The organism is Psychrobacillus sp. BL-248-WT-3 (genome assembly GCF_012843435.1).
Classification (GTDB): domain Bacteria; phylum Bacillota; class Bacilli; order Bacillales_A; family Planococcaceae; genus Psychrobacillus.
This window is the reverse complement of sequence record NZ_JABAFC010000008.1, coordinates 1-57,671: the sequence shown is the minus strand read 5'-3', so window position 1 is coordinate 57,671 and position 57,671 is coordinate 1. Positions and strand designations below refer to the sequence as shown.

Sequence of the window (57,671 nt, the reverse complement as noted above, 5' to 3'; positions counted from 1 at the left end):
CTAGGACTGGCATTTTTGTATGGCTCTAGGTTATTAAAAGATTTGAATGTTGTTTCGTTAGGTCGAGACAATGCCATTAACCTCGGTGTTAACTATGACAAGATTGTTCTACAAGTTTTGATTTTATCTTCTGTGTTAATAGCTACTTCCACAGCGCTAGTTGGTCCTGTTACATTCCTAGGACTAATCGTAGCGAACGTAGCTTATCAATTTTTAGATACGTATAAGCATTCTGTATTAATTGTTGGAGCGAGCTTGATTAGTATCATCGGCCTTGTCGGAGGACAATTTATCGTACAGCATGTGTTTCATTTAAATACAACTATTAGTGTCATCATTAACTTTGTCGGTGGGATTTACTTTATTTACTTATTACTAAAGGAAAGTAGGAAAGCAGCATGATAGAAATTAAAGAGCTTTCTAAAAGCTTTGGGAAAAAACCGGTCGTTGAAAATGTAACACTAAAAATACAACCAAAGGCAATCACTTCTTTTATTGGACCAAATGGTGCAGGTAAATCCACATTGTTATCCATGGTAAGCCGCCTTTTAGATGCGGATACAGGGGAAGTATTTTTAGATCAAACGGATGTAAAGAAAATGAAATCGAATAACTTTGCAAAGCGTGTGGCTATTTTAAAGCAGGCCAACCATTTAAATATCCGTTTAACAGTACGTGAGCTTGTTGCTTTTGGTCGCTATCCTTATTCCAAAGGACGACTAAATGCAGAGGACGAGAAGTTGGTAGATCAAGCGCTGGAGTATTTAAATTTAACAGATATGCAAGATAAGTTTTTGGATGAGTTATCAGGTGGTCAAAGGCAGCGTGCTTTTATTTCCATGGTAATTGCTCAAGATACGGAATATATTTTATTGGATGAGCCGTTAAACAATCTAGATATGAAACATTCCGTACAAATCATGAAAATCTTACGTAAACTTGTAGATGATTTAGGAAAAACTGTCGTTATTGTATTACATGACATTAACTTTGCTTCTGTTTATTCTGATCGTATCGTTGCACTGAAAGAGGGGCGCCTTGTAAAGGATGGTCCAACACATGAGATTATCAATTCCGAAGCATTACGTGATGTCTACGATATGGATATCCCAGTACAAGTGCAGGATGGTTGCCGTATTTGCGTATACTTTAATTCTCAATAACTTTGTAGACGAAAGGTTTCTTTTAGTTTGTAATCAGTAGATTCCATGTACGTGCATAAGTCAGACACTTATGCACGTGTTTCATGAGGCTAAATGAGAATGATAATTAATTGCAGAAATCTGTTGACAAATTTTGAGGGTTTCATTTAAACTAGAGTTAGAAATGAAAATGATAATCATTTTCAATTAAAGTAAGTATATTTTAGGAGGAAAAGAAAGATGAAAAAATGGAAGTTTTTAACTGCAGTTGCAGCTTTAACATTAATGCTAGGAGCATGTAACTCAGATGATGATTCAGCAACTGGTGAATCTACAGAGAAAGATTCAACTTCAGCAGCAACTGACACGGCTGAAAAATCTGCATTTCCAATGAAAATATCTTCTTTGACAGCTTCAAGCGAAGATGAAGAAAAAGGTACAACAATTACATTTGAAGATGTAACTTTAGATAAAATGCCGGAGCGCATTATCACTTTAGATTACGGTTTCTTAGATACACTTGATGCACTTGGAGTAGAGGGAATTGTAGGAATCGCAGCGAACGGTGGTAAAGGTAATATCCCACCACACTTAAAAGAAAAATATGTTGTTGACGGTGTAGCTGATGTTGGTACGCTAAAACAAATCGACTTTGAAGCGGTAGCAGCTGCTGAACCAGATGTTATTTTTATCTCAGGTCGTCAAGCACCATTCTATGAGGAATTAAAAGAAATTACACCAAATGTAGTATTCATCGGTTCTGACAATGAAAATTATATTAACGCTGTAAATGAAACAGTTGACTTAGCAGCTCAAATCTTTGATAAAGAAACAGAAGCTGAAAAGCTAAAAGCAGATCTACAAGCAAAAGTGGATGAAGTGAAAGAAAAAGCAGCAGGTTATGAAAATGCATTAGTAGCAATGTACAATGACAAAAAAATCTCTGGTTTCGATAACGGAGCAGATTCTCGTTTTGCATATGTGTACAATGACTTTGGTTTCAAACCAGCAACTACTGATATTGAGGCATCATCTCATGGTTCAGATTTCTCTTATGAATCGGTTCTTTCTGTAGATCCAGAAGTTTTATTAATAATTGACCGTACTGCTTCTGATGTAGATGCAATTAAAGCAGATATTGAAAATGATATTATTAAACAAACTCGTGCTTACAAAGAAGGAAAAATTGTGTACCTAGATGGTGTTAACTGGTACTTCTCAAGCAATGGTGTAACAACAGAAACAGAAAAATTAGATGAAATCTTAAATGAGTTAAAATAATCTCCTAAAAAGATTCTTATAATAACCAAATAAACCCTATAAGATAGACACTTTGAAAAAAAGGTCATCTTATAGGGTTTTTGTTTTTAGCCTTGTTTTTTAATCACTAACTTCTAGTGAATAGAATATGACTTTGGAATATCTAACTTGTTGAACGTAAGAACAAATGGTTGAGATTCTGACCGTCTGGTTTACCGTATGTAAATTAAGAGCTATTCAAATAACTAAATTGCATTTATCGGTTGTTAAATAAACCAACAAGAAAGTGATACTGGATAAAATAATATATAAAAACTTTTTCAAGTATTTTGTGGATTTTAATTTTTCCTATCACGCTGTTTTCCTACTAAAAAATAAGAGGTGATCCAAGCGGTAATTGGAATGACTAATGTGACACCTATTGCTGCACAACATATAGTTATTATTTCGCTACTAAAAACTTTTGAATTAACAATTTCTCCAACAGAGTAAGATAAGTCTTTAAACCATATAAGTAAAGCCAAATAACTACCGAAGAAGGCAAAAAAAAGCGTGTTCGTACTCGTTCCTAAAATATCGCGTCCGATACTTATTCCAAAACGGAATAACTCTAGGCGCTCGATATTTGGATGATGATAGTGCATTTCACGCATTGGCGATGCAATAGCAATGGCAGCATCTGTGATGGCTCCAATTGTACTCATAATGATCACCGACACAGCTATCTTTATGAAATCAAGTCCAATGTAAAATGAAAACATCCCCAACTCTTCTGTTTCCTCTTCGCCAAAACCTTGTATCATTGCTTTATTTGTTATAGCAGTAATAAAGGCGACTAAGATGACGGTTGTAATAATCGTAGCTATAAAAGCCGTTTTCGTTGTGCGGTTCACTTTATTAATATAAAAGAGGTTAATACAACTAATGAGCACACATGCGATAAATGTTAATAAAATGGGATTTATCGTTGGAGCATTCATAAAAAATAGCGTAACGATAATGACTCCAAAATTAAAGAATAATGCAATAAAAGAACGAACGCCTTTTTGTCCGCCTATGACTGTCATCAATAGGAATAACAGTCCGGCAAGTAAAACGATTACATTCATAACTTAGCCTTCCTTCTCTTGACAAAAAATATTGCGGTATAAAGCCCAATTGGAATCGTGATAACAATACCGATACCGCCTGTTAATGCACGAACTAACTCAAGTGAAAGATTCATTGAAAGAGTGTAGCCGAGCGTAGACGAATTTTTAAAATAAAGTAACAGAGTAGGGATTGAACCACTAACATAAGCAAAAAATAAAATATTCGTCATAGTGCCCATAATATCCTTGCCGATTTCCATTCCAGATTTTGTGAGATCTTTTACAGAAATAGTAGGGTCTTTTTCATACAACCCAAAAATCGAAGTAGACATTGTAATCGAGACGTCCATTACGGCGCCTAAAGAACCAATAAAAATGCCAGCTAAAAATACAGTTTTGTATGGACGCGTTATAAATTGTAATTCCTCATAACGAAGGCCATTTTCACCTGTAACGACTAAAGCAATGTACGTAATGAGAAGTGACGAAAACGTACCAATCAGTGTAGCTATGATCGCAGCGAATGTCTTTTCGTTAACCCCATTCACGAGTAATAAAGAAACGACGGTAAATAAAATAATGCTAACCCCACAAATCCATAGCAGACTCTGGTTTGCATGATCGATATAAATGTCTAAGGCGAACCAAAGTAGCATCGCATTAAAAGCTAAACCAATAACAGATAACAATCCTTGTTTTTTTCCAATGAGCAGAAGTACAAAGATAAAGACCCACGCAATGATGACTAAATATTTATCACGTTTCACACCGGTAATCGTGCCAGTGTTTTCTTGGACTTCTTCAACTTGCTCATTAACAGAAATGAAAATTTCACTGCCAACTTCAAATTTCTGGTCAAATGCTTGAGATTCTGAAAACTCATTCGTTAAATGAACGAGTAAACCTTTTTCGTGACCATTTTTTACTTCGGCGATTATTTGCTGTGTATATAATACGTCTTTATTTTGATGAATATCTTTTACTTCTACTGAGTTGTCTATAGTCATTTCAACGACTTCTGCAATCGAATTTTTATATAGAGAATGATTATGGTACACAAATACAATCGAGCTAATAACACAACATATGAGAACAATCGCGAATATACGCTGTTTCCATGTGGTCTTTTGATATAATCTGTGAAGAAACAGCATGTACACACCTCCTGTAAACAAGATTTAATTATATAATTCAAAAGTAAATTTAGCTAATTTCAATTTATATTTTACATGAGCTCCGACGTTTAACGAATTATTAATGGTACTAGATAGATGTTTGATAGATAGAATAGGTTGGAGTATAACGTTAATAACAAAGGAAAAAAGACATTTTAAAAAAACGCTTCTCCATAACTGTTGCATTAGAAAAAAACAGTATCAAAGTAAAACAAGCTAGAAAATGTAAAAAGAACCCGGTGAACCGTGGTTCTTTTGTTCAAAATTATTAGAACACCATCTTAAACACACAGAGGACGATGTAAGCTATTGTTTTTTGGTTAGAGTTCCGATTAGGAAGGAAGGGAACACCTGGCTATTAGAGCTGCTGTGATCCAGAATTGGTAAGAGTGAGGTCTATATGGGATAAAGTTTGAAACTATTTCTTCTTTCAACCGTATAAAGAAGTAGAAAAAAAGAAAGAAGGATGGATAAATGGCTTTTGTATTTATTATTTCAGCCGTAGTCGCAGTACTCACTGCATTATTAGTAGTCCCACTTGGCGGCGATCGTAAGGATAAAGTGTCTTCTATTGCTTTACTTGCAATCCTAACGTTCGTTGTAGTCGCAATCATATATTATGTAACAAATTTAGATAGAAACTGGACTGCCTTATGGCCGTGGCTAGTATTGATCACCTTTGCAGGAACGTTTTTGGCAAGAGGTGTAGAACAAAAGGTAAAAGGTATCCTTTTACTAGGAAGCTTAGCTTTAGCAATTTATATGCTATCAGCACCTGTGTGGAATGCTGATAAAAAGTATGAAGTAGCAAAAATGGATGAAGAAGTTGAAATTGAGGCATTCGATGAAACGAAAACACCAGCTAGTGTTCCTCCTAAGTTTGCGCGTAACAAAATGAAGAAGGCGTTTGGTCAAGTACCAGATACAAGCTACTATGAATTAGGTAATTTGCAAATTCAAAAGGTAAATGGCAAGTACGTATATATCGCACCGGTAGAATTTTCAGGATTCTTCAAATGGTGGAATGGAGACGTTACGCCAGGTTATTTCACAATGAGTGCAACTGATTCAGCGGATAACCCTAAATTTGTGAAATCCCAAATGACCTATACACCATCGTCATTTCTTCATAAAAACTTAGAAAGACATATGCGTATGAAGCATCCGACTAAAATTTTCTATGGAGATGCCCAATTAGAAATCGATGAAGATGGAAAACCATACTATATTCGTTCATACGGTAAATTTATCACTGCACGTAATGGCTTTGATGTAGAGGGGATCGTTGTTGTAGACCCAGCTACAGGTCAAACGGAATCATTTGCTTTAGCAGATGTACCTGAATTTATTGATGGTGCTGTTTCACCAGAAACTGTAAGCTTACAAAACAGTTATTACGGAAAATATGTACATGGTTTTATTAATAGCTTGATCGGTAAAAAAGAAGTGAAGCTTCCTTCAGACGAAGGGACGGAGGCTAATGTAAGTCCTATCTTCACTGAAAACGGAGAAATGTATTATTTTACAGATTTCACTAGCCCTAAAGAAGGCGTGGACTCTATGCTGGGTTACTCCTTAACTGACGGTCGAACTGGTAAAGCTACCTATTACACTGGTAACCTAGAGGATTCCTATATGGATTCACAAGGTGCACTTCAAATTATTGAAAAGAAATTTATTGAAAAGAAATGGTCTGGTGAGATGCCTGTTCTCTATAATTTTTATGGAGAAGCAAGCTGGCTAACACCAGTATTAGACTCAAACGGGTTTCTACAAAACTACTTTATCGTGTCAGCAGCGAACCCGGAAATCTCTGTTTACGGGAATACGCCAAATGAAGCGTTAAAACTTTATAAAACAGCTATTCAGCGTGGCGGAAGCACTGTAGACGGTAGTTCTAGCGCCGAGGAAAAATCAGTGTCTGGTACAGTAGTTCGTGTATTTAAAGAACGTGTAGGAGACTTCACCCAAGTATCGTTCCTACTAGACAATAAAGCAAATTACATTGTCTCTTCGGAAATGGCACCATTCGTTGTATACATGGAAGTGGGCGACAAGGTACAGGTGAAATATTTAGAGACTGGCGAGCTATTCTTACCAGTGAAGGAAGTAACGATAGAGGGAATTGAGTAGTGCTATAAAGAAGGGATTTGGAGTTATCTCCGAATCCCTATTTTTTCGCTAAATTTAAGGCAATATCAGCTTTTTCTAAGTCATGCTCCATTTGTTCGTTTAAATCATACGCGTGATACATTTCGTTTTTAATCATGTATTGTGCGATTTTATCATGTGTATCAATGGCAGTATCCAACTCACGACGCAGCAGCTTCTTAACAGAAGGAGTCGCAGTTTCCGTAATTGCAGTAGCTAGGTTTCTAACAGCTGCTTTAGAAGTAATTAATAAATCGGTAGCAATTGCTAAGTCGTCAATCATTGCCATTTCTTGTTGTTCTGTTTTTGTTTCCTCTTTTTTAGTAGCCATTTTAAATTCCTCCTAATTAATTATTTGCTTGCGTCTGCAAGGACTTTTCTTAAATCCTTAATAGCCTTTGTAGAAAGCTCTAAGTCTTCCTCTAAAATTTCTTTTAATTTTTTGTCTTGTACTAAATCCATAAATAATTTACTTTTTGCGACACAAGAAGTTTTAAAGATTAACACCTCGTGCACCTCTAGTTGTTCGTGCAATGCCAGTTCTTTAGTAGCCATTTGAAATCCTCCTATGCAAGATTATTTGTTTTAAATCATTTACCCCCTTTTATTTCTTTTAATCCTAAAAAGTTTTACTTGAAATAAATTTCAGTCTTTCATTTAAATAGAAAGGGAGAAGGATATTTGAAAGGAGACAGAAGGAAGGATATGCTAATAGAATCAGTAGTTAAAGGAGGAGAAAAGATGGACGTAGTTATCGTAACTGGATCCACTAGCGGAATCGGACAAGAGCTTGTAAAACAACTTATAGATAAAGATAAGAAAGTATTTGGTATTGCAAGGGGAGAAAGTAAGCTTGAACATCCTAATTATCATCACGTTCTATTAGATTTAGCAGCAACCGAAAAGGTAGCAGAAACTCTAGAAGAGCTGTTGAATAACGTGATAGAAGAGGCAACATCACTGACCCTTATCAATAATGCAGGAACCATCGAACCAATAGGAACAGCTGGAGAGATAGATTCTAATCTAGTGGCTAAAAGCATTGCGGTAAACTTAACTGCACCTATGATATTAACTGGAACGTTTATAAGAATGACAGAACAAAGAGAAATTCCGAAAAAGGTTATGCAAATTTCTTCTGGCGCTGGTCGAAATGGGTATGAGGGGTGGAGCAGTTATTGTGCTGGGAAGGCAGGACTTGATCGTTTTACAGAAGCAGTACAGCTAGAGGAATCCAGGAAAACAAATGGTGTAAAGCTAGTATCTATTGCTCCAGGAATTATTGACACGAATATGCAGGGGAAAATTCGTGAAGCTTCAGAAAGTGAATTTGCGTTGGTAAATAAATTTAAAGAGTATAAAATGTCTGGTCAGCTAAGTAGTGCAGAGGAAGTTGCATCCAAGCTGATAGGTTTTTTGGAAAGTGATCAATATTATACTAGTGAAGTTGTAACAGATTTACGACAACTGTAAGGAGTCATTTTATCTTTTAGGCAAAATCCGATACAATAGAGGGTATAGAATCTTGAACGTGAAATGGAGGCGCCTAGTTGTGCGTGAAGTAGCAACATTACAAAAAGAAGCAATGGATATGCTAAAGAAAACAAGCAGAACCTTTTATATTCCAATTACTTTTTTAGAGCCCACTCTGAAAAAGGCGGTTGCTTCTGCTTATCTTTGTATGCGTGCAATTGATGAGATTGAAGATCATGAAACATTGGATGCACTAGTAAAACAACGTTTATTGTTAGAAACGAGCAAGATGCTTGTAAATGGTTTTGACAAAAAAGAATATGAACTGCTTTTAGCTCCTTATCAGGAACAATTACCAGCAGTTTCTCTACGACTTGGCGACTGGCTTGAAATCTGCCCAACAGATTTAGTGGCTACTGTTAAGACCTATACCGCTGAAATGGCAGAGGGAATGGCGAAGTGGGTAGAGAAGGAATGGCAAGTAAAAACAAAAGAAGACCTAGACGAGTATACCTACTATGTAGCTGGACTTGTTGGTGTAATGCTTTCTGAGCTATGGAAGTGGAATGCAGATATTGAAACTGACCGCGATTTAGCAATAGCGTACGGGAGAGGCTTGCAAGCAGTAAATATATTAAGAAATAAAGACGAAGACAAAGAGCGAGGGGTGCAATTCTTCCCCGAGGGATGGACACGAGCGGATATGTTTGAATATGCGGAGGACAACCTATCTAAAGCAGACGAATATATAAAAAGCATTAACCGTAAAAGCATCCTACTATTCTGTAAGCTGCCGCTTGCGCTAGCACATAAAACATTAAAAGCACTAAAGAACGGCAAGGAAAAAATGAGTCGCTCCGAAGTAGAAGAAACAGTAGTTGAAGTACAAGCAGAAGTTTAAAAGTGTATAGACTAAAGCAATCTCGAGATGTAGTGTCTCGAGATTTTTTAATAGGCTGATTAAAGTGAAAGATTTAATAACCTAAAAGAATAGGGAGTATCGATCCCTATAAATATGGTTACTTGTTTTAAAGGGTATTGTACAAAATGACATAATTCGGGCTTTTTTCATATAGTATCTAGGGGGGTGAAAAAATGGCTAGAGTTAAATACCGAGATAAAGATGTTGACCTCATGGCAAGGATGATGAGAGCAGAAGCTGAAGGTGAAGGTAAGCAAGGGATGTTATATGTTGGAAATGTAATTGTAAACCGTGCTAAAGCCGATTGTTTAGACTTTAGAGATGTAAGGTCTATTGAGGATGTCATTTTTCAGGTACAAGGGGGCAATTATTCTTTTGAAGCCGTTCAAAAAGGTAATTTATTTTATGAAAGAGCGAGAGGTACTGAAAAAAAGTTAGCAAAGCAGGCATTGGACTATTGGAGAGAACACCCAGCTAAATATGCATTGTGGTATTTTAATCCATACGCTCCGTGTCCTCCGACTTGGTATGGTCAACCTTTTTCAGGTCAATATAAAGATCATTGTTTTTATGAACCAGCAGCCGGAACATGCGAAAGCGTTTATATAGGCTAGGTTATACAGGGGTTATTTTAAACTGGAATCAAACCAAGATAAGCTCAATTTCTCCGTATTAAATTGAGAAATTGAGCTTTTTTTCTTTTTTTTAAGTATTTTGCTGTGTGTGAAATTAATCTATTTACTCATGTTTATAAATCTGAACGTTTAGCTGGCCATGAACCTTGTAGCTTACGGAGTTGTACAATTTGTCCTGTGTGATAAGCATCGTGTAAAAGAATATTTAGATATTGTTGCCAAACCGGCAGTGAAGGAGAAGCTTGATCCAATTCTGCTTCTTGCAGAGATGCTAATGAAGATTGTAAGGCATCATGTACTTGAAGTGTTCGCTTCACTGTTTCTTGCCAAGCACCCTCATCGTCAGCTCCACCTTGGGCAAATGTTTCATCATTATTTTGTGGAACAACAAAGCTGTCATCATGATGTAAACGAGAAATCAATCGCTCTTTAAAGGTCAGTAAATGGCTTACATTTTCCCAAATCGTATTAGCTGCTTTTCCCTCTGGTCGCCAACAAGCTTGTGCAGCGGTAAGATCCTTTAACGCCTCAGATATCGGTGGGTACCATTCTTCTTCGTAAAAAACCTGATTGACCCCATTTTGCAAAATTTCTTTTTTACTCACTAGGATACCTCCTTGTTTTTAAGGTTAAAAAGTTGATAGCTACTATTCGTATCTTGTAATTATACTCAATTGGATTAGGAGAAAGACCTCTCCCTATAAAATTTGCAGAGACAGGATTTTTCCAATTTCTCGAGCCCAAATGGATAATTGGCCAGAGACAATATCAAGAGGCTTAACAGCAGCTGGAATTAGGATTCTGTATATTGACGCTACAAACTCCCGTTTCAGGTAAATCTAACTCCACTTTTTTGGCCGCAACCAAATCCCCAGTTAAATACGCAACGATAGAGCGCACCTGCTCGTATCCCGTGGCCATTAGAAAAGTAGGTGCCCGTCCGTAGCTTTTCATACCAACAATATAATAGTTCTTTTCAGGCTGTCTTAATTCCTCTTCTCCATGGGGGCGAACAGTTCCGCAGCTATGGATATTTGGATCAATTAATGGGGCGATCGCTGTCACGCTTTCAGTTACTGGATCGATATCCAATCGAATCTCTCTTGTTAAAGAAAAATCTGGTCGACTACCTGTATTTGCAATAATTTCATCGACGGGAGGTAGAGTGGTAACCTGCCCCTGAGATTCACCTTCTATAATGATTCCATTTTCTGTTTTTGCTAAGTGATGAATAAGAAATGGTGTGAATACCCGCAATTTGCCGGCATCTACTAGCTGGTGTACTTTACTGCCTAATTCACCTCGAGCTGCCAGGGCATCCTTGTCTTCTCCTCCAAATGCCGCTTCAACATTTCTTTTTCTCATAATCCACATGATTTCAACTTTGTCATCTAATTGAGCTAGCTCTAAAATCGAATTAATCGCAGAATGACCACCACCAACAACAGCTACTCGTTTTCCTTTATATTTGTCTAGAGCAGAGCCATGTACATTAGGAATTCCGTAATAAATATGGTCTTTTAAATCTTTTTCAGCATTTGTCCATATGTTGTCGGCATTAATTGAATTGGGGGAAGACCATGTTCCAGTTGCGTCAATAACTGCTCGAGTCTCTAGTCTCTTTAATTGTCCTGCTTGCTCAATGTACAAAATGAAGGGTACATCTGATCGATTTGCAGTTTTCATCTTGTCTAATCCCTTTTTGCTAATGGATACTACTTTCGTGTTAAGTGAAAGTGAAGACTTTATTTCGGGTATTTTTGCTAAAGGCTCTAAATAGCTGCTAATTAGTTCTTTACCTAAAGGAAGATGCTCAGGATTTGGTGCAATCCATCCCTGTTTTTTCAATAATTTTTCCGCAACCTTATCTACATTATATTGCCATGGAGAAAACAAACGTACATGTTCCCAAGAAGAAATATGGTGTCCAACAGTACTTCCAGCTTCAAGAATGATAAAGTGTTCTCCTGCATTTACTAAGTGAGCTGCTGCTGCCAAGCCAATGGGGCCAGCACCGATAATGGCTATAGGTAGTTCTTTGTTTGGTTCAATCTTTTCAGGAGTGGAAGAACAGCATCCTGTGTTAATCGGCGTTAATTTAATTTGATTCATTATAGTAACCTCCAGTAATTTATTTGCAATTTGCAAATATATAATATTTTATTAAGCAAGCTTTCGCTTGCTCAAAGTAACGGAGTACAGCATACCGTGGATTTAGCCATTGCCTGATTCAATAATTGAATGGAGCGTATGACAGTTTCTTTTTCAAACTCATTCATATGTGAAAATACTTCCTCTAAATAGTCATTCATCGATTGATCGATTGTTGTAGCGACAAACTTTCCTTGAGTGGTTAAAGAAAGCAGGTACACTCTCTTGTCTTTAGGGGATGGACATTTCTTTACTAATTCCATTTTAATTAATGTTTGAATCTGTCGACTAAAAGTAGTGATATCCACTGCAAGAATATCTGCAATTTGTTGCATAGAACGATCAGGGTGTTTATCAATTTCATATAGAATATGGCTTTGAATAGTTGAAATATCAGCAGAGCCTACTGAACAACAATTTTTGTTTAATAGTCCAAAGCGACGCGTCAGTATTTGAAATAGCTCCCGTTTGTTATCCATGTAGTTCACCTCTATCTAAAGTATATGGTAATTACTTGTAAAATGCAACTAATTAATGAAAATTTCGAGCGTATGTGCTCGAAATCATACTTATTCACCCGTTTTCGCGAAGTGCCTAATTCTTTCACCAATCTCATCGCGAACTCGTTGGAAGACGCTCCATTTTTCCTCTTCATATCCTTTTGCTTTAGCAGGATCATCAAATCCCCAATGGACTCTTTTCACATGGGGTGGTGTTATTGGACATTTGTCGGCAGCATCGCCACATAGAGTAACGACTAATTCGGCGTGATGGAGTGTGTCCATGTCAATAAGATCTGAGGTTTGATTGGAAATATTGATATCTACCTCATTCATGGCCTTTATAGCATTAGGATTAAGGCCGTGTGCTTCAATTCCAGCACTTTTTACAATCCATTCGTCACTTAAATATTGTTTTGCCCAACCCTCTGCCATCTGACTTCTGCATGAGTTACCGGTGCATAAAAAGTATATGATTTTGTTGGTCATTGTAGTTTTGCTCCTTTAGTTAATAGGCTAGTAAGGAAAGATATAAGCCCAATAGTGTGATGAATAAAATAGGGACTGTTAACATGAGACCTGTTTTAAAATAGACTCCCCAAGATATTTTAACGCCTTTTTGAGAAAGGACATGCAGCCATACAAGCGTTGCAAGGGATCCGATAGGTGTAATTTTTGGTCCCAAATCAGAGCCAATAATATTGGCATAAATAAGTGCCTCTCGGATTGTACCAGTAGTATTGGTCTCAGCGATTGCAAGCGCATCAATCATTACCGTAGGCATATTGTTCATAATGGATGATAGAAACGCAGCGATGAAACCCATAGACATGGTTGCAGTAAATAAGCCATATCCTGCAGCATTCTCAATAACCCCTGCCAAGGCATGAGTCAACCCTGCATTTCCTAGCCCGTAAACAACTACATACATACCAATAGAAAAGAAGACAATATTCCATGGTGCACCTTTAATTACCGTGCGAGTATCGACAACTGAACTTTTTCTTGCCATAACGATAAAAAATATGGCAACCACGCCAGCTACAAATGAAACAGGTAACCCTATAAACTCACTTGTGAAATAGCCGGCTAATAGAATAGCAAGCACATACCAGGACAGGCGGAACATAGACTTATCTTTTATAGCCTCCTTAGGCTGTTTAAGCATGGTTAAATCGTACGTTCTCGGAATACTTTTTCTAAAGTAAAACAGTAAAACTGTAATAGTGGCAATTAAAGAAAATATATTTGGCAAAATCATTCGAGACGCATATTCTATAAATCCAATGCCAAAGAAATCAGCAGAAACGATATTTACTAGATTACTGACGACAAAGGGTAAAGATGTCGTATCGGCTATAAAACCACTAGCCATAATATAAGGAAAAATCATTTTCTCTGTAAAATTTAAGTTGCGAACCATTGCCAACACGATAGGGGTAAGGATCAAAGCAGCTCCGTCATTAGCAAAGAACGCTGCAACTACCGCCCCTAGTAGACTGACATAGACAAACATTTTAATACCATTGCTTTTTGCTACTCTAGCCATATGAAGGGCAGCCCATTCAAATAGACCAATTTCATCTAAAATCAATGAAATTAGAATAATTGCTATAAAAGATAGGGTAGCATTCCAGGTGATGTCTATTACTGTTAGGACATCATTAAATCCGACCACGCCAACTAACAACGCGACAACGGCTCCTGCGCAGGCAGACCAGCCGATATTCAAGCCTCTAGGCTGCCAAATGACAAAAATCAAAGTAACGATAAAAATAGTTGCTGCTAAAATAAGTGGTGACAATATAGAAACCTCCAATAATTACTTACATGAAATACGTCTTCCTTGTTCCTCTAGCTGTTGCAGGTAAAAGTCTTGGTTTGGCAAATGTTCGAGCAAGCCTTGTACGAGTGAAAAGAGCTCCTGATTTCTATTTAGCGAATAAATAATCCATTGGCCTCTTCTAGATTCTTGAACTAAGCCTGCATCCTTTAGCTTTTTTAAATGCTGACTAATTGCAGGCTGACTCGTCTTGAAAATCTCCACAAATTCACAAACACAATAATCATGCGATTCCAGCATCTTAAGCATTGTAAGTCTGGTTTTATCACCGAGTAGCTTGAAAAGATTCGCAGCACGTTCGATTTCTTGTTCCAAGAGTAATCCATCCTTTATATAAGTGTTTGCTTATATAATACTTTGCTTATATGCTCGAGTGCAACTAAATTTTACAGTAGGAGAAGAGGTGGACTATAATAAAATATATGGAACGTAAAGTAGAAGGGAAGTATTTAAATGTTAAAAACAGCAGTATTTGAACAATTGAAGCAAGCGATGCGTGATAAAGATGTGTTATCAAAAGGTGTATTGACTCTTTTAAAAGCAGCTTTAGATAAAGCTGAAAAAGAAAAAGGTGCTACTCTAACGCAAGAAGAGGAAGTAGCAGTGGTAAATCGTGAAGTAAAACAAACGAACCAAGCATTAGATGGAGCCAAAGATGCGGGGCGTGAGGATTTAATTGAAAAAGAGGAAGCGAAGCTAGAATTATTAAAGAGCTTCTTGCCTAAACAATTAAGTGAGGAAGAAATTGCTACAGCTCTTACAGAAGCAGGGGTTACTAAGGGGATGAACATGGGTGACGCAATGAAAATTGCTAAACCTTTACTTTCAGGAAAAGCAGATGGAGCAACAATGTCTAAAGTAGTGAAAAGCTTAATCTAAAAAAAAGGAGGATCGTGACTCAAAAAGTCATGCCCCTCCTCTATATATTAAATCGATTAAACTTTGCAGAAACGGAAGAGAACCTTGCAGAGATCGACTAAAACCTTGCAGAGATGGTAGAGAACCTTGCGGAGACAAGTGAGAACCTTGCACAGATCAGCTCAAACCTTGCGGAAACCGGCAAGAACCTTGCAACAAGAGATAAACCTTGCACAGATCAGCTTAAATCTTGCGGAAACAATCAAGAACCTTGCAGTAACCGGAAACCTGCCCTTCCTTCTTACCTCATTTGCATATCAAGCCTAAGTAGTGCTTACGCTTTTCTTATTTTGCCCGGATGAAAAGTACTTTTAAATAGTTACCTTCTTTGAAGAGAGGGGAAGTACGGAAATCACTTGGTAACGAGAATTCATCCTCAATGACATACTTTCGATTGCTTTCGTTAAATGCCTTTTCCACAAAGGTCTTAAATTTCTTCATGCCAAAGGTTGCATTGTTTGTGGAGGCAACAATTACCCCATTCTTTTCTGTTATCGCAATGGCATCCATTAATAATTTTGTATAATCCTTAGCAGAACTGAACGTATACTTCTTCGAGCGGGCAAAGCTAGGGGGATCTAAAATAACCATGTCAAAAGATAATTCTTTACGCTTGGCATATTTGAAATAATCGAAGACATCCATCACGATAATATCCTGTTCTTCAACATTAATCCCGTTTATTTCAAATTGCTCTGTCGTTTTACTTAAACTGCGTTTTGCTAAATCGACACTTGTTGTCTTTTTTGCACCGCCAGCTGCAGCAAATACCGAAAAAGCACCAGTATAGGAGAATGTATTGAGAACCGTTTTACCTTTTGCATACTCATCGCGTATTTTTTTTCGAACCTCTCGCTGATCTAGGAAGACTCCGACCATCGCTCCATCGTTTAAGTAGATAGCAAAGTTTTCCCCATTTTCTTTTACTAAGAGAGGGAACTCCCCGCGTTCGCCTTTAACGAAATCGTCGTCTTCTAAGTACTGACCCTTCGTATCAAAGCGCTTCTTCTCATAAATTCCTTTATAAGAAGGTACTGCTGATTCTAAAGCTTTTAAGATTTGCTCCTTAAATGCATAAATCCCTTCGCTGTACCAGCTAAGTAGATAAAATTCATCAAAATAATCGATCGTCAAACCGCCGATTCCGTCACCTTCTCCATTGAAGACGCGAAAGGCAGTTGTATCATCGTTTTCATAGTAATCTTTTCGGTGCTTTAATGCATTGGTAATTTTATTTTGAAAGAAACCAGTATCAATTGTCTCTGCTTCATTTTTAGTAAGCAGCCAACCAATTCCCTTGTTTTGCTTCCCGACATAGCCTTTGCCTATAAACTTTCCGCCAGGATTTCTGAGCTTTAGTATTGTTCCATCTATCAATGAGTCCGTCTCGTGAAAGCCATCCTTCAGTAAAACAGGAACCCCCTTCTGTAAATCTTGTGCTAGAGAGTCTTTTACTTTAATATCTATTTCTTTTTGCATACATTTCATCCTTCTAGTTATGTTTTCTCTATTATCACATAAGCCGCTATATTTAAAAAGGAACGAGGATTCCAGTTAATTAAGTAGCTTATAAATGACTTATTTAACTCGACGTTACACCCTCTTCGTCACATTCTTCCTATGAATTATGATATACTAATCTATATGTCGCGAAAGGAAGTTTGTTTTGAAAAAATCAAAAGTTATCATACCAATCATGGTAATTGTGGTCGTGTTGGCAGCCATTCTTTTATCTCAAGAAGAATATAATGAAGTCACTATTATAAATAAGATTCTTATCGCACTTGGTGCAGCTATTGTGTCCTCTTCCATAGGTTATATCCTCTTAAAACCAGACATCGACAAGGTAGATTCAAAACCATCAGCTAATCATACAGAGAATAAAAAGAAGGGAAGCGGAAAATAATCTGTTTCCCTTTTTACTTCACTAGATAGGAGCGACTAGCATGCTAGAAAATGCAACACAGTTACTACAGGAATATTATGGCTATGACTCTTTCAGAGAAGGACAAGAGAAAGTTATCAATTATGTAATGAATGGCAAATCGAGCCTGTGTGTTATGCCTACTGGAGGTGGTAAATCTCTTTGCTATCAAATTCCCTCTCTATTATTAGATGGGACGACCATAGTAATTTCGCCGTTGATTTCCTTGATGAAGGATCAGGTGGATACCTTATTGCAGGCAGGTATACCCGCAACATTCATAAATAGCACATTATCTTCTGAAGAAGTAAGAGAAACGATGGAAGAGGTTTTAAATGGCCAATATCGAATGCTTTATATAGCTCCAGAGCGTTTGGAATCACTAGCCTTTTTGAACCAATTAAAAAAAGTGAAGGTACCGTTAATCGCAGTCGATGAGGCACACTGTATCTCTCAGTGGGGTCATGATTTTCGTCCCAGCTACCGTGCGATTCATCGATTAAAGGATGTATTCACGAAACAGCCTGTTGTTCTTGCATTAACAGCAACAGCGACACCAGCCGTACGAGACGATATTTGTCGTCTATTACAAATTCGAGATGAAAATACGGTTATAACTGGATTTGCTCGTTCAAATCTATCGTTCTCTGTTGTGCTCGGACAAGATAAGAATAAATTTTTAAAAGAATTTATTAAAAAGAATGCACAGGAAGTCGGCATTATATATGCAGCAACGAGAAAAACAGTAGATTTGCTATATGATTTATTAAACAAGGCAGGTGTCCAAGCGGCTAAATACCATGCCGGATTACCTGAGGCTTTTAGAAACAAGGAGCAGGAGCGGTTTCTTACAGATGAGGCACAGGTTATGGTTGCTACAAATGCCTTTGGAATGGGAATTGATAAATCGAATGTTCGATATGTTATTCACTATCAGCTTCCTAAAAACATGGAAAGCTATTATCAAGAGGCTGGAAGAGCTGGCCGAGATGGACTACCGAGTGAATGTGTGGTTCTCTATGCATCGCAGGATGTACAAACACAGCGATTCTTAATCAATCAGGCATTAGACCGAGATAGAATTCCTCAAGAATTAGAAAAACTTCAAGGGATGGTAGATTATTGCCATACAGAAAACTGCTTACAGCAGTATATCGTGCAATATTTTGGAGAGCCCAATGGAGAAACTTGTGGTCAATGTGGAAATTGTACAGATTCTAGAGAAATGCAGGACGTTACAAAGGAAGTACAAATGGTTTTGTCTTGTGTGGTTAGAATGGGACAAAGATTTGGTAAGACGATTACCGCTCAGGTGCTAACAGGTTCAGAAAATAAAAAGGTAATAGAGTTTGGATTTCAAAAACTATCTACTTATGGGATATTAAAGGCTAAATCCTTAAAAGAAGTGTTAGGGCTTATGGAGTTTATGATTGCAGAAGGGTTACTTCTAGTGAAACAGGGAAGTATGCCGACGATTTATATTTCGGATGCAGGAAAAGAAGTATTGTTAGGTAAGAGAAAGATCATGCGTAAGGGAGTAGCGGTCACAAAGCAGATTGCTAAGAATGACCCGTTATTTGAAGGGTTAAGAGTGCTTCGGAAAAAAATTGCGGACGAAGCTGGTGTTCCACCGTTTGTTATATTTTCTGATAAAACATTACAAGACATGTGCGTAAAGCGTCCGCAAACCGAAGATGAGCTACTAGATGTACATGGAGTTGGTGCTAATAAGCGTGACAAATATGGTCAAGCTTTTCTAGAAGAAATACTCCGTTATATCACCGTATAGTTTTTATGTGATACTACTGTAAGATTCGAAGGAACATTAATTTTCTTCGCATCCTCCATAGATATTTCGACAATAACAGATTGCTCTAGGATTTTAAAAATAGTACCCTGTACTTCAACATCATTGCGTGTAAAAGAGATCTTCTCATCAATTTTCCGTGCTGCCACGAAAGGTGAAACATCCTTAGGTTGTCGTTGGAAACTCATGTATCTGCCTCTTTTCTAATATATTCACTCACAGAGCGATATAGTAATTATACCACAAAACTGGGTTGAAAATTGTAGTTTAAGATTATTAAAAAGAGATTCCCTACGAATATTGTCGAATTGTAGTTTGTCCAATGACACTAGCACATTTTATGTTTGAGATGACCTCATTTGCACATGATAGAAGTAAGGCAAGAAAAAGAACGCGGAAGATAAATTAGGCTTTAACTAAGAGGAGATTATGCAGAATGCATTTTAACGAATTTAAATTAGATGATAAAATATTGCAAGCAATTGAACAACTAGGTTACACAGAGCCAACAGAAGTCCAACAAAAGGTTATCCCAGTAGCCTTATCAAAGAAAGACATTCTGGTTAAATCGAAAACAGGTAGTGGGAAGACTGCAGCATTTGCCACTCCTTTATGTGAGCTAGTAGATTGGGAAGAAAATAAGCCACAAGCTTTAGTTTTAACCCCGACAAGAGAGCTTGCAGTGCAGGTTCAGGAAGACATCACAAATATCGGTCGCTATAAACGAATTAAAGGATTAGCGTTGTATGGAAAATCTCCATTTGCAAAGCAAAAGCTGGCATTAAAGCAAAAAACACATATTGTAGTTGGAACTCCAGGTCGTGTGTTAGACCATATAGAAAAAGGAACATTGGATGTATCCAAAATAGGATACTTAGTAATTGATGAAGCAGATGAAATGTTAAACATGGGCTTCCTTGAACAAGTAGAATCTATTATAAAACTGCTTCCTAAAAAACGTACGACTATGCTATTCTCTGCAACCTTGTCACAGGAGATAAAAACGTTGAGCGGCAGATATATGAATGATGCGGTATCAATAGAAATAGACGCAGCTGAAGAAGATACGCCTAAAATTGAGCATTTAAAATATATAGTGAAAGATGACCAGAAGCTAGCCTTCATAGAAAAGCTGACGATTACAGAAAATCCGGATAGCTGTATTGTATTTTGCCGGACAAAAGAGCGTGTAGATCAATTAGTAGACGCATTAGACAATAAAGGCTATACGGCAGATAAGATTCACGGTGGTATGATGCAGGAAGATCGCTTTGAGGTAATGGATGATTTCAGAAAAGGAGAATTCCGTTATTTGATCGCTACGGATGTCGCAGCACGTGGTATTGATATTGAAGATATTACGCACGTAGTACATTATGATGTGCCGTTAGAGCAAGAAAGCTATGTACACCGTACAGGTAGAACAGGAAGAGCTGGCAGAAGCGGAAAATCGATTATGCTTGCGACTCCTCATGAAGACAAATTTGTAAAAGAGATTGAAGCATTTATTGGCTTTGAAATTCCAACTGGTCGTGAAATTACGTCAGATATGGTCGCTCAAAACAGAGCAGCGTTTGATCTGAAGATGCAGGAGCAGCCAGAAGCTAAGAAATCAAAAGGCGAGCAGCTGAATGTTAATATTACTAAGCTATATTTCAATGGTGGTAAGAAAAAGAAAATCAGAGCGGTAGACTTCGTAGGGACAATAGCCAAAATTGAGGGCGTTTCTGCTGACGACATCGGTATTATTACTATTCAAGATAACGTTTCATACGTTGAAATTCTAAATGGTAAAGGACCTCTAGTATTGAAAAAAATGAGAAACACAACGATTAAGGGTAAGCTTTTAAAAGTCCATATTGCGCATAAATAAGATTTTTAATAGAAGAAGAAAAAACACCTCTAGAGAGTGATCTAGAGGTGTTTTTTCTTCTTCATTTTACTCTCAGTGTAATAGCGTATAATATCAACTCTTATTTAGCTCATCTAACTTTTTCAATATGGCATCTAACTTTTGGTTAATTATTTGTTTTTCTTTAGTTGAGCTTCTTAAACCTTTAATAACGATAAAAATAATTGCAATAACTAGAACAATAAAAATCAAAAATATTAAAGTCGCTAAAACATCATCCAAATTCAAAGCCATTAATTACACCCCTGCATTTACTCGTTCTATACACATATGCCAATTTTCAGTAACGTCTTGTAATTACTTGTTTATTCTCCTCCAAATCAATGATGCCATAAGAAGCAAAACTCCAACTGACGCTCCTATAAGTTGGTCTACTAGGAGTTCATTGGTTCTTAAATAACGAATGGCAAAAGTTCCACCGAAAATAACAATCATTGTTAGCGATAATTGAATAAAATAGGTATTAATTTTAATAATCAATTCCCCCAGCAACATACTTTTTAATATTTTAACATAAATATCCAAATTAAAAGGTTATCATCTTATTTTTCGAACAACGGACAAGCAAGCGTTATTATCATTTCATTACTAGGTTTACTTCCTATCTTTATGTAAATAACTCATTCCCATATGATTTCATATAGTAAATGGAATGTAGATGAAGGAGTGAAGAACCTGAGCAATAATAACTTTAACTATGAGGATTTGTTAAGATGTATTCCACCGCAGGATATTCCACAGCCGATTAGAGAGTCGGACGGTGCAGGTGGAACAGACCTGGGTCCAAGAGATATTATCCGTGCAATTGAAAATACTAATATGCTTGTGCCTCCAGTAACCGACGCCGGAACCGTACCAAATTTAACGTTTTCGTTTTCCGATACAAATATGACATTGAAGCCAGGCGGGTGGTCTAGGGAGATCACGGCTCGTGAATTGCCGGTAGCAACCACTCTTGCTGGGGTGAATATGAGGCTAACTCCAGGAGGCGTTCGTGAACTACATTGGCATAAGGAAGTGGAATGGTCTTATATGCTAGCGGGTAGAGCAAGGATCACAGCTGTAGATGAAAATGGAAAAAACTTTATAGCTGACGTAGGGCCAGGGGATATCTGGTACTTCCCGCCTGGGATTCCCCATTCTATTCAAGGGCTAGAGGAAGGCTGCGAGTTCCTATTGGTTTTTGACAACGGGAATTTTTCTGATTTAGATACATTTACTATTTCTGATTGGTTTGCCCATACTCCAAAAGAGGTACTGTCTGCTAACTTTGGTCTTCCAGAAGAAGCCTTCAGAGACATACCAAAAACAGAAAAGTATATTTATCAATCTACCGTACCAGGTCCCATCAGTGAAGTAGAGCCTCTTAGTCCTTTTGGAACAAGGAAATTTTCACATTCGTTATTAGGACAAAAACCGATTACCTCACCGGGGGGCTCGGTTAGAGTGGTAGATTCTAGAAATTTCCCCGTTTCTCAGCTTATATCAGCAGCATTAGTGGAAATCCTCCCTGGAGCGATGCGAGAGCTTCATTGGCATCCTAATAATGATGAATTTCAATATTTTCTCACAGGTCAAGGTAGAATGACTGATTATGCTGCAGATGGAACAGCACGAACCTTTGATGTTCGCTCAGGTAACGTAGGGTATATGCCATTTTGCTATGGTCATTATATCCAAAACACAGGTACGACACCTTTGTGGTATTTGGAAATTTTTAAATCACCGATTTACCAAGATGTGTCTCTTACCCAATGGATGGCTTTAACACCTCCGCAAATTGTTAAGACTAATTTAAATGTAGGCAATGAAGTTATTTCATCTCTACGTAAAACAAAATGGGAGGTGGTAAGGTTTCCTGGGTTTGAATATAAAGAAAAGTAAAAAAGAGGTCAGCATCTCCTAGACGCTGACCTTTTCTTCTCTGTTATAATTCCTATCCAATTTTTCATCTATAAAATAATTGGAGATAATTGAATGACAATCTATTTTATTAGAAATACTAAAATTATAGAAGTTTCATACATAATATGCGTAGTATCTGTATTGAATTATGTTATGGAGACGTTAATCCAATAACTCGTCCTCTATAAAGGTGCGATAAGATGCTAGGATACCGTTCGGTAAGTTATTCGGTGGGAAAAATTGAAGTGAGATAGATTCTAATTCATCCGGTGTAAGTAGACCTTCATATTCATAGGTTTTGTAAACGATAGTAACCGAATAAAAGGTATCACCATTTGGATTTTCTATATAATAATCAGGACCCGAGTAGACTTGGCAAAGTGTCAGTTTTCCAATACGCAAGCCGGTCTCCTCCAAAACCTCTCGATATGCAGTGTCTTCCAGGCTTTCGCCAAGCTCCATTAATCCTCCAGGCAGACCATAAATGCCAGGTGCTCTTTCTTGAAGTAACACTTCGTTTTGTTCATTTAGTATTAGCACAACTGAACCAGGCAGTATGAGTGGCTGATGCCCAACATATTGGCGCAATTTTTTATAGTATTCCAAGAGTCTCCCCCTATTCAAGTTAAGAATTATTAACAGTTTACTATAAAAATGGTACGATACGTATAATGATGAAACTTACCTTATGATAATTCGTATATAAGATTATGTTAAACCTACATGGAGGATGTGAAAGTTAGTTGACTAAAAAGCTTTGGTTCCAGGTTGGAACCGCAATATTATTTACTTTATTAATTATTTTTATGTTTATGCAGGTTAAATCGATCTTTTCCCCTTTTCTAACAATTGCCCAGGCTATTTTTATGCCGCTGTTATTGGGTGGGGTATTATTCTATTTATCCAGACCACTTCAAAAATGGCTAGAATCGAAAAAATTTCCACGATGGGCTAGTATTATATCAGTATTTGTTGTAATTGGTCTCCTTATTTGGGGATTCATTGCATTATTAAGTCCTGTCCTAACAAAACAGGTGAATGCGTTGGTAGATAATACACCTGAGATGGTAGAAGAGGTAGAGGAATTCGTTAATTATTCCATCTCCCAAAGAAAAAAATTTGGTGAACTGCCAGAGGCAATTCAAACTACGATAGATAGTGCAAGTGGAAAAATAGAAACGATAGCAGTATCTGCTGGCGGTTTGATAGTTAAGTTCGTCCAGAATGTATTCCAAGGAGTATTTTTATTGGTGCTTGTACCATTCTTCCTGGTCTATATGCTGAAGGATCATGAAAAATTTGTCCCTTTCATTACACAGTTTTTTAAGGGGGAAAAGAAAAAGTTTATACGTAAAACCTTATCTGATATAGATGATACTCTTCGCTCATACGTTCAAGGACAATTATTCGTGAGTTTTTTAGTGGGAGTAATGTTATTCATCGGATATACAGCAATTGGTCTAGAATATGCCTTACTACTAGCGCTATTTGGGATGATTATGAATGTTATTCCATTCTTAGGGCCATATATATCCCTAGTTCCTGCAGTTATAATTGCTTTAATCCAAGAGCCTAAACTAGCTATCTATGTAGCGATTATAATGCTTGTAGCTCAGCAAATTGAAAGTAACTTCATTACTCCAAACGTGATGGGGAAATCCTTGGATATTCATCCATTAACGGTTATTACGATTATTTTAGCAGCTGGAAATATAGCAGGTTTAATGGGAATCATTTTAGGGGTTCCAACCTATGCAGTTATTAAAGCCATTTTAAAGAATATATACGCACATAGGGAAGGGATTAAGGATACAGCCACGAAATCTGTATAGGAGGGGATGGAATGACCTTTAAATCTAAGATTGATAAAACCTTTGCTTATTTTATAGGGGGAGCAATTTTTATAATAGCACTTGCTACTCTTGTACCTGCCTTATATGAAATCTTTTCAGATGATGTAGATGTAAAAGCAGTGGTTATTACCAGTATTCTATTTATCATGTGTGTTGGATTTATTTTGTGGATCACCTTTGATATTGAGTATTCTTTTAGAGAGAAGTACTTATTCATTAAAGGAGGTCCGTTTAAAAGTAAAATTCCTTATGAGGATATAACGAAAGTCAATAAAACATCTCAAATTTTAGCTGGTTATCGAATTCTATCTTCTAAGGATGCGTTAGAAATTCATTATAAAAAAGCAGTGCTTGGAAGTGTAATTATCTCACCTTGCGAACAACAGAAATTTTTAAGGATTTTGTCTGAAAAAGCACCACACATCTCTATGAAATGAGGTTTGATGATGGATAAGGACGATTATACCCCACCGGTTAACGATTTAATGGGTGATATTCTTAGGAACTATGAAAAGTCTGGAGGCATGGATCGTATCAAGGGAATGGGTCAACCGATCTCGGATGAATATTTCTCCGGAGACATTTTTCAGCACTTTCAAAAGATAGCCAAGGATGCGGGGTACAAACCACACTGGCTTAAGCTACAGCATGAAATTCGTGATGAGTTACAGGACATAGCGTCTACCTATACACATGGTCTTAAAGAAGGTCTCCATTTTCGAATTACTAAAGTAAATGAAAAAATTATGGCCTATAACAAGTCATGTCCGCCCCCTATGCAAAAGAGTACAGTACGATTAGAATCAGTAGAAAATGCAGTTAGTCGTTGGTTGTAAGCATTGCTAGATAAACTTGCTTCAAATTATTATAAGAAACCGAGAATCATTCTTCGGTTTCTTTTTTTATTTTGTTCTCTTTTAACCGTATTTGTGTTAACTTATATTTATAAGAGGTTAACACAAATAAAAGGGGAAAAAATTATGAGAAATGAACGTTTGAAAATGATGATTACTGCTGCTATGTTTGCTGGCATTATTGCCGTAGCGGCTCAAGTAATGATCGCTATACCACCTGTACCATTTTCACTCTTAACGATTGCTGTTATGTTAACGGCTACTATTTTACCTAAAGAGTATGCGTGTCTTGCCATTATCATCTATATATTACTTGGCCTCGGTGGGATACCTGTTTTTGCTGGTATGACGGGAGGACCAGGCATATTACTCGGTCCAACAGGAGGATATATTTTAGCTACGCTACCAGCTGTGATATGTATAAGTTTTTTGTTAGACATGTTTGGTCATAACAAATTTGTAGCTATTGGAGCCAATATGCTCAGTGTAGTCATTATTCTATCTATCGGTATGGTTTGGCTAAAAATGGTTTCCGGTATTTCATGGGAGGGAGCCTTCAAGGGTGGAATGTTAATTTTTCTTATTCCCGATTTAGTAAAATCAATAGTTGCAGCATTAGTAGGAGTGGTTATTAGACGTCGTTTGGTTCAAGCTAAATTGATTAGGGCTACCCCTCTTTAATATAAAAAGAATGCTCCAAGGGGAAAGGAGCATTCTTTTTTATTTCTAGGTTGAAGAAACATTATCTAGGAGGAAATCGTTCTTCGCTAGAAGAACGGTTTTTCGTGTGGGTATGATCTCTTTCGTCTTGAACTTGAATGTTCAAATCCTCTACAGAAATTGCATCAACAGTTTGCATATCCTCATGCATATCGAACAGGCTGACTTTAGTCGTCTTAACCCTATCAGGATTGTCTAACAAACGACCATCTGCCTCTTCTCGTTTATCCTTCATGTTTCGTAAGTTTTAAAAGCATTTGGCTAAGTGCTTGCTTCTCATCTTTGTCAGCAGTTTTCCATAGTTGCTGTAAAAGATGTTCTTCACGGTTTCTAGGTTCTTCGTGCGCTGCAAGATAACCTGCGACTTTCTCGGTTGCTTTTGCAAGGGTCTCATCACTTAGACCCATTTTTTCACCCATTTTAACTTTGTCAGCTAGATAATCCTTAAATGTAGTAAAGCTTTTTAGGATATTATTTTTTTCGTCTGTACTGAAGCTTTCTAATGCTACTTCCACTTGTTTGTCTATTTTTCGATCCATTCTTTCTCACTCCTTTTTTTTGGGGATTGTTATTAGCTATTCCCGAAGCTAAAAGGAATATGCATTTTAGTTTTACAATAAAGTAATTAGCAAACGAGTAGAAGGGGAGTACAACGAACAAACCTCTATTCAAAGGTGTGTAACTTCGATTTCCTCACTGGCGAACGCTTTCTATGGGAAAGAAAGAAGCATTCACCCCATTAATCGACTGCCAAAACAATTAGTAAGTAAAACTTAACTTGGGTAAGTAAAAAATTACATTAATAAAAATGGTTGACATACTAATTGAAAATGATTATCATTATCGTATAGAGCTTACTCAATAGAGAAGGTTCTTACCAGCAACTTTTCTCCAAAGTACAGCTGAGTATTTATTACGACTTAACCCCCTCAACGTTAAGTTCGTCCCTTGTAAAACGACATCCGTGCTGATGTCGTTTTTTTTATATCCTTTAAAAAAGAATACAAAAAAAATTAGTAAAGCGCTTAATATCTAATAAGTCATTAGATGTTTAAGAACAAGTTATCGTGGAAGACTAGAGGTAGTAAAAAGCAATCTATGAGATAAAAATATGAAGTAGGTCACTAAATGGAGTTTCCTAAAACATAAAAAAGAAAGTGAGTGAGACAATGACTTTAAGAGATCGAGCTTTAAAAGTTCATAAGGAAAACAAGGGGAAGTTAGAGATACTTTCCAAGGTGCCGGTGAACACGATGGAAGATTTAAGTCTAGCTTATTCGCCGGGAGTTGCGGAACCTTGTTTAGAAATCAAAAATAATCCTTCTAGTGTGTATGATTATACGGCTAAGGGAAATATGGTTGGTGTGGTAACTGATGGTTCTGCTGTACTTGGGTTAGGAAATATAGGGGCAGAAGCCTCCTTGCCTGTGATGGAAGGTAAAGCTATTCTCTTCAAAAGCTTTGCAAATGTGGATGCATTTCCAATTTGTTTAAACACTAATGATATAGAAGAAATTGTGTCAATTGTTAAAGCTATTAGTCCTTCGTTTGGAGCGATAAATTTAGAAGATATTTCAGCCCCGCGCTGTTTTGAGATAGAAAGACGTTTACAAGAAGAGTTAAATATACCTGTGTTCCATGATGATCAGCATGGAACAGCTATAGTAGTTGGCGCTAGCTTGCAAAATGCACTAAAGCTAGTTAAAAAGCAAAAAGAAAATGTAAAGGTAGTTATTAACGGAGCAGGAGCAGCAGGAGTGGCTATTATGAAAATCCTTGTCCAACTTGGTTATACACAAATTATTATGTGTGATTCAACAGGTATTATTTATAAGGGACGAAAAAAAGGGATGAACCCGGTAAAGGAAACAATTGCTACCTTAACAAATTCAATCGGATTGAAGGGTAGCCTACGAGATGCAATGGCAGGTGCGGATGTATTTATCGGTGTTTCAGTGGCAAATCTTTTAACAAAGGATTTAGTAGACTTGATGAGTAGAGATTCTATAATTTTTGCTATGGCAAATCCAGTGCCGGAGATTTCTTACGAGAATGCGAAGGAGTGGGGAGTAAGAATTATAGCTACTGGTCGTTCTGACTACCCAAACCAAGTAAATAATGTTTTAGCTTTTCCTGGGATATTTAGAGGAACTCTCGATGCAAAGGCAAACGAAATTAATGATGATATGAAATTAGCTGCCGTTCAGGCAATCGCTAACCTAATTGAAGAAAAGGATTTGAGTAATGATTATATTATTCCTCAAGCTTTCGATAAGAGAGTGGTACAAGCGGTCTCTCGAGAGGTAAGCAAGGCTGCAATAGAGTCCGGTGTTTCTAAGCTCTCCACTAATTCAGACGTATAGCGTGTAAACCTAATTAAAGTAAGAATGTTGTTTAGCATTCTTACCTTTTTTTCTTATCTCGTGCAAATCTGGAACCTATTGCCTCTATATCCGTAAAACTATAAAAGGGGGCGGTATTATGAAAGACGTGCGAGATTTTTATGTGGATATTACACCTATTGAGGCATTAAGGGTAATAGAACAATCAATTGTCACAGGATCTATATCTGGTAAGGTGTTAGACGTATATAAGCGCTCTGTAGGAGACCAAGAGATAGTTGTTTGTGTAATAGAAAAATTCTATTATCGAACAAGTAATAGAGCATCTTTAACTATCACATTAGACAATTTAGAGGAATTTACCAAGGTTCATGCAGTAGCCTCTGGTGGTGGGGCAGGAGCATTTATGCGTTTTGATTGGGGAGCTGGCGGTAATTTTGTAGAGAGTGTAAGCCGTGCTTTGGATCAGTATATTGTTGAACAGTGAAATTTTGATAATTTTTGTCTAATATTACTATTTAACAAAAATAATGAAAAATCTAAAAATTTAAAATATAATTAATGTAGGAATAAAAATGAATACTCATTCATTTTTTGTTTCTACATTTTTTTAATTTAAAATAGGGGGTTATGTATGGGTGCGTTCAAATTGTTGGGCGTGGAATTATCCAAGCTAACAGAGAAAAAAGGGGTAATATTTTCACTCATTGGAGTTTTGCTAATTCCAATTGTCTATGCAGCAGTTTTGTTATCTGCTACATGGGATCCGTATGACAATCTAGATAATTTACCTGTAGCGTTTGTTAATAATGATGCAGGTGCTGAATCAGGGGGAGCCCCAATAAATGTGGGGAATGATTTAGTGGCAGATTTGAAGCAAAATCCAGCCTTAGGATGGGATTTTGTTTCGAAAGAGGAAGCCGAAAAAGGACTCAAGAGTCAGAAGTATTATATGACGATTGAGATTCCAGAGGACTTTTCTAGCAAGGTAACAACCGTGCTAGATGCTAATCCACAGGTAGCAGAAATAATTTATACACAAAATGAAGGCTTGAACTTCATGGCTTCACAGGTGACGAAAAGTGCTACAGAAAAAATTCGTGAACAGCTAGGAAACAAAATTACGGAAACCTACACCAAAACATTATTCGCACGATTTGGTGATATTTCTAATGGATTTGCTTCCGGTGCTGATGGTTCTAACAAATTGTATGAGGGTACAACAAGTCTTTCGGCAGGTACAAGTCAACTGCTACAATCTTTAAACGAAAAATCAGGAGATGTTCAGAAGCTTGCAGTTGGAGCTAAAACTGCTGAGGATGGAGCTAGCCAATTACTTAGCTCGATTAAAAGCGGAGAGAATGACATTAAAAAGCTGGCTGCAGGATCAAAAGAGGTTGTGCAAGGCTTAGATTCTCTAAAAGCTGGATCTGACCAGGTATTGAATGGTTTAAAGACTGTTAACACAGGCAGTTCCACATTATCTGCAGGCTTAGAAAAACAGTTGAAACCAGGGGCAGAGCAGTTAGCAGGTGGAATTGCTAAAGTGACAGAATCTACGAAAACGCTTTCAGGAGGATCTCAAAATCTTACGGAAGGCTTGAAGGGTTATTTAGCAAAACATCCTGAGCTTGCAAAAGATGTGGAATTTATGACGCTTGTAGGTACAAGTGATGCAATTTCAAAAGGTCTCACTCAATTTGATCAGCAAGTTCAACCATTAAAGCAGGGTGCTGACGCTTTAGTTGCTGGAGCGACTCAGCTTACCACAGGGTCTAAGCAGCTGAATGCTGGGATCAATCAACTGGTAGAAGGACAAACGGCAGCTAATGCTGGGATCAATCGACTTAAAATAGGGGCAAATCAAGTGGCTAATGGGAATGCCACTGTTGCAAGTTCATGGACGAAGATTGGCAATGCAGTTACTGATTTAAAGGCAGGGCTTACACAAATTAGTGATGGTAACCAAACTGTTGCAGTTGGTTGGGAGACAATGACTTTAGGGGTAACATCACTAAACGATGGTGCAAATCAATTGCAATCTGGAAGCCAAGAGCTTCAAACTGGCTTAGCAGGTGGAGCGGAACAAGTAAATGGTATTCAGGTGAGTGAAGCTAATATAGCTAAATTCTCTAATCCGGTTAGTTTTAAGGGGGAGACGGTGAACAGCTATAATTATTACCGTGATTCTACAGCCCCATATATTATTTCTTTAGCTTTATTTGTTGGAATTTTAATCTTATCTTTTATCGTTGATTTCAAAAGACCAGTTACTTTGCCAGGTTCATTATTTAGCTGGTATGCAAGTAAACTTATGCAGCTTTCATTATTTGCAGTTGCTCAAGGTTTATTAGTATCTTTATTTTCATTATTCTTCTTGAAACTTCAGGTTACTAATGCGGGATTATTTATACTGTTTACTGTTTTTGTAAGTCTAGCGTTTATGTCTATTGTATTCTTCTTGATAGCATTAGGAGGTAATATTGGTCGATTTATTGCTCTTGCATTCATCGTTCTTCAATTATCTACAACAGGCTCGAACCTACCAATACCTATGTTACCGGAGAACTTACAAGCGCTTAGTAAATTCTTACCGCTAACGTATTCTAATGCAGGGCTTAAATCCGTTATTTCTTTAGGAGATCCAGGGTTTATGCTGGCAAATGGTTTTGTACTTCTAATTTGCTTAGTGGCATTCCTTGTACTGACATTTATCGTATTTGCTGTCAGCTACAAGCATGTATCTCGCTACATTGCAGAAAGAAATCCAGTAACAGAAGCTACAGTGTAATAAGATATGCTAAAACGGTAAAAGAGACACTCGCTAAATATGGCAAGTGTCTCTTTTATCTATAGCTTAGTTATGCTTTATTTTCAAAGGTTTGAATAATCCCTTTCATTACTTCTGTAGCTTTTTCCATTGCATTTATAGAGATATACTCATATTTCCCATGATAGTTTTCTCCACCTGTAAAGATGTTTGGTGTTGGCATACCCATGAAGGAAAGCTGAGAGCCATCTGTCCCGCCACGGATAGGGATAATTAATGGTTCTATGTCTAAGGAAATCATAACATCCTTAGCAATATCTACAATTTCCATAACAGGTGTAATTTTTTCACCCATATTATAATATTGATCTCTTACATCCACCACGATTGCGTGTTCTCCGTATTCAGCTTTAAATTTTTCTGCAACATCTAGAAACAGTTGTTTTTTAGCTTCGAATTTTTGGCGGTCGTGATCACGAATAATGTAGCCTAGCTCTGATTTTTCTACATCCCCGTTGAAGGACATCAAGTGAATAAAACCTTCGTCCCCACTAGTTTTTTCTGGAACTTCATCCACAGGCATATGGGATTGGAATTTAGTTGCCATCGTAATGGAGTTCACCATTTTTCCTTTAGCAGAGCCAGGATGTACGCTTTTCCCATGGGTAGTAACTTTAACACTAGCAGCGTTAAAGCTCTCATATTGCAGTTCTCCAAGTGGACCTCCGTCCATTGTGTACGCGTATTTAGCTCCGAATGTTTCTACATCAAATTTATGTGGTCCGCGACCTATTTCCTCGTCAGGGGTAAAGGCCACACGAATTTTCCCGTGTTTTACTTCGGGGTTTTGAAGGAAGTATTCCATAGCAGTCATGATAATAGCTATACCTGCTTTGTTGTCAGCTCCTAATAAGGTCAATCCATCTGTAGTCATTAGTGTTTGACCAACGTACTTTGTTAATTCAGGGAAGTCTGCAATTGACATAACAGTATTCTTATTCAGTTGAATGTCTCGTCCGTCATAGCTTTCAATTAGCTGAGGATTTACATTTTTTCCTGTGTAATCTGTTGCTGTATCCACATGTGCCAAAAAGCCGATTGTAGGTACTTCCTTATTTGTGTTAGCTGGTAGAGAGGCAAACAAGTATCCATTATCATCTAATGTGATCTCTTCCATCCCAAGTTCTGCTAATTCCTTCTCCAATAAATGAAGTAAGTCCCACTGACCTTCAGTAGAAGGACAAGAAGAGCTAGCGGCATTTGATTGTGTATCTATTTTAGCGTATCTAGTTAATCGATCGATAAGAATTTCTTTCATGATAAAATCTCCTCCAATATGCAAAGCATATATTTATTTTAACAGATTATTCCGTGTTGAGGAATAATGCGAAAATATACTGTATGAGAAGAGAAATTGTGCACCATAGTAGGAAAGCATTACAAGTGCATGCTCATAAGGGATAGCTACTATAAACTTATTAATTGCTAGTATAGAATCAGAGAATATAAATAAGATGGCACCCATTATGGCGAATCTATTACCTGTCTGAAATGCATGCCAGCCCATGGTTAAAATAACTCCTATATACAGAACAACAGCAACTACTAAAACAAATTCTCCTTCAGTCCATAAAGTGCCTGCAATCCAAATAATCATAATTAGTCCATAAAGAAGTAACAAAGCTGCTGCCCACTTAGGGATAGTGTTCTTTTTTATTCTTCTGAATGCAAAAATATAAATGATATGTCCTATTAAAAATGTGATAAGCCCAATTATAAACCAATAAATTAGTCCGTCTGCTAGCATACATATAAATAATCCTAAAATAATAAGTGTCTTGTAGCTTTTGGGTAAACCAGGTGGTTGAATACTTGCAAAAAGAATAATGAGCAGCATAGGAATAAGTTTGAACGTTATTTTAATACCAACCGGATCATGAGGTATCAAAAATATATAAATAATTCCCATAATCGCAATTGTAATTGCTAATATTTTACTCGACATAATAACACTCCTTTATACTTACATTCGTTATCTTCTATGAATTACCTGCTATTGTATGAGAGTATAGGCTAAAAAATGTTATTAAAAAAGCTGTGTTACAGGTTAGGGTTGATTTATGATGCAAAGAAATCTTAAATCAGAGAGTAGAATTGATTTTCGCACCAGCAGGACGCTTTCCTCGTGGTGAGCGATAAGCCATCACCTAACGCTTATGCGCGTGGTTGTGATGTGCCACTTGAAAGTTCCTTGTTTATGTTTGCAGTCACTATGAAAAAGAATTGTTAGTCCAAAATCAACCAATAACTTTAACAAAGCTTTAAAAAATAAGGATAGATAAAAGAAGATGGCCGTGAAGAGAATCACGACCATCTTTTTTACTTTTCATTAGTGTCAAAAACACAGTAGGGATGAGAGGAAGCAAGATCCTGCTGGTTAAGTTAACTGCTCATGAATAAGGCGAATCATGAGTTACATAAGTACCAGCTATAAAATCATGAAGGGATCTCTTATCCTCGCGTAAACCGACCATAAAACAGCTCACAATTAGACCAATACCCAAAGTTATCCCATAGACAATTCCTGCTATTATAACTCTTTTTACCATCGTCCAAACGTCTACACTAGACCCGTCTACTTTAACGATTCGTACTCCCACAATTCGTTTGCCTATTGTGTATCCTGCCCATAAAATAGGCAAGATAAAAGTATAAAAGTTTTGTCCTATGGTCGTAAACCAAGTATCACTTTCTCCGAACAAAAGTAAGCTAATAATTGCCAATGGTATACCGATAATAATTCCATCTAATAGACCTGCCCCAACTCTTATCCAAAAACCTGCTGGGTTAATCATAACTTATAAACTCCTTATTTCTAAAATTAAAGTGAAGCATCATCTACGCTGTTTAAGTAATCCTCAATTGTACCAATTACAGATTCGACCCATCCTTCCTCAAAAGGAGAAATGAGATTAGCTTCTTTTACTAGCTTAGTGAAGGACATAGAGCCCCCTAGTTTACAAAGGTGTAAGTAATCCTTCCATGCAGAGTCACGATCCTCTCTTGAACGCTTCCAAAATTGGAATGCACAAATCTGTGCCAACGTATAGTCGATGTAATAGAAAGGACTAGCATATATATGTCCTTGGCGCTGCCAGAAGCCACCAGCCTCATAATAACTGTTTCCATCATAATCACGATGAGGGAGGTACGTTTGCTCAATTTTTCTCCATGCTGCTTTTCTTTCTGCTGGTGTCATTTCTGGATTTTCATATACAATGTGCTGGAATTCGTCTACTGCCACGCCGTAAGGAAGGAACAGAAGACCACTACTTAGATGGGCAAATTTATATTTCTCTGTTTGGTCCTTGAAGAAAAGCTCCATCCATGGCCAAGTGAAAAATTCCATACTCATCGAGTGGATCTCGCAGGATTCAAACGTTGGCCAGATATATTCCGGTATCCCGATATTTCTACTTGTATAAACCTGAAAAGCATGACCTGCTTCATGAGTTAACACATCAATATCTCCAGATGTTCCATTGAAATTAGAGAAAATATAAGGAGATTCATAGTCATCGATAAATGTACAATATCCTCCAGCTTCTTTTCCTTTTTTAGCTTCTAAATCCATTAGGCCCCGGTCAATCATAAACTGGAAGAATTCCGCTGTTTCTGGAGAAAGCTCCTCATACATTTTCTTTCCATTGTCGATAATCCATTGAGGAGAACCTTGTGGAGTTGCATTTCCAGTTAAAAAGTTAAGTGGTTCATCATAAAATTTAAGCTTCTCTACACCAATGCGTTTAGCCTGTCTTTCGTGTAGCTTATTGGCAAGAGGAACTATATAATCACGAACCTGGTCACGGAATTTTTTTACCATCTCCGCATTATAGTCGATTCTGTTCATCCGAATATAACCAAGCTCTACAAAGTTTTTGTAGCCAAGAGTGGTTGCCATCTCATGACGTAGCTTAACAAGTTGGTCATAGATGTCATCAAATTTGGCTTCATTTTCTTGGAAAAACCCAATAGAAGCTTCTCTAGCTTTCTTTCTTATTTCGCGTTCTGTAGATTCTGTAAACTTTCCAAGCTGTGCTAGTGTATATTTTTCTCCCTCGAACTCTACTTCTGCAGATGCAACAAGCTTAGAGTAGTCAGAGGTTAGTTTGTTTTCCTTTTGCATTAAGCCGATTAACTCTGAAGAGAATCCTTTAATCTGAAAGTCTGCCAAATCAAATAATTGGTTGCCCCACTTTTGTTCTAGCTCATTGCGGTATGGGGAAGCTACAAGAACCTTGTAGTATTCTGTGACAAGCTCATCTACCTCGGGACTGATTTCATCTAAAAAATCGCGTTCCTTTTGATAAAATTCATCGTTTGTATCGATAGAAGCTCGGATATAAACAAGGTTTGCTTGAGTAGAGAAGTTGTTGCGAATCGAGTTAACCTCTTCAATTATTGAATTTTGCTCCTCTACAGAAGAAGCTTCCTTCATTTTATCTAATAAACTATGAAAAGCTGTCTTCATTTCTTGTAAATCTGGTCTTTTGTATTCGTATTCTTTGAATGTTACCAATGTATTTCCCCCTATTTTCTTGTAATCCTTCCTTTTAATTGTTTATTATTTTCAGATAAATTGCAACAGTATTATTTAGTTTGATTTAAAATAGATATTATTATAAAATGTTTGTATATTTACAAACGAAAAGGGGTTATGTTTGTTATGGAAGTAAATGAAAATTTTTTAGACGCATCTATGGAAGAGATGAAAAAAGGGTATGTGGAGGAAAAGGAATGCTATCAATGTTTATTATGTGGGGAGAAAGTTGAAAAGGGCTTAATATATCCTGAAAATAATGTTTTGTATGAATCGGAGCGATTTATGAAGCTTCATATAGAGAAACAACATAACTCTGTATTTGATCATTTAATTGGCTTAAACAAAAAGCTAACTGGCTTAACGGACCATCAAAATAGCTTATTGCAACTGTTTTATGAAGGGAGAAGTGACTTAGAAATTCAAAAGGAGTTAGAGATAGGGAGTGCCTCGACTATTCGAAATCATCGATTTGTCTTGAAGGAAAAGGAACGCCAAGCAAAGATATTTTTGACAATGATGGAGCTGTTGAAGGAAAAGGACAGACATGCCCCTAATTTCCTGCCAATTCATAAAAACGCTACGATGGTAGACGATCGTTATAATATAACAGCTGATGAACAAGCAGAAGTAGAGAAAAAATTCTTCCCAGAGGGAATAAGTGGTCGGATGATTAAGTTTCCGAAAAAGGAAAAACAAAAGCTTGCAACACTACGAGTAATTATTAAGCAATTTGACAAGGAAAAGCAGTATAGCGAGAAAGAAATAAATGAAATTCTAAAAAGCATATACGATGACCATGTAACCCTCAGACGTTATTTAGTGGAATACGGATTTTTAGATAGGAAAGATGATGGAAGTGCTTATTGGGTGAAGGGGTAAAGTTGATTCAACCCAATTAAATGGAAATTCACTTAGACAACTAAACAGCAATTGTAACAAATGAGAGTAGGAAAGGTAACTTATTCCACCCTTGTCCGTCTAACAATGTAAGGAGGGGATAACGTGAGACAACTTGTATCATTTTGGGGTTTGATCATTTTCGTTTTATTAACTGCTGTTGGATGTTCTAATCCATTGAACACAGAAAAAATAGAAGTTCATGAAACTAAAAATCCTGATGCGGAAGAAGTTTTAACATTAGACCCTGAAGCCGATATTTTTCAGCTCGATGGTGTGATTTATAAGACTAAAATTGACTGGGTTGAGGAACTAAATTTAACAAAAGGCGAGCAAGTAGGGGAAATAAAAATAAGAAATGATTCAGACACAGACTTTGAAGATGAAATGTCGAATAAGCTCCCTGTGGGTTCAAATATTTTTTCTACTATAGAAAAAGAAGGCCCTATTTTACTCGTTGAATTAGAAGGTAAACTTCTGAAATATTATGCACTGGTCGAGGGTTAATAACTTTCCTATAATTCGCAAATGAGCGAGCTGGGGGAGGGAGAAAGGAGGGGGTAGCATAGCTACTCTTCTTTTTTTATCCCTCTCTTGTTATTCTCCGGAGACAAAGGTTTTTAGCAAGGCCGCTCTTTCGCGCAAACGTAGTTTTGCCTTTGAAATTTGTGGTGTCCTAGCTGCTACCACGTCTGCGTCCCATCCTATTCCCTCAGCTATAATTTTTGCTCGCTGTAAATGGAAATCGCTCGTAATAATTGTGACAGAGGTAACGCTGTCAGGGAGAAGCTGTTGAGAGTATAAAAGGTTTTCATACGTAGAGGTAGATTGATCTTCTACTATGATTCGACTCTCCATAATTCCATTCTCTACGAGATAGTTCTTCATGACTATAGCTTCTTCTATATCCTCATCTTGTCCCTGTCCTCCAGTAACAACAAGTTTTACAGATGGGTATTTTTCAGCATAATCTAGTGCTGCTTCCAAACGATAAAGAAGTGCTAGAGAAGGGATGTGCCCTTTTTTGACCTTGGCCCCTAACACAATGGCATACTCATTGGAACCGTCGGCCTTAGGCTTTAACCCATCCTCGAGCCATTTACTTGTAAGCATCCACATACCTAATCCGCTCGATGCGATTATTATGAATGGAATGACCACAATCCACCTCTTTTTTTTGCTCATTTAACTCACTCTTTTCCTTTAAACCGAAGGCTTCTTTTTCTTTATAACAGAGGAAATTTTTGTTTCTTCGTTCCGTATTAATCGTTGGACATTCTCTATGTGTAAGAAGGAAGCCATTAAAAATAGGAAGCCTGCTATTAAGATTGGTCCTGTTCCATCTGCTGTCCAGACAGAGGCTCCTAAAAATATGAGGTAAAAAAACAAAACCCCAATCAACAAATAATCTGTTAAAAGTGTAACGCAGATTAATATAAGCAATCCAGCCAGTCCGACCGGCCAATGTAATGCAAGTAAAACCCCGATGATGGAGGCTGTGCCTTTCCCACCTTTAAATTTTGTGAAAACTGGAAAGTTGTGTCCTAAAATAACCGCGGCACCAGCTAGATAAAGAAGTAGATCCAGCTCTGATGAACTAAACAAGCTCCACTGCTCAGAAAGTACACGTACACCAATAATCATAATGGCACCCTTTAATATATCTATGACTCCCACTAAAACACCATACTTCCAGCCAAGTACGACAGTAGCATTGGATGCTCCGGAATTATTTAGGCCTTCTTTTTTTATATTAACTCCACTCATCCATTGAGCGAGTTTAGATCCATGTAGCGAACCAATAATGTAGCCTGTTAGGAGAATGCTAACAATCCAAACAACCATTCTATGACACCCCTTATAAAATTATTCTATCTATTATATTAAACGATTAAAAAAAGAAGAAGTTTCAGAATTTTTATAAAATGACTTGACATCTAAATATATGGAGACTTATACTGTGTAACAAGATGGAATACTAATCAAATACTCTTATCAAGAGTGACTGAGGGAATAGGCCCTAAGAAGTCCGGCAACCACCAAGTTCTATAACTTGGAAAGGTGCTAAATCCTACAAATTCTTTAATAGAATTTGGAAGATAAGAGGAGGAACATGTCATCAATTTGACCCCTCTTCTTAATTGAAGAGGGGTTTTTATAGTTGTCTGTTCTATAATCCTCTCTGGCCTCCAGCATCCATCTAATCTACTAAATCGGAGGAATTCAAATGACTAATCTTCAAAAAGAAACACTTCTATTACACGGTGGACAAACGCCTGATCCAGTGACAGGATCTAGAGCAGTACCTATTTACAAAACAACCTCATATGTATTTCAAAACACTGAGCATGCACAAAATCTATTTGCCTTGAAAGAGACTGGTAATATCTATTCCAGAATCACAAACCCAACAGTAGATGTTTTTGAACAAAGAATTGCATTACTGGAAGGAGGAACAGCAGCAGTAGCACTTTCCTCAGGAGCAGCAGCCATAGCATTTTCTATTTTGAACATTGCTGGAGCTGGAGATGAAATTATAGCTGCTGAAAATTTATACGGAGGAACTTTTAATCTATTTGCACATACACTCCCACGTTATGGGATTACAGTAAAATTCGTAGATTCCTCTGACCCAGAAAATTTCCGTAAAGCTGTTACAGAGAAAACGAAAGGCTTCTTTGCAGAAATCATTGGAAATCCAAGCTTAAATGTTCTAGACGTAGAAGCTGTTTCAAAAATTTCCAATGAAGTAGGAGTTCCATTATTAGTAGATAACACATTTGCTACACCTTTTGGTTCAAATCCTATAGAGTATGGAGCTAACATTGTTATACATTCTGCAACGAAGTGGATTGGAGGACATGGGACAACAATTGGTGGTGTAGTAGTAGATGGAGGGAATTTCAATTGGAACTCCGATAAATTTCCGGGATTTACAGAGCCTGATGTTACTTATCATGGGCTACGTTATGGAATCGACGTACCAAATGTGGCATTTGCAATTAAGCTAAGAGTTCAGTTGCTTCGGGATTTTGGTCCTACTCTTAGCCCAGAGGCAGCATTTTCCTTTCTTCAAGGACTAGAAACACTTCACTTAAGAGTGCCAAAACATAACGAAAATGCACAGAAGATTGCAGAGTACTTAAATGCAAATGAGGAAGTGTCATGGGTTAACTACTTAGGGCTTGAAAACCATCCAACGCACGAGCTGGCTAAAAAGTATTTAAAAAATGGCTTCGGTTCTATTCTGACATTTGGAGTGAAGGGAGGCAGAGAAGCAGGTAGACAAATTATTGATAATATTGAAATTTGGTCTCATGTTGCTAATGTAGGAGACGCAAAATCCTTAATTATCCACCCAGCTTCTACTACTCACCAACAGCTTACTCCAGAGGATTTAGTAAAAACAGGTGTTACAGAGGATCTAATCCGCTTGTCTGTTGGCTTGGAGGCTGTTGAAGACTTACAAAATGCACTCGAAAAAGTACTTTTGAGAAAAACAAATGTCCTCTCTAGATAGAATCCTATTGTATAATGAATAAAAATAGTCTACAATATGTAAAATAGTCAATAAATTTATTGAAATATTACACAAGTGCGATTATTTATATTCAATTGTACAGATTCATTTTGGAGGAGACAGCATGGCAAAAATAAAAGCAGCGATTTTAGGGTTTGGAACAGTCGGCCAAGGGATTTATCACATCGTAAATGAAAAAAGAGAAGACTTAAAAAAATCATTAGGGTTGGATATTGAGATTTGTGCAATCCTGATAAATAATTTAGCAAAAGAAAGACCTGAAACTCCAGGAGTTTTGGTAACAGACGACTTTGAGGATATTGAGAATATTCCTGGACTCCAGGTAGTTTTTGAGGCAATTGTCAACGAAGAGCCCGCATATAGCTATTTATGCAGAGCGATTGACAAAGGCTGTCACGTGATTACTGCAAATAAAGTCATGTTCTCTAAATATAGTATTCCCTTACAGGAGCGCGCAAAATCACGAGGTGTATTTGTAGGCTATGAGGCTACTACAGCTGGTGGGGTGCCAATTATCAAGACTCTAAAAAACCTGCTTCAAGTAAACTCTGTGAAGAAAATTCAAGGAATATTGAATGGAACATCCAACTATATTTTGACGCAAATGCGTATAGAGGATTCGCCATTTGAGAGTGCCTTAAAAGAAGCACAGCTGCTTGGATATGCAGAGGCTGATCCTTACAACGATATATCTGGTCAGGATGCATTTCGCAAGCTAATGATCTTAAGCGCATTGGCATTTGGAAAACAGCCAGATTGGGACGATGTACGTGTAGTAGGAATCGATGAAATTACATTAGAGGATGTACGTGAAGCTAAGGACAAAGGTCTTCGTTATCGTCATGTAGCAGAAATTGAACAGGATGAAAATGGAGAGTTATATGCATCAGTAGGGCCTCAGCTGGTAGGAGCAGATCATCCGTTGTATGCAATAGAAGGAGTAAATAATGCTGTTTCTCTTGATACAAACTATATTGGGACACTTACACTAGTAGGTCCTGGAGCGGGGATGTATCCTACTGCTAGTGTGATGGTTGAGGACTACGCAGAGATTATCGGTAAGAGAGCAGGCTTTTTTATTACAATATAAAATCAAAAAGGACAATTTCCCTTCGGAAAAAGTCCTTTTTGTTTGATATGCATAAATTGGAATGGCTAGTCCTCGTCCTTTACATCAATGTCCTCTGGAATTGGAGTATTGCGCCACTCATCAATTTGACGTTTTAATTCTTCCACTTGCTCTAAATGGGTTTCGAACTGTGCACTATTGACAACATATTGCTCTCCGTCAAAGACAGCACGTATCTTTTTATCGGCGATATACCTTTTGACTTGTTCAAGTGGCATCGACAAGAAGTCAGCTGTTTCTTCTACTGTCATGTACATGGTACAAATCCCTCCTACGTATTTATTAGTATAATGGAGACAAGGAGGTAACTCAATGTCCTCACATAGAAAATAGTTGTAGTAGAAAGGATGAAAAGAGTGGCTGTTATACCATACATATTCGTATTACTGGGAGCAATGCTTTGGGGAACGACAGGAACGGCCCAAACATTTTTACCAGATAATGCCCATCCCTTTATTATTAGCGCTGGACGATCGGCAACCGGAGGCATTCCCCTATTAATCATTATGATTTTACTAAAAAAAATAAAGCTTCATACTTGGCCTTGGAAACAGACATTATATGCTGCTATTTGCATATCCTTGTTTCAGCTTTTGTTTTTTTCATCCGTTCGATTAACCGGTGTTGCCATTGCCAGTGTAGTTGCTATCGGAAGCGCGCCTGTTTTTTCTGGCGTGGTTGAATGGATTTTCTTAAAAATGAAACCTACAAAAGTGTGGGGGCTCTCTACTGGGCTAGCAATTGTCGGCTGTCTGTTTTTATTTTTGACGAAGGGTGAAGTAACAATCGATCCAGTAGGTATTTTATATTCACTAGTTGCCGGGCTTATATTTGCTTTTTATACGCTTACGAGCAAGTCCCTTTTACAAAAAGAAGAAGCCATCCCTGTAGTGGCAGTGACATTCTCACTAAGTGCGTTGCTGTTAACGCCATTTTTCTTTATCTATGACATAAGCTGGCTAGCTGATCCAGGTAACGTGGGAATCATCGTCTATTTAGGCTTGGCTACAACGAGTGTGGCATATGTTTTGTATGGGTGGGGTCTTCGGAAGATACCAGCATCCTCTGCATTGACACTATCGCTAGCAGAGCCAACTACAGCTGCACTGCTTGGTGTAGTGGTAGTAGGAGAAATTTTAGGGTTTACATCGTGGATAGGAATTGGTTTGTTGCTTGGGAGTATCGTCATTTTAACTTTGGGTAGCAGACGCTAGACTGTCCCTGTGTCACACACAATTTCCACACAATTCATGACTGGAAGCAGCCATCTTCAAATAAAGTCTCATTGATTGCGACATTCCTGCGGTCGTTTACTACAATGGGACTCTGCTTTACGACAATCAGCCGGTATTTTACTACAATCCCTAACCAGATTGGTTTCCTGAACAAAGATTACGACAATCCTGTGCTCGTTTACTACAATGGAGCTCTACTTTACGACAATCAGCCTGTATTTTACTACAATCCCTAACCAAATTGGCTTTCCGAAAAAAGATTACGACAATCCTGTGCTCGTTTACTACAATGGAGCTCTGCTTTACGACAATCAGCCGGTATTTTACTACAATCAGTAACCAAATCGGCTTTCTGAAAAAAGATTGCGACAATCCTGCGCTCGTTTACTACAATGGAGCTCTACTTTACGACAATCAGCCTGTATTTTACTACAATCACTAACCAGATTGGTTTCCTGAACAAAGATTGCGACAATCCTGTGCTCGTTTACTACAATGGAGCTCTATTTTACGACAATCAACCGGTATTTTACTACAATCCAGCAGTAGAGCATCCTTTCGAAATCAATTAGGGACTGCATTTTTGTGTGGAAGATAATTTGTACATTCTAACCTTAGGACTTCAAAGTGTATGGGGAAAAGGTAAAAGAGGACGGCTTGTTGAATAATAAGTAAGAAGAGAAGTCTGTAAGTGGAGTTGAAAAGATGAAGGAAATAATTGTGTCTATTATTTATTTTATAGCGTCCATTGCTTTCTTTCTTTACTTCTTTTATGATTCCAGCAAATATTTAAGGATTGATCCAACTCTACACTTTTTATCCATTTACATTCCGTTAATTTTATTATCGTATGTTCAAATTTATATTATTTGGATGGATGAAAGAGAAAAATTCTTTAAAACGACAGGATTGTGCTTATTAGGTATTGTTTGTATTACTTTGATGTATGAAATAGTTAAGCCTAATTATACGTATGAAGAAGCAAAGCAAATAGTAGCGAGGGAGTATGACGTAGAGGTCCAAGATAGTTTTCTAACTACTATACCTCAAGCGGAGACAGGTAAAGAGAATTATCGTATGAATGTTATTCAGGATTCCAATGAAATTGTTGTAATCTTTAACCCATATACAAAGGAAATACTGTTTTTAAATTAACACGCTGTTTCGAGCAAGAGTCGAAGCAGCTTTTATTAATATGTCTGTTTTTAAAACGTGCAGTACAGGTGCCTCGTCTATTATTAAAAGGAATAGGAAGGGGGATAGAATTTGGACAGTTATTTAGAAGAACAGAGGTTTCAGCAGGTAATGCAGGAGAATATGGATTATCTGCTTAAGCTTGCTTACTTATATGTAAAGGAGTGGCCTGCAGCAGAGGACATTGTTCAAGAGGTTTTTTTGACCTTCTATCAGAAATTCGAGCAGTTTGAAGAACGAGCATCTTTGAAGACATACCTTGCACGAATAACCATTAACAGATGTAAGGATTATTTGAAGAGCTGGCGATATCGAACTCATACATTAACTAATTCATTTAAATCACCAACTAAAAGGTCTCGAAATGTCATGATAGAAAGTGATGAAAAATTAGAACTGGCAGAAGCAGTGCTAGAGCTCCCATTGAAATATCGTGAAGTGATCATACACTATTATTTTGAAGAGTTATCAGTCCTGGAGGTTTCTCAGCTGTTAATCATTTCAGATAGTACCGTAAAGACAAGGCTCAGAAAAGCTAGGTCACTATTGAAGGAAAAACTAAAGGATGGGGAATGGGAGGTGCTTGTAAATGAATGATATTAAACAACAGCTGCTGTTGAAAATAGGGAACACCTCCGAACGTGGTGATAGAGTGAAGGAGCAGATTCAAAAGAAAAAAGGGACCCACATAAAAAGAAAGTCGGAGCGTTTGGCTAGCTATACAGCTATAGTAGCTTTTATAGGTTTGATAGCTGTTGCTTGCTTCCTACTAGTCCCAAACCTTCTCCAAGAAAAGCCGTTCCAACCTGCAGAGGAACCGCCAACCACTGTAGTCCCTCCCTTGGAAGAACCAAATCATGAAGAAGATCTTACATTGCTATTAAAAGAATATTTTCCGGCCAATAGCAAGTCTACTTTTGATGGTGGTTATGAGGATAGCGGTTCTACTATTGAAACAACTTGGCTCAACGTAGATTATGTTCAGCAAATAGTGAGTAATACAGGGGCAGCGTTCGAAAACATTTATCGGATTAAGGACAATAAGGTAGTGCTCGTTTACAGAGAAATGCTGGAGGGCGTCTCGCCAACGAATATGACATTCAAAGAGTTAGAGTCCTTGCCTACCATAGAGCTGATACTAGAAGCTCCATTTGAAGTGGGAGATCCATATGGGTATGGAGGTACCCTTGGTGAAGGGGTTATTGTTTCCTTAGAAGAAGAGATTGCAACTCCTTTAGGTACCTTGAACAATGTGATGGTTGTAGAGACAAGTGCGGATGCGTATCGAGCTAGAAGCTATTATGCTCCTGGATATGGATATATAAAAGGGGTATCTGAATACTGGGATGAAGAAAAAGGCGATTATATTATTGGAGTAACAGAGGAAATAAAAGAATATACGTATGCAACAGAGTCTAAAGATGTTAGAGATAAAGTAACTCCCGAAACATTTGAGAAAACTAAAGTATCCAATTACAAACCAAGTTTCCATTCTCCATGGATTCCTTCACCCAATGGTACATATCGTGCCACAATAGAAGGACGTGGAGAACAGGCTGGAGAAGAGGGCATCGGTACTTTAGTTATCGAAAACATGAATGCAAAGGATTCATTTATCTTTAAATTACTAGAGGAAGAACCTTACAGGCAATACACACCGAAAGAAGTGGCTTGGATTGATGAAAGTCGACTATTTGTTATAATCGGCTATGCCTACGGGATGGTAACTGCTGGTGGCAAGCTGTATGTGTTAGACATAGAGAGGAATGAAATGAAGCCAATTATTACAGATTTAACTAACAAAGAAGAAGTTATGTCTATATAGGTGAACAACGATGATACTTTCACATATCAATTACATGTATATGATACAGATGCAATGGAAGGCTCAGAAAGCCATGTGGAAGAAAATACACTACCATTACCAAAGCCTGGAGAGAGGGATTAATTACCCTCTCTTTTTTATTCTGCCTTGTTAGAATGGGGGAGGTTATCGAGCTTTCTAGAAATCTCTCTTAATAATTCATTACGCTCTTTATTCGAAAGTATTAATGTAATGATAAACCAAATAACAAAACACCAGAATGCAAAGAAAAGAATTAAAGGGATAATTGCAATAAACGTGTTCATCAATCAAATTTCTCCTTTCTTATTATAATTTGTCACTTAAATGCTCATGAATGAGTTTCCAATCTCCTTCATTCTTTACGAATACATTTGTAGCTCTGCCTTCTCCACTCACATACTCACCATTCACGTACCCTTCATAAAAATAGGTATAGATACATGTCGCTGAGTCTTCATCTTGATGGAGCCAATGGACATTCCGAGCCTCATAGTTTTCATCTTTTACAACCGTCCAAGCGTTTTCAAAGTAATTCTGTATCTCTTGATGAGTAGTACAGGTTTGATCGGAGAAAAAGTAAACGGCATTGTTGTGCAATACTTTACGGACCTGTTCAAAGTCATGCGTGTTCGTGGCTGCTATATACGTATTTAGAATTTCCATGATTATCCTCCGACAGTTTACTTATTTTTATAATAAAGAAGTTGTTTGTAGAAAACAAATGGTATTTGGCAACCTAAAAAGAGCTTCCCTAAAATGGTAGCTCTTTTATTTATGTCTATTGATAGAGGCTTATGACCTCTTCTTTTAAAATCCTAAAACAGCCCTCACCTCAGCCATATAAGATTGGCTAATCGGTAATTCCGTATCATCGGTCAATACAACTAATAAATTGGAGGAAAAGTCTCGAATGATTCGATCGATAAATGAGATATTAACGATATAAGAACGATGTATTCTTATGAAATCATCAGGCAATTTTCTTTGAAGTTCCTTTAAAGGGATAGTCGTTTTATAAGCCTCACCCTCTGCATAAAACCAAATCTTTTTTTGCAAGCTTTCCAGGTATTCTATTTTTTCAATAGGTACAGGCTTCCACTCTTCTTCTTTTTTTCCTGTAAGAAATCGAACCAGGGATTGCTTTGTAACAGCATGCTTGGGTGGGAGTATAACAACTAATACAGCATTTTCGCCATTAATCTCGATAGGATAGCCTACTCCGTAGTAAGGAATTTGAAACAAATTATCGTCTAATACAGCTTCTGTTCGACAGCCATTTTTAAAAACTAAATCAGCAATGCTTCCTGGCTGTACCTTCTGTCCTTCCTGCAATTGTAGGTCATGCTCGCCGGCATAATAATAGATGTACTGGTCTTTAACGGCAATGGCAATGGAAGCCTCTTTAGGAATCCATTCTTCTAAAAGATTGCTATATCTCTTTAATTGGTCTTTCGTTATTTCCATTCATACACCTCCAAGTTCTTTTTTTACCATTCGTCTGCCTTATTTCTTTTTCGTCCTTGAAAAAAAGTATCTTATCCAAAAACCGATACAGAATAAACTATTCTGTTATATATTAGATTACAAGAAAAGGCACTGTTATGATACAGTAAAAAAGACATATTTTTAATTATCAAAAAATTGTAGAGAGGTGTGTTCATTAATGACAAAAAGACAACAGCAAGTAGAAGAGCTTAGAAAGCAATGGGAAGAGGATAACCGTTGGAAGGGAATAGAACGTCCTTACACTCCAGAAGAGGTTATTAAGCTACGTGGATCACTACAAATCGAGCATACATTAGCGCGCAAGGGAGCAGAACGTCTATGGAATTCCCTTCATAAAGAAGATTTTATAAATGCTTTAGGAGCTTTAACTGGAAACCAGGCAGTACAGCAGGTAAAAGCAGGACTACAAGCGATTTACTTGAGTGGCTGGCAGGTAGCAGCTGATGCTAACCTTTCCGGTCAAATGTATCCAGACCAAAGTCTTTACCCGGCAAACAGCGTTCCAGCAGTAGTGAAGCGTATAAACCAAGCGCTTCAGCGAGCAGACCAAATTGACCAGGCTGAAGGTCGTGAGGATGAGTTTGACTGGTTCGCACCAATTGTCGCAGATGCTGAAGCGGGTTTTGGTGGCCCACTGAACGTATTTGAGCTAATAAAAGGAATGATTGAAGCAGGAGCAGCTGGCGTTCACTTAGAAGACCAGCTGGCATCAGAAAAGAAGTGCGGACATCTTGGAGGTAAAGTACTTCTTCCAACACAAAATGCTATCCGTAACCTAGTGGCAGCTCGATTAGCAGCTGACGTATCTGGTGTTCCTACTGTTTTAATCGCACGTACAGATGCAGACGCTGCAGATATGGTGACAAGCGATATTGACCCTCGTGACCATGAATTTATTACAGGAGAAAGAACTCCAGAAGGCTTCTATCGTACGAAGGCTGGTATAGAACAAGCAATCGCTCGTGGATTGGCTTATGCTCCATATGCAGATCTAGTATGGTGCGAAACCTCCCACCCGAGCCTAGAGGAAGCAAAGCAATTTGCGGATGCAATTCATGCTCAATATCCAGATAAAATGCTTGCATACAACTGTTCTCCATCGTTTAACTGGAAGGCAAACTTAGATGAAGAGACGATTGCTAAGTACCAAGTAGAGCTAGGTAAGATGGGCTACAAGTTCCAATTCGTTACACTTGCTGGATTCCATTCATTGAACCACAGTATGTTTGAGCTTGCTCATGAGTACAAAACGAAAGGGATGGCTGCATACTCCAAATTGCAGCAAGCAGAGTTTGCAAACGAATCAAAGGGGTATACTGCTACCAAACATCAGCGTGAGGTTGGTACTGGATACTTTGATGAGGTTTCTCAAGTCGTTTCCGGTGGTACTTCCTCTACGACTGCCATGAAAGGTTCAACTGAAACAGCACAATTTGCTTGATCATTGAAGAAATGGGAGGGTAAAGGAATGGAACAAATAACTGAAAAAAAGATTGAAATTGTTGGTAAAGACGTGGAAGGAATGCATGAGATTTTAACACCAGAAGCATTGGAATTCGTCGCTTCTCTTCATCAAACATTTGATGATCGACGAAAGGATTTGCTCATTGCTCGGAGAGATCGCCAGGAAAGACTAGATAATGGAAAGAAATTAGATTTTCTTACAGAAACAAAGCATATTCGAGAAGGGGATTGGACAATAGCTCCACTCCCTAAGGATTTACAGGATAGAAGGGTAGAGATTACTGGACCAGTCAATCGAAAGATGGTTATTAATGCCCTAAACTCTGGAGCAAAAGCATTCATGGCCTGCTTCGAGGATGCAACATCTCCTACATGGGAAAATATGATTGAAGGCCAGATCAATATGAGAGACGCAGTAAGAAAGACGATTTCTTATATGCAGCCTGAGACTGGTAAAAGCTATCACTTAAAGGATGAAACAGCAGTGTTATTAGTTCGTCCTCGTGGCCTCCATCTGATGGAGAAGAATATTCATATAGATGGTAAGCCGATTTCTGGTAGCTTCTTTGACTTTGGATTATATTTTTTCCATAACGCGAAAGAGGCGATCGAGCGCGGAACAGGACCATATTTTTATCTGCCAAAGCTAGAAAGTCATCTAGAGGCAAGACTGTGGAATGATATCTTTATCTTTGCGCAGGAGAAGCTAGGGATTCCACAAGGAACGATCAAAGCCACGGTGCTTATAGAAACAATCATGGCTGCGTTTGAAATGGATGAGATTTTATATGAATTGAAAGATCATTCTGCAGGCTTAAATTGTGGACGCTGGGATTATATTTTTAGTTACATCAAACGTCTTCGCAACCAACCAGAAGTCATTTTGCCTGACCGTGGTCAAGTAACTATGACGTCACCATTTATGAGAGCGTATACACAGCTTTGTATTCATACCTGTCATAAACGCAATGCTTCAGCTATCGGGGGAATGGCAGCACAAATTCCTATTAAGAATGATGAGGAAGCAAACGAGGCAGCATTTGCAAAGGTTCGAGAAGACAAAAGAAGAGAAGCTTCGGATGGACACGATGGAACTTGGGTAGCACATCCTGGACTTGTACCAGTCGCTTGGGAGCAATTCGACGAGTATATGCCAACCCCTAACCAAATCCACCGTAAACGAGAGGATGTTCAGGTAACTGCAGACAACCTACTCGAAGTACCAACTGGAACAATCACCGAAGAAGGACTCCGTCTAAACTGTAGCGTTGGAGTTCAATACATTGCTTCATGGCTACGAGGCAACGGGGCTGCACCTATTAACAACCTGATGGAGGATGCAGCGACTGCAGAAATTTCTCGTACACAAGTATGGCAATGGGTTCGACATCCAGAAGGAAAGCTTGAGGACGGGCGGAAAATTACAATGCCACTTGTAGAGCAGGTACTAACTGAGGAGCTTGGGAAGTTAAAAGCTGACTTCGGTAATGACATCTATTTGACCGGTAGATATATGGAAGCAGCAGAGCTATTTTTGACATTAGTGAAAGAGGATAACTTCATTGAATTTTTAACTATTCCAGGCTATGCAAAATTATAGGAGGTGATTGGAATGAATAAGCCAACGAGTGAAAAAAATCCAAAGATTTGTCGCGAATGTGGATGTGTCATCCAAGAGCAAGTCGAATCTCCATTATTTGAATGTGAACGTTGTCTGAATGATAGAAGTGAATAAACTAGAAAAAGAGCTTGGGGGTGATCCAAGCTCTTTTATTATTTGGCTATGTTAAAGGGTAGGGTTGATTTATGATGCATAGAAATCTTAAATCAGAGAGTAGAATTGATTTTTCGCCCCAGCCGGACGCTTTCCTCGGGGTGAGGGATAAGCCATCACAATCACTTACGCGCGTTGTTGTGATGGCTTATCTGTCTCACTCATCCCGTAGGAGTTGCCGTCTGGCGTTCCAATCAATAAATGGAACAGCTTTAGCATCGATAAAGCGCTAATCAATTTACACGCATAAACAAAGCTAAAAAACTGTCACCAAACCCAATTTTATCATCTATTTATGTTCTTAATAGCCATTTGAAAGTTCCTTTGTTTATGTTTACAGTCACTATAAAAAAAGAATGGTTAGTCATCAACCAATAACTTGAACAAAGCGTATTATTTTTAATTCGGTTTTGTATATTGCTCATCGCGTGTGAAGGTGGATACAGCTCCCATATGTGATAGTTCAACAGGTGTACCATCTTCTTTAACAAAATCAATTTCTTCTAATTTAGGGTAGTTTTCAAAGTAAGAATGGAGGACTTTGCCTAAAAATAGATATTCTCCAGCAGTCCCTTGAATATTTTCTGTTGCCTTATCCATTACTAGAACTAGTTTTTTCTCGTCATTCTCAAAACGATATTCTAGTAATCCTACATTTGTTGCGTCAATTTCTTCAAATATTTGCTTCACTTTATCTTCAGATGGATCAATTTCCACCTCGTAAGGCTCTACAAATTCTGCATTGGCATCTTCACGGTAAAGAGTAATTTTACTATTTCCTTCTGTAGGAGGTGCACTCTCTTCTGCTTGTTCAGTTCCAGCCCATTCATAATCAGATTCAACCTTTTGATCGCTCAATTCAGATGCCATAGACCAAACAACCAGTTTGTACTTTCCGGCAGGTACTTCTGCTAGTTCATTTTCCAAATCAAGCTTAACGGAAATCTCTTCATTAGGCTTTAGTTTCTTTTCCTGAATTGCTTGTGTAAAGTTTTTATTGGCAGAATACGTATACACGACATTTTTGTCTTGATCTAGTAGTTGATACTCTACCTCCTGTCCGCTTGGAAAGGTTAGTGTCATTTCATTATCCGCAGGGTTTTTAATAAGGAGCATTGCTTCTCCATTAGCATCAACATTTAATTGGGTAGAGACCTTTGCTTCTTTTTCTTGCTCTTCACTGCCTGTTGTTGGGTCATTATCATTATTAGTTCCGCAGCTAGCAAGGAATAAGATTGTAAAAATAGTTAACATACTCCAAAACATTTTTTTCATTTTGTTCACTCCTTTAGAATATTAGACCGTTTTTGTTCCAGAAAGTTTCAGATATACGAAAAAGTGATAGTTAAGTTACTTTAATAGGATTATAATGGAATTTAAATGTGTTATAAATCCTTTATTTCTTACTGTATCCTGGACTTGTTGTTTAAAGTCTTTGAAAGTAAGTATTTACCTCTAATAATTAAATAAATGATTTCTACTCGGACGGATTTTCGTGGGTTGCCCAATATGATATTATCCGTCTTACAAATCAAATATAGATTCTAAATTTATCTGTGAAACGCTATTACGTAATTGAGCCCCTTATATAGCATTTGATGAAAAAGAATATCATTACTTACATAATCATATGCATAACTTAACAAAGGATCTTTCCCTTTACTAGTATAGACTTTTAAGAAGGAGCTGGACCGCTATATCGAAAAATTATACTCGATCACTAAATGTCATCCCCATCATTATAACAATCGTTTTTTATCTTCTAGTACTAGGTGTATTCCTTCGAGACGCTATAGATGGTATCTCGTTTTTAGTTTTACTGCTCCTTAGTTTATTTATGCTAACTATCTCTATCTTCATATTTCGAAGAAAACAGAAGACCAAACAACAACTTACTATTTCTCTAGCGATCCTATTGCTTCTATTTTGTTATGAGCTTCCGCTTCTAGGGTTCGTTACAAAAACATACGTAGCAAACTTATATGTAGAACCAAGACAGACAGTAGAAGGTTCAGGAATCTTTATAGTAGCTATTTCTTACAAAGCTTTAGATAACATGGAAAGCAAACAGGAGGCTCAGGAGTATTTAAGGAAGTACCCTGATCAAGAGGTCATAACAATTACTAAAGTAAGGAATGAGATTCTTTACGAAAATAAGAACAGGACAATATTTGAGTGGCTACAACTTAAAAAAACGCCGAAGGAAGAGATGAGAGAGAACTTAAAACTGTACTTTGGTAAAGAAGAAGCAAGGCTTACAGAATATTTCAAGCATGATAAAGGGATAGGAGACAGTGCAGGGCTAAGCTTGCTGTTAACTGAACTCATTATAAAAGGTGAATTACAAAATGGTCTACGTTTGGCTATTACAGGTGCCATTGATGCAGAGGGAAATGTTTTAGCTGTTGGAGGCTTGAGAGAAAAACTACAAAATGTTAAAAAATATGATTTTCCTTTTATGATTATACCGAGCGAAAATGCAAAAGAAGCAGAGACCCTTCAAAGAGAGTTAAAGTTAAATATTGAAGTTATTGATGTCGAGCATGTTGACGAAGCCATTGAAGTAATTAATGATTTGAACGAAAAATATAAAAAGTAGATGGATAACTAAACAGAGTGACTTGAAATATTTAGAACGCCCAAAGTGGCGTTTTTTTGTTTACTAAAATTTCATTTTCCTGAAATTTCAAGTTGTAAAAACAAACAAATGTTCGTATACTAAAAAGTAATAGGAGGGAACAAATGTGCGCATAATAATTTTGAAGTCAATGAAAGCCAATCAGTTATCTGAAATGATTTACATGAAACACAATGGGGAAATCAGTAAGAGACGAGTTAAGGTGCTAAGTGTCTCTAAGGACTCCTTCCAGGCTTATTGCTTTTTAAGAGGTACGAAAAGGATCTTTAAAATAGAAAATGTGTTAGCATTTGTTCCCGTTCTCCAAAAGGAACGTGAGGTTATATGAATATTCATGATAAATTTTTTGAAGGGATTAAAAAATCTAAATATCCTTTAGATCCTCGTCGAAATATTAAATGGGGGACATCTATGATGCTTCCAGAACATGTCTCACTACTTCGTGAGTATTATGAAGAGGTAAAGAAAGAGCCTAAGCCAGTATTAACCGAATACGATTATGTCATGATTTCAGAGACGCTTGAGTTAGCCTATACGTCTAAAGGTGATACGAAGATCAAACGCTGGAAAAATGGTCACTATATTTATAACAGGGGGACTATTGAAGAAATAGATGTAAAGCATAGGACAATTCATCTTCACGATCCATTTTATTTAATACCTATTAAGCTAGAAGAAATTGTAGATATAACAATTATGGACTAAGGAGTTGCTAATCATGAGCAAAACGAAGGAACAATTAGAGCTAGATCAATTAGTAAATGAATTATTTGAAAAATATTCTGGTGAAGTAGTGAATTCTTATATAGAGCGGATTAGCGATATAAGTTACCAGGACATTGACCTAGAGCTTTGCACTACTATAGAAGAAACATGTAATGAATCCACCAACCTGTAAAAAGGTAGGTGGATTTTTTGATTCATTAGAGGGAGTGAAAAGAAAATTTTCATTTTATTTTGAATGCACTTTATTATGCCGATAATTTAGTTAAGCTTACAAAAACCTTATAGTTCAACAATATATAAATAAACAAAATAATTTCTTAAGATTTTCTTCAGAATTATACTGCTGGAATGTTAAGAAATGAAGGTTACAATAAGAATCATAAGAAAGCAAACGTGAGGAGGTAGCAAGAGATGCCTGAGTTTACTGTACTAGTGACGGATGATGATCAAGACATTCGAGATGGAATAGAAATCTATTTAAAAAATGAAGGCTACCGTGTGTTGAAGGCAGGAAATGGGATAGAGGCACTGGAGTTGCTAGAGGAAAACGAGGTTCATGTCATCGTATTAGATATCATGATGCCTCAAATGGATGGAATTTCTGCTACTTTTAAAATTCGAGAGCAAAGAAATATACCAATTATTATGTTAAGTGCTAAAGCAGAGGATTCAGATAAAATTCACGGATTGTCTGTAGGTGCCGATGATTATGTAACGAAGCCCTTTCATCCTATGGAACTTGTAGCCAGAGTTAAGTCACAGCTCAGAAGATACACAAAGCTAGGGACGTATCAGGGCAGGCAAGCGGTGATAGAAGTGGATGGTCTTATTTTAAATCAGGAGGCAAAGGAGCTTTCTGTAGAAGGAGAAGCGGTAAAGCTAACTCCAATCGAATATAAAATAACGGAACTATTAATGACCAATGCAGGTCGAGTTTTTTCTATTCATGATATCTATGAACGAGTATGGAATGAACCAGCCTACAACGCGGAGAATATAGTGGCTGTTCATATCCGTAAAATACGCGAAAAAATTGAGGCAGACCCTAAAAATCCGAGATACCTAAAGGTGGTGTGGGGAGTTGGCTATAAAATCGACAAGTAAATGGAGTTTTCTATTTTCAATAGCGGCTATTCTTTGCGGAGCAATATGTTTATTTTATTGTACATCACAGCTCATTCCGATCATGGAGATTAGCAGGACCTTTACAGACATTGTTGAATTAATGAAAGGAGGAGCGAGATGAAGCGCCCTCTAGGAAAAGTAATTGTATTGAGTGTGTTGGTAGTGATAGCCGTTGGTGCGTTCATTACTCTTACAAATTTAGGTAGAGAGTATATAGGGAAAAACTATTTCGATAGCTCTAGCTTTCAACAAGAATTAGATGAGTTTGAATCTGCGCTTGTTCCATTAGCGTTGGCTGTCCCAGATATAGAAGCAGTAAAGAAAAATATAGTAGTTACCTCTAGTGAAATTGAAGAGCATCGTAATCGTTATGGAAATTTGGAGGATCAAATCTATTCTATAGAACGTAACTACGAGGATAGAATAAACTCTACAACTACAGAGGAGACATCTGACGAGGGTGATGCAGCACAGGAGAAGGATGTAGAAAATACGGTTAAAGAGAGTCTCATAGCAGAACGGGATGCTAAGATAGCCGATATTAAGAAGAATTTTGAAAGCGACGAGTACGTAGAGGATAAAATCCGAAAAGAAAAAGAAGAAGAAGTGGATGCTTATTTCCAAAGTGTAGCTAAAGCAAAAAACCATTTATTAAATGAGAAAGATGATTTTAACTACGAATTAAAAAATGTAGAAACCGGAGAGGTATTTACAAACGGAACAATCGGAAAGAAAATGGCGTTTAAGAAAGTGTACTCTAGTGATAATGGCTATTTAAAGGAGCCTAACACGTATTCTCCAGCAATAAATGAAGATTATTACGACGGTGCTTATAGGGATTTGAGTGACACCCTGGGAAGCCGATATACTCGCTTTGAAGGTACCATTGCCATTTCAGAAGCAAGTATGCTAAGTGGAAATAGATCGTATGAGTACAATTACTTTAAAACACGACAGCTAATTTTTTATAGTGTCATTGTAGTAGGGATTCTTTCAGCAGTATTGTTTGTGTTTCAATGGAGAAAGAATCGTAAATCTTTCATTTTTGAAAAAGGAAGAGCAAAATATGAAAGCTTGCCAATTGATGTTCAGATAGTATTAATTTTTGTTAGTGGATTCCTAGCAATTTTATTTACTGAAGAAGCAATGCTCTCTGTTTTCCATTATGGAGGATATGATATACCAATCGGTGGATTTATTATTGCGGTTATCTTAACAGCAGCAACTCTCTATCAAATTCCATGGCTAAAAGAATCGTTAAGTACAGCAGACTGGAAAAACAGTCTCACAGTTCATGGGATTAAATCATTGGAAGGTTTTTTCCTAAATCGCTCCATTGGGGTACAAACAATTATTATGCTAATTGTAGTATTTTTCTGGGGAGTAGGTACGGTCTTAATGGCAAGTATTCCAGAACTAATCATCTTATGGATTCCTTGCACGTTGTTTATAGGCATTCCTGTCCTATTTATTTTATTATCTAGAATGGCTTATTTGAATCGTATTATTGGAAAAACCGAAGAGATGGTAAAGGGCAATGATGGATCTGAAATTAAGGTGAATGGGAGATCACCGATTGCAAAGCTTGCATCGAATGTGAATGACTTAAGGGGACGCGTACAAACTTCTCAAATAGAGCAAGTGAAAAGTGAGCGCCTTAAAACAGAGCTAATCACTAATGTAAGTCATGATTTAAGAACGCCACTAACCTCCATCATTACGTACACTGATCTTTTAAAAAATCCCGATATTACGGAGGAAGAGCGAGCTTCGTATATAGCGATTTTAGATAAGAAATCATTACGGTTAAAAACATTAATTGAAGATTTGTTTGAGGTATCTAAAATGGCCTCGGGAAATATTGAGTTAGACAAACGTAAAGTAGATTTAACTCAACTGTTGCAGCAGGCAGTTGCAGAGCACCAGGAGGATATTGATAAATCAGGACTAGATTATCGAGTGACTATAGGCTCCAAGCCAATCATGTCCTATGTAGATGGGCAAAAGTGGTGGAGAGTTCTAGATAATTTAATTATCAATACGTTAAAGTATTCGCTACCAAATACACGAGTCTATGTAAATTTAGACCAATTAGATGACCATGCAGTATTTGTGTTTAAAAATATCGCGAAATATGAGCTGGGCGATGATGTGGCAGAGCTTACGGAGAGATTTAAGCGTGCAGACACATCCCGTCACACAGAAGGCTCTGGACTTGGCCTTGCCATTGCTCAATCTATTGTAGACTTACATGGGGGAAGCCTGGTAACCGAAGTAGACGGAGATCTGTTTAAAGTAACTGTCAAAATACCAGTAATCTAATAAGAAAATCGAAACCCCTTTACCCCCCTTCCCTTGTGGAAGGGGTTTTTTGTTGTGTACGCATGGGATGGGAGTAAATTTTACTCGGGAGTAAGCTTGGAGCAGGGAGTGTAGTAAAAAAGAGAGTGATTGTCGTAAAGTAGAGCTGGATTGTAGTAAACGAGCGGGTGATTGTTGTAATCCATAGTCGGGGATAGTGTTTGGCCATTGATTGTAGTAAAAAACTGGTTGATTGTCGTAAAGTAGGGGAATGTAAAATATTTTGTGTAAATGTATTACTATCTTTATTCTAAACACATACTTACTTTATCCGTTAAGGGGAT

At 37.5% G+C, this 57,671-nt stretch carries 64 protein-coding genes and 1 riboswitch (1 of these 65 running past the window's edge); of the genes, 37 read left to right on the top strand and 27 right to left on the bottom strand.

Translation table 11 applies throughout. From position 1 onward, the window contains the following. The 3 genes from HF876_RS06600 to HF876_RS06590 form a co-directional block, all read left to right on the top strand. Positions 1-402, top strand: partial view of an iron chelate uptake ABC transporter family permease subunit gene (locus tag HF876_RS06600; protein WP_169359282.1) — the 3' portion only. It extends 555 nt beyond the left edge of the window; only the last 402 of its 957 coding nucleotides appear in the window; the start codon falls outside the window, past its left edge; it ends in the stop codon at positions 400-402. Next, complete coding sequence (locus tag HF876_RS06595) at positions 399-1,163, top strand: iron ABC transporter ATP-binding protein (RefSeq protein WP_169359281.1); 765 nt, start codon at positions 399-401, stop codon at positions 1,161-1,163. Before HF876_RS06600 ends, HF876_RS06595 begins: the two co-directional genes overlap by 4 nt. A gap of 219 nt (positions 1,164-1,382) precedes the next feature. After that, a complete protein-coding gene (locus HF876_RS06590) occupies positions 1,383-2,423 on the top strand; it encodes a siderophore ABC transporter substrate-binding protein (protein WP_169359280.1) in 1,041 nt (346 codons plus the stop codon). A gap of 317 nt (positions 2,424-2,740) precedes the next feature. On the opposite strand, the gene HF876_RS06585 is transcribed toward HF876_RS06590, so the two are convergent. Together HF876_RS06585 and HF876_RS06580 are read right to left on the bottom strand one after the other, a co-directional pair. Further along, a complete protein-coding gene (locus HF876_RS06585) occupies positions 2,741-3,511 on the bottom strand; it encodes a YibE/F family protein (RefSeq protein WP_169359279.1) in 771 nt (256 codons plus the stop codon). After that, entirely contained in the window at positions 3,508-4,647 is a 1,140-nt protein-coding gene (locus HF876_RS06580) for a YibE/F family protein (protein ID WP_169359278.1), read from the bottom strand. The genes HF876_RS06585 and HF876_RS06580 overlap by 4 nt, the downstream gene beginning before the upstream one ends. A gap of 495 nt (positions 4,648-5,142) precedes the next feature. Here HF876_RS06580 and HF876_RS06575 point away from each other — a divergent pair, with 495 nt between their 5' ends. Further along, a complete protein-coding gene (locus tag HF876_RS06575) occupies positions 5,143-6,801 on the top strand; it encodes a sulfite exporter TauE/SafE family protein (RefSeq protein ID WP_169359277.1) in 1,659 nt (552 codons plus the stop codon). A 37-nt stretch (positions 6,802-6,838) separates the two neighbouring features. Here HF876_RS06575 and HF876_RS06570 read toward each other — a convergent pair whose 3' ends face one another. Both HF876_RS06570 and HF876_RS06565 read right to left on the bottom strand, forming a co-directional pair. After that, complete coding sequence (locus tag HF876_RS06570) at positions 6,839-7,150, bottom strand: spore coat protein (protein WP_169359276.1); 312 nt, start codon at positions 7,148-7,150, stop codon at positions 6,839-6,841. 20 nt (positions 7,151-7,170) lie between these two features. Beyond that, positions 7,171-7,374 (bottom strand): YvdQ family spore coat protein, encoded by a 204-nt coding sequence (locus tag HF876_RS06565; protein ID WP_169359275.1) that lies wholly within the window; start codon positions 7,372-7,374, stop codon positions 7,171-7,173. A 186-nt stretch (positions 7,375-7,560) separates the two neighbouring features. On the opposite strand from HF876_RS06565, the gene HF876_RS06560 reads away from it, so the two are divergent. The 3 genes from HF876_RS06560 (at position 7,561) to HF876_RS06550 (ending at position 9,828) form a co-directional block, all read left to right on the top strand. After that, a complete protein-coding gene (locus HF876_RS06560; RefSeq protein WP_169359274.1) occupies positions 7,561-8,292 on the top strand; it encodes an SDR family NAD(P)-dependent oxidoreductase in 732 nt (243 codons plus the stop codon). Positions 8,293-8,371: 79 nt separating this feature from the next. Beyond that, positions 8,372-9,193 (top strand): squalene/phytoene synthase family protein, encoded by an 822-nt coding sequence (locus HF876_RS06555; protein ID WP_346764042.1) that lies wholly within the window; start codon positions 8,372-8,374, stop codon positions 9,191-9,193. 194 nt (positions 9,194-9,387) lie between these two features. Continuing rightward, a complete protein-coding gene (locus HF876_RS06550; RefSeq protein WP_169359273.1) occupies positions 9,388-9,828 on the top strand; it encodes a cell wall hydrolase in 441 nt (146 codons plus the stop codon). Between the two features lie 134 nt (positions 9,829-9,962). Here the strand turns inward: HF876_RS06550 and HF876_RS06545 are convergent, their stop codons facing one another. From HF876_RS06545 to HF876_RS06520, 6 genes are all read right to left on the bottom strand, one after another. Further along, positions 9,963-10,454 (bottom strand): DinB family protein, encoded by a 492-nt coding sequence (locus HF876_RS06545; protein WP_169359272.1) that lies wholly within the window; start codon positions 10,452-10,454, stop codon positions 9,963-9,965. A 172-nt stretch (positions 10,455-10,626) separates the two neighbouring features. Further along, positions 10,627-11,961: an NAD(P)-binding domain-containing protein gene (locus tag HF876_RS06540; RefSeq protein ID WP_169359271.1), complete on the bottom strand. Its 1,335-nt coding sequence runs from the start codon at positions 11,959-11,961 to the stop codon at positions 10,627-10,629. A gap of 71 nt (positions 11,962-12,032) precedes the next feature. After that, complete coding sequence (locus HF876_RS06535) at positions 12,033-12,479, bottom strand: MarR family winged helix-turn-helix transcriptional regulator (RefSeq protein WP_169359270.1); 447 nt, start codon at positions 12,477-12,479, stop codon at positions 12,033-12,035. A 90-nt stretch (positions 12,480-12,569) separates the two neighbouring features. Beyond that, positions 12,570-12,989, bottom strand: a complete 420-nt coding sequence (arsC, locus tag HF876_RS06530) for an arsenate reductase (thioredoxin) (RefSeq protein ID WP_169359269.1) — start codon at positions 12,987-12,989, stop codon at positions 12,570-12,572. Positions 12,990-13,008: 19 nt separating this feature from the next. After that, on the bottom strand, positions 13,009-14,304 hold the full coding sequence (locus HF876_RS06525) for an arsenic transporter (protein WP_169359268.1): 1,296 nt from the start codon (positions 14,302-14,304) through the stop codon (positions 13,009-13,011). 18 nt (positions 14,305-14,322) lie between these two features. After that, on the bottom strand, positions 14,323-14,658 hold the full coding sequence (locus HF876_RS06520; RefSeq protein ID WP_240949684.1) for an ArsR/SmtB family transcription factor: 336 nt from the start codon (positions 14,656-14,658) through the stop codon (positions 14,323-14,325). A 138-nt stretch (positions 14,659-14,796) separates the two neighbouring features. Here HF876_RS06520 and HF876_RS06515 point away from each other — a divergent pair, with 138 nt between their 5' ends. Continuing rightward, positions 14,797-15,222: a GatB/YqeY domain-containing protein gene (locus HF876_RS06515; RefSeq protein ID WP_169359267.1), complete on the top strand. Its 426-nt coding sequence runs from the start codon at positions 14,797-14,799 to the stop codon at positions 15,220-15,222. Positions 15,223-15,546: 324 nt separating this feature from the next. On the opposite strand, the gene HF876_RS06510 is transcribed toward HF876_RS06515, so the two are convergent. Continuing rightward, the gene (locus HF876_RS06510) at positions 15,547-16,740 is read right to left on the bottom strand and encodes a class I SAM-dependent rRNA methyltransferase (RefSeq protein ID WP_169359266.1); all 1,194 of its coding nucleotides are present in this window, start codon (positions 16,738-16,740) and stop codon (positions 15,547-15,549) included. A 187-nt stretch (positions 16,741-16,927) separates the two neighbouring features. Here HF876_RS06510 and HF876_RS06505 point away from each other — a divergent pair, with 187 nt between their 5' ends. Then, a complete protein-coding gene (locus HF876_RS06505) occupies positions 16,928-17,167 on the top strand; it encodes a hypothetical protein (protein WP_169359265.1) in 240 nt (79 codons plus the stop codon). A gap of 40 nt (positions 17,168-17,207) precedes the next feature. Then, positions 17,208-18,974 carry a DNA helicase RecQ gene (recQ, locus tag HF876_RS06500; RefSeq protein WP_169359264.1) on the top strand — a complete coding sequence of 589 codons (1,767 nt, stop codon included), beginning with the start codon at positions 17,208-17,210 and terminating at the stop codon, positions 18,972-18,974. Here the strand turns inward: recQ and HF876_RS06495 are convergent. Then, on the bottom strand, positions 18,959-19,180 hold the full coding sequence (locus tag HF876_RS06495; protein ID WP_169359263.1) for a DUF2187 family protein: 222 nt from the start codon (positions 19,178-19,180) through the stop codon (positions 18,959-18,961). The two genes, recQ and HF876_RS06495, sit on opposite strands and share 16 nt — an antisense overlap. Before the next feature lie 248 nt (positions 19,181-19,428). Between HF876_RS06495 and HF876_RS06490 the strand changes: the two genes are divergently transcribed. Beyond that, the gene (locus HF876_RS06490; RefSeq protein ID WP_169359262.1) at positions 19,429-20,865 is read left to right on the top strand and encodes a DEAD/DEAH box helicase; all 1,437 of its coding nucleotides are present in this window, start codon (positions 19,429-19,431) and stop codon (positions 20,863-20,865) included. A 93-nt stretch (positions 20,866-20,958) separates the two neighbouring features. Here HF876_RS06490 and HF876_RS06485 read toward each other — a convergent pair whose 3' ends face one another. Beyond that, positions 20,959-21,138, bottom strand: a complete 180-nt coding sequence (locus tag HF876_RS06485; RefSeq protein ID WP_169359261.1) for a DUF4083 family protein — start codon at positions 21,136-21,138, stop codon at positions 20,959-20,961. Between the two features lie 441 nt (positions 21,139-21,579). On the opposite strand from HF876_RS06485, the gene HF876_RS06480 reads away from it, so the two are divergent. After that, positions 21,580-22,788, top strand: a complete 1,209-nt coding sequence (locus tag HF876_RS06480; RefSeq protein ID WP_277347085.1) for an oxalate decarboxylase family bicupin — start codon at positions 21,580-21,582, stop codon at positions 22,786-22,788. Between the two features lie 183 nt (positions 22,789-22,971). Here HF876_RS06480 and HF876_RS06475 read toward each other — a convergent pair whose 3' ends face one another. Further along, a complete protein-coding gene (locus HF876_RS06475; RefSeq protein WP_169359259.1) occupies positions 22,972-23,415 on the bottom strand; it encodes an NUDIX hydrolase in 444 nt (147 codons plus the stop codon). A gap of 137 nt (positions 23,416-23,552) precedes the next feature. Here HF876_RS06475 and HF876_RS06470 point away from each other — a divergent pair, with 137 nt between their 5' ends. The 4 genes from HF876_RS06470 to HF876_RS06455 all read left to right on the top strand — a co-directional run bounded on the left by HF876_RS06470 (position 23,553) and on the right by HF876_RS06455 (position 26,197). Then, the gene (locus HF876_RS06470; protein WP_169359258.1) at positions 23,553-24,641 is read left to right on the top strand and encodes an AI-2E family transporter; all 1,089 of its coding nucleotides are present in this window, start codon (positions 23,553-23,555) and stop codon (positions 24,639-24,641) included. Between the two features lie 11 nt (positions 24,642-24,652). Then, on the top strand, positions 24,653-25,099 hold the full coding sequence (locus tag HF876_RS06465) for a PH domain-containing protein (RefSeq protein ID WP_169359257.1): 447 nt from the start codon (positions 24,653-24,655) through the stop codon (positions 25,097-25,099). A gap of 9 nt (positions 25,100-25,108) precedes the next feature. Continuing rightward, a complete protein-coding gene (locus HF876_RS06460) occupies positions 25,109-25,498 on the top strand; it encodes a DnaJ family domain-containing protein (RefSeq protein ID WP_169359256.1) in 390 nt (129 codons plus the stop codon). Positions 25,499-25,642: 144 nt separating this feature from the next. After that, positions 25,643-26,197, top strand: a complete 555-nt coding sequence (locus HF876_RS06455) for a biotin transporter BioY (protein WP_169359255.1) — start codon at positions 25,643-25,645, stop codon at positions 26,195-26,197. Positions 26,198-26,258: 61 nt separating this feature from the next. Here HF876_RS06455 and HF876_RS06450 read toward each other — a convergent pair whose 3' ends face one another. Further along, positions 26,259-26,471, bottom strand: a complete 213-nt coding sequence (locus tag HF876_RS06450; RefSeq protein WP_169359254.1) for a hypothetical protein — start codon at positions 26,469-26,471, stop codon at positions 26,259-26,261. Further along, positions 26,461-26,775 (bottom strand): DUF3243 domain-containing protein, encoded by a 315-nt coding sequence (locus HF876_RS06445; protein WP_169359253.1) that lies wholly within the window; start codon positions 26,773-26,775, stop codon positions 26,461-26,463. Before HF876_RS06445 ends, HF876_RS06450 begins: the two co-directional genes overlap by 11 nt. Positions 26,776-27,405: 630 nt before the next feature. Here HF876_RS06445 and HF876_RS06440 point away from each other — a divergent pair. From HF876_RS06440 to HF876_RS06430, 3 genes are all read left to right on the top strand, one after another. After that, complete coding sequence (locus HF876_RS06440) at positions 27,406-28,599, top strand: NAD(P)-dependent malic enzyme (RefSeq protein WP_169359252.1); 1,194 nt, start codon at positions 27,406-27,408, stop codon at positions 28,597-28,599. Between the two features lie 118 nt (positions 28,600-28,717). Continuing rightward, entirely contained in the window at positions 28,718-29,065 is a 348-nt protein-coding gene (locus HF876_RS06435) for a DUF6054 family protein (RefSeq protein ID WP_169359251.1), read from the top strand. Between the two features lie 147 nt (positions 29,066-29,212). After that, positions 29,213-31,369, top strand: a complete 2,157-nt coding sequence (locus tag HF876_RS06430; protein WP_169359250.1) for a YhgE/Pip domain-containing protein — start codon at positions 29,213-29,215, stop codon at positions 31,367-31,369. Positions 31,370-31,439: 70 nt separating this feature from the next. Here HF876_RS06430 and pepT read toward each other — a convergent pair whose 3' ends face one another. The 4 genes from pepT to HF876_RS06410 form a co-directional block, all read right to left on the bottom strand. Further along, positions 31,440-32,666 carry a peptidase T gene (gene pepT / locus HF876_RS06425; RefSeq protein ID WP_169359249.1) on the bottom strand — a complete coding sequence of 409 codons (1,227 nt, stop codon included), beginning with the start codon at positions 32,664-32,666 and terminating at the stop codon, positions 31,440-31,442. A gap of 33 nt (positions 32,667-32,699) precedes the next feature. Next, the gene (locus HF876_RS06420; RefSeq protein WP_169359248.1) at positions 32,700-33,353 is read right to left on the bottom strand and encodes a lysoplasmalogenase; all 654 of its coding nucleotides are present in this window, start codon (positions 33,351-33,353) and stop codon (positions 32,700-32,702) included. A 445-nt stretch (positions 33,354-33,798) separates the two neighbouring features. Then, positions 33,799-34,203 carry an RDD family protein gene (locus HF876_RS06415; protein ID WP_169359247.1) on the bottom strand — a complete coding sequence of 135 codons (405 nt, stop codon included), beginning with the start codon at positions 34,201-34,203 and terminating at the stop codon, positions 33,799-33,801. A gap of 26 nt (positions 34,204-34,229) precedes the next feature. Beyond that, positions 34,230-35,927, bottom strand: a complete 1,698-nt coding sequence (locus HF876_RS06410) for a M3 family oligoendopeptidase (RefSeq protein WP_169359246.1) — start codon at positions 35,925-35,927, stop codon at positions 34,230-34,232. Between the two features lie 147 nt (positions 35,928-36,074). On the opposite strand from HF876_RS06410, the gene HF876_RS06405 reads away from it, so the two are divergent. Together HF876_RS06405 and HF876_RS06400 are read left to right on the top strand one after the other, a co-directional pair. Continuing rightward, positions 36,075-36,830 (top strand): DUF2087 domain-containing protein, encoded by a 756-nt coding sequence (locus HF876_RS06405; RefSeq protein ID WP_169359245.1) that lies wholly within the window; start codon positions 36,075-36,077, stop codon positions 36,828-36,830. A gap of 123 nt (positions 36,831-36,953) precedes the next feature. After that, complete coding sequence (locus HF876_RS06400) at positions 36,954-37,355, top strand: hypothetical protein (protein WP_169359244.1); 402 nt, start codon at positions 36,954-36,956, stop codon at positions 37,353-37,355. A gap of 90 nt (positions 37,356-37,445) precedes the next feature. Here HF876_RS06400 and HF876_RS06395 read toward each other — a convergent pair whose 3' ends face one another. Beyond that, on the bottom strand, positions 37,446-38,033 hold the full coding sequence (locus HF876_RS06395; RefSeq protein ID WP_169359243.1) for a YdcF family protein: 588 nt from the start codon (positions 38,031-38,033) through the stop codon (positions 37,446-37,448). An 18-nt stretch (positions 38,034-38,051) separates the two neighbouring features. Further along, positions 38,052-38,693 carry a glycerol-3-phosphate acyltransferase gene (locus HF876_RS06390; RefSeq protein ID WP_169359242.1) on the bottom strand — a complete coding sequence of 214 codons (642 nt, stop codon included), beginning with the start codon at positions 38,691-38,693 and terminating at the stop codon, positions 38,052-38,054. A 144-nt stretch (positions 38,694-38,837) separates the two neighbouring features. Further along, positions 38,838-38,954, top strand: a riboswitch (SAM riboswitch). 121 nt (positions 38,955-39,075) lie between these two features. Between HF876_RS06390 and HF876_RS06385 the strand changes: the two genes are divergently transcribed. After that, a complete protein-coding gene (locus HF876_RS06385; protein ID WP_169359241.1) occupies positions 39,076-40,368 on the top strand; it encodes an O-acetylhomoserine aminocarboxypropyltransferase/cysteine synthase family protein in 1,293 nt (430 codons plus the stop codon). Positions 40,369-40,492: 124 nt separating this feature from the next. Next, complete coding sequence (locus HF876_RS06380; protein ID WP_169359240.1) at positions 40,493-41,479, top strand: homoserine dehydrogenase; 987 nt, start codon at positions 40,493-40,495, stop codon at positions 41,477-41,479. Between the two features lie 65 nt (positions 41,480-41,544). On the opposite strand, the gene HF876_RS06375 is transcribed toward HF876_RS06380, so the two are convergent. After that, positions 41,545-41,775: an excisionase family DNA-binding protein gene (locus HF876_RS06375; RefSeq protein ID WP_169359239.1), complete on the bottom strand. Its 231-nt coding sequence runs from the start codon at positions 41,773-41,775 to the stop codon at positions 41,545-41,547. A 90-nt stretch (positions 41,776-41,865) separates the two neighbouring features. Here HF876_RS06375 and HF876_RS06370 point away from each other — a divergent pair, with 90 nt between their 5' ends. The 5 genes from HF876_RS06370 (at position 41,866) to HF876_RS19125 (ending at position 45,895) form a co-directional block, all read left to right on the top strand. Then, positions 41,866-42,732 carry a DMT family transporter gene (locus tag HF876_RS06370; protein WP_205964028.1) on the top strand — a complete coding sequence of 289 codons (867 nt, stop codon included), beginning with the start codon at positions 41,866-41,868 and terminating at the stop codon, positions 42,730-42,732. Positions 42,733-43,458: 726 nt separating this feature from the next. Next, positions 43,459-43,908 (top strand): PepSY domain-containing protein, encoded by a 450-nt coding sequence (locus HF876_RS06365; protein ID WP_169359237.1) that lies wholly within the window; start codon positions 43,459-43,461, stop codon positions 43,906-43,908. 111 nt (positions 43,909-44,019) lie between these two features. Next, positions 44,020-44,544, top strand: a complete 525-nt coding sequence (locus HF876_RS06360) for a sigma-70 family RNA polymerase sigma factor (RefSeq protein WP_240949683.1) — start codon at positions 44,020-44,022, stop codon at positions 44,542-44,544. Beyond that, positions 44,537-45,772: a DUF4652 domain-containing protein gene (locus HF876_RS06355; RefSeq protein WP_169359236.1), complete on the top strand. Its 1,236-nt coding sequence runs from the start codon at positions 44,537-44,539 to the stop codon at positions 45,770-45,772. The genes HF876_RS06360 and HF876_RS06355 overlap by 8 nt, the downstream gene beginning before the upstream one ends. Further along, positions 45,773-45,895 (top strand): hypothetical protein, encoded by a 123-nt coding sequence (locus HF876_RS19125; RefSeq protein ID WP_277347083.1) that lies wholly within the window; start codon positions 45,773-45,775, stop codon positions 45,893-45,895. Between the two features lie 14 nt (positions 45,896-45,909). Here the strand turns inward: HF876_RS19125 and HF876_RS06350 are convergent, their stop codons facing one another. The 3 genes from HF876_RS06350 to HF876_RS06340 all read right to left on the bottom strand — a co-directional run bounded on the left by HF876_RS06350 (position 45,910) and on the right by HF876_RS06340 (position 47,257). Beyond that, complete coding sequence (locus HF876_RS06350) at positions 45,910-46,080, bottom strand: hypothetical protein (RefSeq protein ID WP_169359235.1); 171 nt, start codon at positions 46,078-46,080, stop codon at positions 45,910-45,912. A 19-nt stretch (positions 46,081-46,099) separates the two neighbouring features. Continuing rightward, complete coding sequence (locus tag HF876_RS06345) at positions 46,100-46,456, bottom strand: YybH family protein (RefSeq protein ID WP_169359234.1); 357 nt, start codon at positions 46,454-46,456, stop codon at positions 46,100-46,102. Between the two features lie 144 nt (positions 46,457-46,600). Then, a complete protein-coding gene (locus HF876_RS06340) occupies positions 46,601-47,257 on the bottom strand; it encodes a LytTR family DNA-binding domain-containing protein (RefSeq protein WP_169359233.1) in 657 nt (218 codons plus the stop codon). A 199-nt stretch (positions 47,258-47,456) separates the two neighbouring features. Between HF876_RS06340 and aceA the strand changes: the two genes are divergently transcribed. From aceA to HF876_RS18755, 3 genes are read left to right on the top strand one after another with little or no spacing between them, the layout of a single operon-like run. Next, entirely contained in the window at positions 47,457-48,740 is a 1,284-nt protein-coding gene (gene aceA / locus HF876_RS06335; RefSeq protein ID WP_169359232.1) for an isocitrate lyase, read from the top strand. Between the two features lie 27 nt (positions 48,741-48,767). Beyond that, positions 48,768-50,363: a malate synthase A gene (gene aceB, locus HF876_RS06330; RefSeq protein WP_169359231.1), complete on the top strand. Its 1,596-nt coding sequence runs from the start codon at positions 48,768-48,770 to the stop codon at positions 50,361-50,363. A 12-nt stretch (positions 50,364-50,375) separates the two neighbouring features. Next, a complete protein-coding gene (locus tag HF876_RS18755; protein ID WP_205964027.1) occupies positions 50,376-50,498 on the top strand; it encodes a YhfH family protein in 123 nt (40 codons plus the stop codon). Between the two features lie 438 nt (positions 50,499-50,936). Here the strand turns inward: HF876_RS18755 and HF876_RS06325 are convergent, their stop codons facing one another. Continuing rightward, entirely contained in the window at positions 50,937-51,812 is an 876-nt protein-coding gene (locus HF876_RS06325) for a BsuPI-related putative proteinase inhibitor (RefSeq protein ID WP_169359230.1), read from the bottom strand. A gap of 562 nt (positions 51,813-52,374) precedes the next feature. Between HF876_RS06325 and HF876_RS06320 the strand changes: the two genes are divergently transcribed. The 6 genes from HF876_RS06320 to HF876_RS06295 all read left to right on the top strand — a co-directional run bounded on the left by HF876_RS06320 (position 52,375) and on the right by HF876_RS06295 (position 57,348). Further along, positions 52,375-53,136: a S16 family serine protease gene (locus HF876_RS06320; RefSeq protein WP_169359229.1), complete on the top strand. Its 762-nt coding sequence runs from the start codon at positions 52,375-52,377 to the stop codon at positions 53,134-53,136. A gap of 145 nt (positions 53,137-53,281) precedes the next feature. After that, positions 53,282-53,503: a transcriptional regulator gene (locus tag HF876_RS06315; protein WP_169359228.1), complete on the top strand. Its 222-nt coding sequence runs from the start codon at positions 53,282-53,284 to the stop codon at positions 53,501-53,503. After that, positions 53,500-53,880 (top strand): YolD-like family protein, encoded by a 381-nt coding sequence (locus tag HF876_RS06310; protein WP_169359227.1) that lies wholly within the window; start codon positions 53,500-53,502, stop codon positions 53,878-53,880. Before HF876_RS06315 ends, HF876_RS06310 begins: the two co-directional genes overlap by 4 nt. Before the next feature lie 13 nt (positions 53,881-53,893). Next, positions 53,894-54,073, top strand: a complete 180-nt coding sequence (locus HF876_RS06305; protein WP_169359226.1) for a hypothetical protein — start codon at positions 53,894-53,896, stop codon at positions 54,071-54,073. A gap of 239 nt (positions 54,074-54,312) precedes the next feature. Then, a complete protein-coding gene (locus HF876_RS06300) occupies positions 54,313-55,005 on the top strand; it encodes a response regulator transcription factor (RefSeq protein WP_169359225.1) in 693 nt (230 codons plus the stop codon). A gap of 138 nt (positions 55,006-55,143) precedes the next feature. Next, positions 55,144-57,348 carry a sensor histidine kinase gene (locus HF876_RS06295; protein WP_169359224.1) on the top strand — a complete coding sequence of 735 codons (2,205 nt, stop codon included), beginning with the start codon at positions 55,144-55,146 and terminating at the stop codon, positions 57,346-57,348. The last annotated feature ends 323 nt before the right edge of the window (positions 57,349-57,671 follow it).

Coding starts and splice junctions, on each gene's coding strand:
- recQ (WP_169359264.1), top strand. CDS start 17,208: ATGCTAGAAAATGCAACACAGTTACTACAGGAATATTATGGCTATGAC.
- HF876_RS06595 (WP_169359281.1), top strand. CDS start 399: ATGATAGAAATTAAAGAGCTTTCTAAAAGCTTTGGGAAAAAACCGGTC.
- arsC (WP_169359269.1), bottom strand. CDS start 12,989: ATGACCAACAAAATCATATACTTTTTATGCACCGGTAACTCATGCAGA.
- aceB (WP_169359231.1), top strand. CDS start 48,768: ATGGAACAAATAACTGAAAAAAAGATTGAAATTGTTGGTAAAGACGTG.
- HF876_RS06560 (WP_169359274.1), top strand. CDS start 7,561: ATGGACGTAGTTATCGTAACTGGATCCACTAGCGGAATCGGACAAGAG.
- HF876_RS06535 (WP_169359270.1), bottom strand. CDS start 12,479: ATGGATAACAAACGGGAGCTATTTCAAATACTGACGCGTCGCTTTGGA.
- HF876_RS06440 (WP_169359252.1), top strand. CDS start 27,406: ATGACTTTAAGAGATCGAGCTTTAAAAGTTCATAAGGAAAACAAGGGG.
- HF876_RS06310 (WP_169359227.1), top strand. CDS start 53,500: ATGAATATTCATGATAAATTTTTTGAAGGGATTAAAAAATCTAAATAT.
- pepT (WP_169359249.1), bottom strand. CDS start 32,666: ATGAAAGAAATTCTTATCGATCGATTAACTAGATACGCTAAAATAGAT.
- HF876_RS06565 (WP_169359275.1), bottom strand. CDS start 7,374: ATGGCTACTAAAGAACTGGCATTGCACGAACAACTAGAGGTGCACGAG.
- HF876_RS06320 (WP_169359229.1), top strand. CDS start 52,375: ATGCTAACTATCTCTATCTTCATATTTCGAAGAAAACAGAAGACCAAA.
- HF876_RS06455 (WP_169359255.1), top strand. CDS start 25,643: ATGAGAAATGAACGTTTGAAAATGATGATTACTGCTGCTATGTTTGCT.
- HF876_RS06450 (WP_169359254.1), bottom strand. CDS start 26,471: ATGAAGGATAAACGAGAAGAGGCAGATGGTCGTTTGTTAGACAATCCT.
- HF876_RS06490 (WP_169359262.1), top strand. CDS start 19,429: ATGCATTTTAACGAATTTAAATTAGATGATAAAATATTGCAAGCAATT.
- aceA (WP_169359232.1), top strand. CDS start 47,457: ATGACAAAAAGACAACAGCAAGTAGAAGAGCTTAGAAAGCAATGGGAA.
- HF876_RS06365 (WP_169359237.1), top strand. CDS start 43,459: ATGAAGGAAATAATTGTGTCTATTATTTATTTTATAGCGTCCATTGCT.
- HF876_RS06435 (WP_169359251.1), top strand. CDS start 28,718: ATGAAAGACGTGCGAGATTTTTATGTGGATATTACACCTATTGAGGCA.
- HF876_RS18755 (WP_205964027.1), top strand. CDS start 50,376: ATGAATAAGCCAACGAGTGAAAAAAATCCAAAGATTTGTCGCGAATGT.
- HF876_RS06580 (WP_169359278.1), bottom strand. CDS start 4,647: ATGCTGTTTCTTCACAGATTATATCAAAAGACCACATGGAAACAGCGT.
- HF876_RS06510 (WP_169359266.1), bottom strand. CDS start 16,740: ATGCAAAAAGAAATAGATATTAAAGTAAAAGACTCTCTAGCACAAGAT.
- HF876_RS06345 (WP_169359234.1), bottom strand. CDS start 46,456: ATGGAAATTCTAAATACGTATATAGCAGCCACGAACACGCATGACTTT.
- HF876_RS06430 (WP_169359250.1), top strand. CDS start 29,213: ATGGGTGCGTTCAAATTGTTGGGCGTGGAATTATCCAAGCTAACAGAG.
- HF876_RS06380 (WP_169359240.1), top strand. CDS start 40,493: ATGGCAAAAATAAAAGCAGCGATTTTAGGGTTTGGAACAGTCGGCCAA.
- HF876_RS06575 (WP_169359277.1), top strand. CDS start 5,143: ATGGCTTTTGTATTTATTATTTCAGCCGTAGTCGCAGTACTCACTGCA.
- HF876_RS06465 (WP_169359257.1), top strand. CDS start 24,653: ATGACCTTTAAATCTAAGATTGATAAAACCTTTGCTTATTTTATAGGG.
- HF876_RS06405 (WP_169359245.1), top strand. CDS start 36,075: ATGGAAGTAAATGAAAATTTTTTAGACGCATCTATGGAAGAGATGAAA.
- HF876_RS06415 (WP_169359247.1), bottom strand. CDS start 34,203: ATGATTAACCCAGCAGGTTTTTGGATAAGAGTTGGGGCAGGTCTATTA.
- HF876_RS06460 (WP_169359256.1), top strand. CDS start 25,109: ATGGATAAGGACGATTATACCCCACCGGTTAACGATTTAATGGGTGAT.
- HF876_RS06390 (WP_169359242.1), bottom strand. CDS start 38,693: ATGGTTGTTTGGATTGTTAGCATTCTCCTAACAGGCTACATTATTGGT.
- HF876_RS06370 (WP_205964028.1), top strand. CDS start 41,866: ATGAAAAGAGTGGCTGTTATACCATACATATTCGTATTACTGGGAGCA.
- HF876_RS06305 (WP_169359226.1), top strand. CDS start 53,894: ATGAGCAAAACGAAGGAACAATTAGAGCTAGATCAATTAGTAAATGAA.
- HF876_RS06570 (WP_169359276.1), bottom strand. CDS start 7,150: ATGGCTACTAAAAAAGAGGAAACAAAAACAGAACAACAAGAAATGGCA.
- HF876_RS06540 (WP_169359271.1), bottom strand. CDS start 11,961: ATGAATCAAATTAAATTAACGCCGATTAACACAGGATGCTGTTCTTCC.
- HF876_RS06590 (WP_169359280.1), top strand. CDS start 1,383: ATGAAAAAATGGAAGTTTTTAACTGCAGTTGCAGCTTTAACATTAATG.
- HF876_RS06485 (WP_169359261.1), bottom strand. CDS start 21,138: ATGGCTTTGAATTTGGATGATGTTTTAGCGACTTTAATATTTTTGATT.
- HF876_RS06385 (WP_169359241.1), top strand. CDS start 39,076: ATGACTAATCTTCAAAAAGAAACACTTCTATTACACGGTGGACAAACG.
- HF876_RS06300 (WP_169359225.1), top strand. CDS start 54,313: ATGCCTGAGTTTACTGTACTAGTGACGGATGATGATCAAGACATTCGA.
- HF876_RS06515 (WP_169359267.1), top strand. CDS start 14,797: ATGTTAAAAACAGCAGTATTTGAACAATTGAAGCAAGCGATGCGTGAT.
- HF876_RS06420 (WP_169359248.1), bottom strand. CDS start 33,353: ATGTCGAGTAAAATATTAGCAATTACAATTGCGATTATGGGAATTATT.
- HF876_RS06395 (WP_169359243.1), bottom strand. CDS start 38,033: ATGAGCAAAAAAAAGAGGTGGATTGTGGTCATTCCATTCATAATAATC.
- HF876_RS06495 (WP_169359263.1), bottom strand. CDS start 19,180: ATGAGTTTCCAACGACAACCTAAGGATGTTTCACCTTTCGTGGCAGCA.
- HF876_RS06445 (WP_169359253.1), bottom strand. CDS start 26,775: ATGGATCGAAAAATAGACAAACAAGTGGAAGTAGCATTAGAAAGCTTC.
- HF876_RS06295 (WP_169359224.1), top strand. CDS start 55,144: ATGAAGCGCCCTCTAGGAAAAGTAATTGTATTGAGTGTGTTGGTAGTG.
- HF876_RS06550 (WP_169359273.1), top strand. CDS start 9,388: ATGGCTAGAGTTAAATACCGAGATAAAGATGTTGACCTCATGGCAAGG.
- HF876_RS06340 (WP_169359233.1), bottom strand. CDS start 47,257: ATGGAAATAACGAAAGACCAATTAAAGAGATATAGCAATCTTTTAGAA.
- HF876_RS06325 (WP_169359230.1), bottom strand. CDS start 51,812: ATGAAAAAAATGTTTTGGAGTATGTTAACTATTTTTACAATCTTATTC.
- HF876_RS06585 (WP_169359279.1), bottom strand. CDS start 3,511: ATGAATGTAATCGTTTTACTTGCCGGACTGTTATTCCTATTGATGACA.
- HF876_RS06355 (WP_169359236.1), top strand. CDS start 44,537: ATGAATGATATTAAACAACAGCTGCTGTTGAAAATAGGGAACACCTCC.
- HF876_RS06375 (WP_169359239.1), bottom strand. CDS start 41,775: ATGTACATGACAGTAGAAGAAACAGCTGACTTCTTGTCGATGCCACTT.